General features: G+C 66.7%; 49 protein-coding genes and 4 pseudogenes (1 of these 53 running past the window's edge). 26 read left to right on the top strand and 27 right to left on the bottom strand.

The window, feature by feature from the left end:
- The first annotated feature begins 65 nt into the window (after positions 1-65).
- Positions 66-824: a ParA family protein gene (locus tag CBI38_RS25120; protein WP_109333157.1), complete on the top strand. Its 759-nt coding sequence runs from the start codon at positions 66-68 to the stop codon at positions 822-824.
- Positions 824-1,405: a hypothetical protein gene (locus CBI38_RS25115; protein ID WP_109333155.1), complete on the top strand. Its 582-nt coding sequence runs from the start codon at positions 824-826 to the stop codon at positions 1,403-1,405. The genes CBI38_RS25120 and CBI38_RS25115 overlap by 1 nt, the downstream gene beginning before the upstream one ends.
- 233 nt (positions 1,406-1,638) lie before the next feature.
- On the opposite strand, the gene CBI38_RS25110 is transcribed toward CBI38_RS25115, so the two are convergent.
- Both CBI38_RS25110 and CBI38_RS25105 read right to left on the bottom strand, forming a co-directional pair.
- Entirely contained in the window at positions 1,639-3,048 is a 1,410-nt protein-coding gene (locus tag CBI38_RS25110; RefSeq protein ID WP_109333153.1) for a hypothetical protein, read from the bottom strand.
- A 6-nt stretch (positions 3,049-3,054) separates the two neighbouring features.
- The gene (locus tag CBI38_RS25105; protein ID WP_109335341.1) at positions 3,055-3,453 is read right to left on the bottom strand and encodes a DUF7144 family membrane protein; all 399 of its coding nucleotides are present in this window, start codon (positions 3,451-3,453) and stop codon (positions 3,055-3,057) included.
- Positions 3,454-3,815: 362 nt separating this feature from the next.
- On the opposite strand from CBI38_RS25105, the gene CBI38_RS39325 reads away from it, so the two are divergent.
- From CBI38_RS39325 to CBI38_RS25085, 3 genes are all read left to right on the top strand, one after another.
- The gene (locus CBI38_RS39325) at positions 3,816-4,118 is read left to right on the top strand and encodes a hypothetical protein (RefSeq protein ID WP_418328286.1); all 303 of its coding nucleotides are present in this window, start codon (positions 3,816-3,818) and stop codon (positions 4,116-4,118) included.
- Between the two features lie 17 nt (positions 4,119-4,135).
- Positions 4,136-4,609 (top strand): DUF7144 family membrane protein, encoded by a 474-nt coding sequence (locus CBI38_RS25090; RefSeq protein ID WP_418328285.1) that lies wholly within the window; start codon positions 4,136-4,138, stop codon positions 4,607-4,609.
- A gap of 217 nt (positions 4,610-4,826) precedes the next feature.
- The gene (locus CBI38_RS25085) at positions 4,827-6,542 is read left to right on the top strand and encodes an alpha/beta hydrolase (RefSeq protein WP_109333149.1); all 1,716 of its coding nucleotides are present in this window, start codon (positions 4,827-4,829) and stop codon (positions 6,540-6,542) included.
- A gap of 33 nt (positions 6,543-6,575) precedes the next feature.
- Here CBI38_RS25085 and CBI38_RS40650 read toward each other — a convergent pair.
- Positions 6,576-6,676, bottom strand: a pseudogene (locus CBI38_RS40650) (AMP-binding enzyme); the annotation flags it as partial.
- A gap of 135 nt (positions 6,677-6,811) precedes the next feature.
- Here CBI38_RS40650 and CBI38_RS25080 point away from each other — a divergent pair.
- Complete coding sequence (locus CBI38_RS25080; protein WP_109333147.1) at positions 6,812-7,633, top strand: class II glutamine amidotransferase; 822 nt, start codon at positions 6,812-6,814, stop codon at positions 7,631-7,633.
- A gap of 56 nt (positions 7,634-7,689) precedes the next feature.
- Positions 7,690-8,052, top strand: a complete 363-nt coding sequence (locus CBI38_RS25075; RefSeq protein WP_109335339.1) for a PH domain-containing protein — start codon at positions 7,690-7,692, stop codon at positions 8,050-8,052.
- A gap of 56 nt (positions 8,053-8,108) precedes the next feature.
- On the opposite strand, the gene CBI38_RS25070 is transcribed toward CBI38_RS25075, so the two are convergent.
- Together CBI38_RS25070 and CBI38_RS25065 are read right to left on the bottom strand one after the other, a co-directional pair.
- Positions 8,109-8,477, bottom strand: a complete 369-nt coding sequence (locus tag CBI38_RS25070; RefSeq protein WP_230989954.1) for a hypothetical protein — start codon at positions 8,475-8,477, stop codon at positions 8,109-8,111.
- A gap of 174 nt (positions 8,478-8,651) precedes the next feature.
- Positions 8,652-9,026: a hypothetical protein gene (locus CBI38_RS25065; protein ID WP_109333145.1), complete on the bottom strand. Its 375-nt coding sequence runs from the start codon at positions 9,024-9,026 to the stop codon at positions 8,652-8,654.
- A 567-nt stretch (positions 9,027-9,593) separates the two neighbouring features.
- Between CBI38_RS25065 and CBI38_RS40645 the strand changes: the two are divergent.
- Positions 9,594-9,686: pseudogene (locus CBI38_RS40645) on the top strand (helix-turn-helix domain-containing protein); the annotation flags it as partial.
- Between the two features lie 229 nt (positions 9,687-9,915).
- Positions 9,916-10,008, top strand: a pseudogene (locus tag CBI38_RS40640) (PIN domain-containing protein); the annotation flags it as partial.
- 200 nt (positions 10,009-10,208) lie between these two features.
- On the opposite strand, the gene CBI38_RS25055 reads toward CBI38_RS40640, so the two are convergent.
- Entirely contained in the window at positions 10,209-10,799 is a 591-nt protein-coding gene (locus CBI38_RS25055) for a TetR/AcrR family transcriptional regulator (protein ID WP_109333143.1), read from the bottom strand.
- A gap of 98 nt (positions 10,800-10,897) precedes the next feature.
- On the opposite strand from CBI38_RS25055, the pseudogene CBI38_RS25050 reads away from it, so the two are divergent.
- A pseudogene (locus CBI38_RS25050) lies at positions 10,898-12,085 on the top strand (macrolide family glycosyltransferase); the annotation flags it as partial.
- A 190-nt stretch (positions 12,086-12,275) separates the two neighbouring features.
- Here CBI38_RS25050 and CBI38_RS25045 read toward each other — a convergent pair.
- The 3 genes from CBI38_RS25045 to CBI38_RS25035 form a co-directional block, all read right to left on the bottom strand.
- Positions 12,276-13,166 carry a dihydrodipicolinate synthase family protein gene (locus CBI38_RS25045; protein ID WP_109333141.1) on the bottom strand — a complete coding sequence of 297 codons (891 nt, stop codon included), beginning with the start codon at positions 13,164-13,166 and terminating at the stop codon, positions 12,276-12,278.
- Between the two features lie 167 nt (positions 13,167-13,333).
- The gene (locus tag CBI38_RS25040) at positions 13,334-14,107 is read right to left on the bottom strand and encodes an ABC transporter permease (protein WP_109333139.1); all 774 of its coding nucleotides are present in this window, start codon (positions 14,105-14,107) and stop codon (positions 13,334-13,336) included.
- A complete protein-coding gene (locus CBI38_RS25035; protein WP_109333137.1) occupies positions 14,104-15,108 on the bottom strand; it encodes an ATP-binding cassette domain-containing protein in 1,005 nt (334 codons plus the stop codon). Before CBI38_RS25035 ends, CBI38_RS25040 begins: the two co-directional genes overlap by 4 nt.
- A 58-nt stretch (positions 15,109-15,166) precedes the next feature.
- Here CBI38_RS25035 and CBI38_RS25030 point away from each other — a divergent pair, with 58 nt between their 5' ends.
- Entirely contained in the window at positions 15,167-15,940 is a 774-nt protein-coding gene (locus CBI38_RS25030) for a TetR/AcrR family transcriptional regulator (RefSeq protein ID WP_109333135.1), read from the top strand.
- A gap of 68 nt (positions 15,941-16,008) precedes the next feature.
- Here CBI38_RS25030 and CBI38_RS25025 read toward each other — a convergent pair whose 3' ends face one another.
- The 3 genes from CBI38_RS25025 to CBI38_RS25015 all read right to left on the bottom strand — a co-directional run bounded on the left by CBI38_RS25025 (position 16,009) and on the right by CBI38_RS25015 (position 18,504).
- Entirely contained in the window at positions 16,009-17,037 is a 1,029-nt protein-coding gene (locus tag CBI38_RS25025; protein ID WP_109333133.1) for a patatin-like phospholipase family protein, read from the bottom strand.
- Between the two features lie 433 nt (positions 17,038-17,470).
- A complete protein-coding gene (locus CBI38_RS25020) occupies positions 17,471-17,878 on the bottom strand; it encodes a hypothetical protein (RefSeq protein ID WP_109333131.1) in 408 nt (135 codons plus the stop codon).
- Positions 17,878-18,504 (bottom strand): nucleotidyltransferase domain-containing protein, encoded by a 627-nt coding sequence (locus CBI38_RS25015; RefSeq protein WP_109333129.1) that lies wholly within the window; start codon positions 18,502-18,504, stop codon positions 17,878-17,880. Before CBI38_RS25015 ends, CBI38_RS25020 begins: the two co-directional genes overlap by 1 nt.
- 397 nt (positions 18,505-18,901) lie before the next feature.
- Here CBI38_RS25015 and CBI38_RS25010 point away from each other — a divergent pair, with 397 nt between their 5' ends.
- A complete protein-coding gene (locus tag CBI38_RS25010) occupies positions 18,902-19,234 on the top strand; it encodes a hypothetical protein (protein WP_109333127.1) in 333 nt (110 codons plus the stop codon).
- Positions 19,235-19,810: 576 nt separating this feature from the next.
- Here CBI38_RS25010 and CBI38_RS25000 read toward each other — a convergent pair.
- The 8 genes from CBI38_RS25000 to CBI38_RS24965 form a co-directional block, all read right to left on the bottom strand.
- Complete coding sequence (locus CBI38_RS25000) at positions 19,811-20,638, bottom strand: sugar phosphate isomerase/epimerase family protein (RefSeq protein ID WP_109333123.1); 828 nt, start codon at positions 20,636-20,638, stop codon at positions 19,811-19,813.
- On the bottom strand, positions 20,635-22,359 hold the full coding sequence (locus CBI38_RS24995) for an FAD-dependent oxidoreductase (protein ID WP_109333121.1): 1,725 nt from the start codon (positions 22,357-22,359) through the stop codon (positions 20,635-20,637). The genes CBI38_RS25000 and CBI38_RS24995 overlap by 4 nt, the downstream gene beginning before the upstream one ends.
- Positions 22,356-23,453: a Gfo/Idh/MocA family protein gene (locus tag CBI38_RS24990; RefSeq protein WP_109333119.1), complete on the bottom strand. Its 1,098-nt coding sequence runs from the start codon at positions 23,451-23,453 to the stop codon at positions 22,356-22,358. The genes CBI38_RS24995 and CBI38_RS24990 overlap by 4 nt, the downstream gene beginning before the upstream one ends.
- The gene (locus CBI38_RS24985) at positions 23,453-24,250 is read right to left on the bottom strand and encodes an aldo/keto reductase (protein ID WP_109333117.1); all 798 of its coding nucleotides are present in this window, start codon (positions 24,248-24,250) and stop codon (positions 23,453-23,455) included. Before CBI38_RS24985 ends, CBI38_RS24990 begins: the two co-directional genes overlap by 1 nt.
- Positions 24,247-26,193 (bottom strand): oxidoreductase, encoded by a 1,947-nt coding sequence (locus CBI38_RS24980; RefSeq protein WP_109333115.1) that lies wholly within the window; start codon positions 26,191-26,193, stop codon positions 24,247-24,249. Before CBI38_RS24980 ends, CBI38_RS24985 begins: the two co-directional genes overlap by 4 nt.
- Complete coding sequence (locus tag CBI38_RS24975; protein WP_109333113.1) at positions 26,190-27,092, bottom strand: shikimate dehydrogenase; 903 nt, start codon at positions 27,090-27,092, stop codon at positions 26,190-26,192. Before CBI38_RS24975 ends, CBI38_RS24980 begins: the two co-directional genes overlap by 4 nt.
- Before the next feature lie 29 nt (positions 27,093-27,121).
- Positions 27,122-28,486 (bottom strand): MFS transporter, encoded by a 1,365-nt coding sequence (locus CBI38_RS24970; protein WP_109333111.1) that lies wholly within the window; start codon positions 28,484-28,486, stop codon positions 27,122-27,124.
- 152 nt (positions 28,487-28,638) lie between these two features.
- A complete protein-coding gene (locus CBI38_RS24965) occupies positions 28,639-29,532 on the bottom strand; it encodes a LysR family transcriptional regulator (RefSeq protein WP_109333109.1) in 894 nt (297 codons plus the stop codon).
- 134 nt (positions 29,533-29,666) lie between these two features.
- Between CBI38_RS24965 and CBI38_RS24960 the strand changes: the two genes are divergently transcribed.
- Positions 29,667-30,359: an SDR family NAD(P)-dependent oxidoreductase gene (locus CBI38_RS24960; RefSeq protein ID WP_109333107.1), complete on the top strand. Its 693-nt coding sequence runs from the start codon at positions 29,667-29,669 to the stop codon at positions 30,357-30,359.
- Positions 30,360-30,557: 198 nt separating this feature from the next.
- On the opposite strand, the gene CBI38_RS24950 is transcribed toward CBI38_RS24960, so the two are convergent.
- Together CBI38_RS24950 and CBI38_RS24945 are read right to left on the bottom strand one after the other, a co-directional pair.
- On the bottom strand, positions 30,558-31,934 hold the full coding sequence (locus CBI38_RS24950; protein ID WP_109333105.1) for an NAD(P)/FAD-dependent oxidoreductase: 1,377 nt from the start codon (positions 31,932-31,934) through the stop codon (positions 30,558-30,560).
- Positions 31,931-32,635 (bottom strand): transporter, encoded by a 705-nt coding sequence (locus CBI38_RS24945; RefSeq protein WP_109333103.1) that lies wholly within the window; start codon positions 32,633-32,635, stop codon positions 31,931-31,933. Before CBI38_RS24945 ends, CBI38_RS24950 begins: the two co-directional genes overlap by 4 nt.
- Before the next feature lie 272 nt (positions 32,636-32,907).
- Here CBI38_RS24945 and CBI38_RS24940 point away from each other — a divergent pair, with 272 nt between their 5' ends.
- The 10 genes from CBI38_RS24940 to CBI38_RS24895 all read left to right on the top strand — a co-directional run bounded on the left by CBI38_RS24940 (position 32,908) and on the right by CBI38_RS24895 (position 45,524).
- Positions 32,908-34,419, top strand: coding sequence for a flavin-containing monooxygenase (locus tag CBI38_RS24940; protein ID WP_109333101.1), 1,512 nt, complete (start codon positions 32,908-32,910; stop codon positions 34,417-34,419).
- Positions 34,412-35,035, top strand: a complete 624-nt coding sequence (locus CBI38_RS24935) for an alpha/beta fold hydrolase (protein ID WP_230989951.1) — start codon at positions 34,412-34,414, stop codon at positions 35,033-35,035. The genes CBI38_RS24940 and CBI38_RS24935 overlap by 8 nt, the downstream gene beginning before the upstream one ends.
- A 220-nt stretch (positions 35,036-35,255) precedes the next feature.
- Complete coding sequence (locus CBI38_RS24930; RefSeq protein WP_109333099.1) at positions 35,256-36,683, top strand: APC family permease; 1,428 nt, start codon at positions 35,256-35,258, stop codon at positions 36,681-36,683.
- A gap of 56 nt (positions 36,684-36,739) precedes the next feature.
- Complete coding sequence (locus tag CBI38_RS24925; RefSeq protein WP_109333097.1) at positions 36,740-37,399, top strand: hypothetical protein; 660 nt, start codon at positions 36,740-36,742, stop codon at positions 37,397-37,399.
- Positions 37,392-38,765, top strand: a complete 1,374-nt coding sequence (locus CBI38_RS24920) for a glutamine synthetase family protein (RefSeq protein ID WP_109333095.1) — start codon at positions 37,392-37,394, stop codon at positions 38,763-38,765. The genes CBI38_RS24925 and CBI38_RS24920 overlap by 8 nt, the downstream gene beginning before the upstream one ends.
- A complete protein-coding gene (locus CBI38_RS24915; protein ID WP_109333093.1) occupies positions 38,762-39,529 on the top strand; it encodes a gamma-glutamyl-gamma-aminobutyrate hydrolase family protein in 768 nt (255 codons plus the stop codon). The genes CBI38_RS24920 and CBI38_RS24915 overlap by 4 nt, the downstream gene beginning before the upstream one ends.
- On the top strand, positions 39,519-41,951 hold the full coding sequence (locus CBI38_RS24910) for an AMP-binding protein (RefSeq protein ID WP_230989950.1): 2,433 nt from the start codon (positions 39,519-39,521) through the stop codon (positions 41,949-41,951). Before CBI38_RS24915 ends, CBI38_RS24910 begins: the two co-directional genes overlap by 11 nt.
- On the top strand, positions 41,948-43,078 hold the full coding sequence (locus tag CBI38_RS24905) for a Zn-dependent alcohol dehydrogenase (RefSeq protein WP_109333089.1): 1,131 nt from the start codon (positions 41,948-41,950) through the stop codon (positions 43,076-43,078). The genes CBI38_RS24910 and CBI38_RS24905 overlap by 4 nt, the downstream gene beginning before the upstream one ends.
- Positions 43,075-44,544 carry an aldehyde dehydrogenase family protein gene (locus tag CBI38_RS24900; protein WP_109333087.1) on the top strand — a complete coding sequence of 490 codons (1,470 nt, stop codon included), beginning with the start codon at positions 43,075-43,077 and terminating at the stop codon, positions 44,542-44,544. The genes CBI38_RS24905 and CBI38_RS24900 overlap by 4 nt, the downstream gene beginning before the upstream one ends.
- A gap of 101 nt (positions 44,545-44,645) precedes the next feature.
- Positions 44,646-45,524: an NAD(P)-binding domain-containing protein gene (locus tag CBI38_RS24895; protein ID WP_109333086.1), complete on the top strand. Its 879-nt coding sequence runs from the start codon at positions 44,646-44,648 to the stop codon at positions 45,522-45,524.
- 65 nt (positions 45,525-45,589) lie between these two features.
- Here the strand turns inward: CBI38_RS24895 and CBI38_RS24890 are convergent, their stop codons facing one another.
- Together CBI38_RS24890 and CBI38_RS24885 are read right to left on the bottom strand one after the other, a co-directional pair.
- Entirely contained in the window at positions 45,590-46,831 is a 1,242-nt protein-coding gene (locus tag CBI38_RS24890; RefSeq protein WP_230989949.1) for a helix-turn-helix domain-containing protein, read from the bottom strand.
- Positions 46,832-46,964: 133 nt separating this feature from the next.
- Entirely contained in the window at positions 46,965-47,588 is a 624-nt protein-coding gene (locus CBI38_RS24885; RefSeq protein WP_109333082.1) for a TetR/AcrR family transcriptional regulator, read from the bottom strand.
- A 233-nt stretch (positions 47,589-47,821) separates the two neighbouring features.
- Between CBI38_RS24885 and CBI38_RS24880 the strand changes: the two genes are divergently transcribed.
- From CBI38_RS24880 to CBI38_RS24870, 3 genes are all read left to right on the top strand, one after another.
- Positions 47,822-49,648, top strand: a complete 1,827-nt coding sequence (locus CBI38_RS24880) for an acyl-CoA dehydrogenase (RefSeq protein ID WP_109333080.1) — start codon at positions 47,822-47,824, stop codon at positions 49,646-49,648.
- Between the two features lie 51 nt (positions 49,649-49,699).
- Positions 49,700-51,076 carry a flavin monoamine oxidase family protein gene (locus tag CBI38_RS24875; protein ID WP_257792458.1) on the top strand — a complete coding sequence of 459 codons (1,377 nt, stop codon included), beginning with the start codon at positions 49,700-49,702 and terminating at the stop codon, positions 51,074-51,076.
- 770 nt (positions 51,077-51,846) lie between these two features.
- Positions 51,847-52,263 (top strand): acyl-CoA thioesterase, encoded by a 417-nt coding sequence (locus CBI38_RS24870; RefSeq protein WP_109333078.1) that lies wholly within the window; start codon positions 51,847-51,849, stop codon positions 52,261-52,263.
- 226 nt (positions 52,264-52,489) lie between these two features.
- On the opposite strand, the gene CBI38_RS24865 is transcribed toward CBI38_RS24870, so the two are convergent.
- The 3 genes from CBI38_RS24865 to CBI38_RS24855 all read right to left on the bottom strand — a co-directional run.
- Positions 52,490-53,893, bottom strand: a complete 1,404-nt coding sequence (locus tag CBI38_RS24865; protein ID WP_109333076.1) for an MFS transporter — start codon at positions 53,891-53,893, stop codon at positions 52,490-52,492.
- Positions 53,894-54,456: 563 nt separating this feature from the next.
- Positions 54,457-55,755 carry a flavin monoamine oxidase family protein gene (locus CBI38_RS24860; RefSeq protein WP_230990269.1) on the bottom strand — a complete coding sequence of 433 codons (1,299 nt, stop codon included), beginning with the start codon at positions 55,753-55,755 and terminating at the stop codon, positions 54,457-54,459.
- Between the two features lie 250 nt (positions 55,756-56,005).
- On the bottom strand, positions 56,006-56,564 hold the 3' end of the coding sequence (locus CBI38_RS24855) for an AMP-binding protein (protein ID WP_109333072.1). The gene runs 938 nt beyond the window's last position; only the last 559 of its 1,497 coding nucleotides appear in the window; the start codon falls outside the window, past its right edge — the gene reads right to left on this strand; it ends in the stop codon at positions 56,006-56,008.

The raw sequence follows: 56,564 nt of genomic DNA, 5'->3' as shown, positions 1-56,564 counted from the left end.
CGACACGTACGCCGTCGCGGATGAGTACTTTTTACGTCACAATATTTTCACGAAGGGACAGGCCCATGACCCGCACCATCGCAGTGGTCAACCATAAAGGCGGCTCCACCAAGACCACGAGCACGGTCAACCTTGCCCAAGCCCTCGTCGAAGCCGGTTACACCGTCCGCGTCGTCGACCTCGACCCACAGTGCAACGCCACCACCTGGCTCGGCGCCACGCCCGAAGCCGTCGACAACGATGTCCTGTCGGTACTCATGCTGGTGTCGAGCATCGAAGACGCCACAACCATCACCGCGTCCGGGATCCACCTCATTCCTGCCACCAAGGAACTCGACTCCGTAGGGCCCTACTTCCTCAAGAAGCCGGGCGCCCACGGCATCCTGCGCAAAGCCCTTGCCGGCGCCCCCGACGTCGACTTCAACCTGATCGACTGCCCCGGAGACTTCGACCACCTGACTATCAGCGCACTCGTCGCCTGCACCGAAGTGCTCGCCGCTGTCATGACCGGAGCTATGGAACTCGAAGCGCTCATGCGGATCGAGAACTACATCACCCAGCAGGTCGAGCTGCTCAATCCCACTGCAAAGCTCAATCACATTCTGTGCGGCCGCGTCGAACTCGGACAGGTCATCGACCAGCAGGTCCTCGCCGCGCTCCGCGAGACCTATCCCGACCAGACGATGCGCACCATCATCCCGAAGTCCGTCCGTGTCAGCGAAAGTTACAGCGCCGAAGAACCCGTCGTCAGATGGGCACCGTCCTCGTCCGCAGCACGGGCCTACCGCGATGCCGCCCAAGAACTCGTCGAAAGGACCTCGTGATGAGCGCGACACGTAAGCCCGGACTCGCCAACAACCCCCTCGAACGCCGCCGCCAGCCCCCCGCAGGCGCTCACCCGGAGGGGACGTACTCGAGAACTCGTCGCGTGGACGTTCTGACGAGCGTCGCACGTAAGCCCGGACTCGCCAACAACCCCCTCGAACGCCGCAAACCACGACTGCCGAACCTCGTCGAGCAGGGAGTGGACGTCGCAGGACCGGCCAACAACCCCTTCGAACGCCGCAGGCGACGCCTGCCGAACCTCGTCGAACAGGGAGTGGGCGTCGCACAGGAAGCAGCCGCCACCGCCGAACCGGTGGCCCCTGGGGAGGAAAGGAAGACTCCCACACGGGTCTCCGCAGACAAGAAACAGGAATCCGTCTACATCAAGCGCGCCAAGGTCGAGGATGGCAAGAATGCCGTCGCAGCCATCGGCCACATCGCCGGCGCCCCCAACAGCTGGTCCAACCTCGTCGACGAAGCCCTTGCCCACTACCTCGCCGTTCTCGCACGCAAGTACAACAACGGCGAACCCTTCCCCCCGCGCAACGCAGAACTCGTCCGGGGACCACGCACCAACTAGCTCCACGGAGAGTCGCCCACACCATAACGCGGCAGCCGCTCCGAATGCCCGTTGACCTGGGGGAGCCAACTGCAACACGTTGCGCATGTCGGCGCAACGCTGGGACCTTCAGCGAGGTCAGTCAGCGAACTCAGCTCCGGCGCCCTCATCAACACGACGTCCGCAAGCTGCACCACAAACCTCGAAGACGCACTCGAACTACAAGTCCGGGCCGAGACGTCGGGCCTCCGCGATCAAGGCGATGCCGCTGACGTAGATTCGGTGTTCTGTGGAGTGGCTGTGCGGGCTGGCCGGATGACCAGTTCTAAAACCGCGAGCGCCAGCAGGGCGCCGAGCACAATCCACAACACGACGAGTCCGGTGGGGTAGCGCCAGAACATCAGCAGCAGGGCAGCGACACCGATAATCGCGCACCGCAGGGGAACTCGAAGCTGATGCGCCCATCGTTCGATCTCGTTCGGTGGCCCACTTTTGCCGGATCGGCGGGCGAAGTCGAGTGCCTGCCCATAGCCGCGCCGCACGGTGGCCGCGGACGACGAGCCTCCGATGAGGTAAGCGCCGAGGGCGATCACCAGGCCGAGGACTGCGACGGCGCGCAGACTCGTGCGCAGCGGTACCAGGACGGTGTCGATAACGGCTGTGGCCGCGTCGGGCGACAGAATGTCGGGTGGGACGCTGTCGAGGTAAATCGCGCGTCCGATGAGGATCGCGATTGCGAGGATGAGCATCCCCACTGCGATCGACAGCCCGACGAGGGCGAGGGCGCGGAGCCGGCGGCCGGTGGGGGCGACGGCGACCGCGGCGGCGGCACATGCGATTCCCAGCCACGGCAGGATTGCCGACACTTTGTCGAGGGCGGAGACGGCCCGTTGCGCCTTCACCAGCTCCGGTGACTGAAACAGTACGAACTGCTTGTCGACGGACGGGATCTTGTCCGCGAACGCAAAACCTCTCTCGTTCAGTGCCGCCTTCACCCTGTCGATGACGGTGCCGAGGGAGATGCTGACGGTGCCGGTTTGGTCGACTTCGACGGAGCTGAGGCCGTAATTCCCCGTCATCACCGCGACGAGCCTAACGTGGGCGGACCGGTTCGCCTGGATCCAGAGGTCTTCGAATTGCTGGGACTGCACGAGTGAGCTGACGGTGTCGTGGACGAAGTTCCTTGCTTGGCTGGTGAGCACGGGTGCGAGGCCGACGACGGCCTTGTCGAGGCGGGGGGCATTCGTGGCGAGAATCGAGACGTCGGTCAGTGCGGTCAGGGCGTCTTTGGTCAGTCCCTCGACGTCGACTCGGGTGAAAATTTCGTCGGTGACCTGATTGCTGATCTCGGCCTGGACAGCCGGATCGTCGCCCAGAGGTGCCACGGTGCTGACGTAGCGGTCGGTGTCGAGGATCTGGCTGCGAGTGAAACGTGCGGTGACCGACGCGATTGCGAGCACGGCCACCAACACGAGCAGGATGGCTACGGCCGTCCAGCGCAGCCCGTGCCGGGGTGGCCGCGGAACCGTTCGAGCGGGAATGTCGGTGGTGGTGCCGGTGGTGTGTCCGCGCAGCGCCGCGACTTCCTCGCGTAGGCGTAAGAGTTCGGCGCGTTCGTCGTTGTCGAGTGAGCTACTGGCGGGAGTACCGGTGCCATCGGTCATCGCCGTTCAGATCTTGGCGGGGTTCCAGGTTGCGACGGCCCAGATCACGACGGCGTTCAGGGCGATGATCGTGATTGCCCACAGTGGGTAGTAGGGCAGCCACAGGAAGTTCACGAAGATCGAGAGGGCACACAGGATCATGGCACCGACTCGCGCCCATGTCGCCCCGGTGAAGAGCGCCGCGCCGACGGCCGCGACGATCACGCCGAATACGAGGTGGAACCATCCCCAGGTGGTGACGTCGAACTGATAGGTGTATTCGATGCCGACGACGATGACATCGTCCTTGGCGACCGCGGAGATTCCCTGCAGGAACTCGAGCACCCCGACCGTGACCAGCAGGACTGCCCCGCCCATCGATGTTCCCTTAGCCACACCCTGCTTGACCAACGAGTCCTCGGACATCATCGTTCCCTTCCCGGGCGACGTGTGAAGTGGTCTTCGTGAATTTCAGTGTCCTCCGATCCCCAAGACGGTGGCTGCTTTTTCGCCGACCCACTCCGATCGGGCACGCGCGGTCCGAATCATCCGGCTCGAGACCGATTGCACCCGAAACGCTGACGTCGGGCCAGAATGCGCGAGATCATGAATGGAAAGGCACGCCATGGCCAGCGAGTAACTTTCCCCGATGCGGGACACGTCGTCGTCGATCAGCCGACGCGGGTGGATCGCCTCGAACATGGCGAAATGGTTCGGCGCCGAACTCCGTTCGGTGTGGTGGGCGACGACGAACCGCCCTCGCCTGCGCCGCGGAATACCGCGAGACCATGTCGTCCCAGGCTGAGCGCGGCGAACTGGAAGTCTGGTACTCCCATATCGACGTGGCCGCCCAGGTGCGCGAACTTCGCGACGTCCTGGATTTCTCGACTCACAAACGCGTCCGCAAGGCGATCGAGAAGTCCCGCGGCCGCGACAGCGCGCAGGCTGACGAGGTTGACGACCGTGGTGGAGGGGCGGCCGCGGATAGTGACCACACCGCCGCTGATTGCGGGGCTGGTCGGTGGGAATTGGCAATTTCGCCGCGAACGCACTACGCGGCGGCAGATAATTATGGTACCGGTACATCGTAGCTCGGGAAGGGTCAGCCATGTCCGATCGCACCGCCGGAAGTAATCCAGCGAGTTCTGAGTATGACTCCCGCAAACAGGCTTTCGCGGCCGGTACGTCGATGGCGGCCGCCGTCATCATGGTCACCGTCGGCATCATCCAGTTTTTCCAAGGCATCGCGGCGGTCGCCGAAGACGAAGTATTCGTCAGCGGCATAAATTACGTCTACAAATTCGACCTCACCACCTGGGGCTGGATTCATATCATTCTCGGCGTCCTCGTCGCGATCGTCGGTCTAGCCCTTTTCACAGGCGCTGGGTGGGCCCGAGTGTCGGCCATCGTCGTCGCGGCCATCTCGATAGTGGCGAACTTCCTGTGGTTGCCCTACTACCCGGTGTGGTCACTGCTGATCATCGCTCTCGACGTCGTCATCATCTGGGCAGTCTCGACGTGGAATCCCGAGAGAGAAGCAAGAGACGCGAACCTTCGCGGTACCGGCACTGCGACGCGGTGAAAGTCGTCTCGAAACAACGGCTCTGCCGGTCGCGAGGTCTACGGGCGTTCCTCGCTATTTCGGTTGGCTGCCGCATACCCGTGGTAGTAATTTTCGGGGCAGGCCCGTGATGGCGTGCATTCTCGGTGGATTCGATAGGTCCCGGTCCCTGCATGACGGAGAATGGTAAATAGCGGACGACGAGTGTCCGTCCGTCATGGAGAGGACGCGACGAGCCATGACGGACGATGTGATCGACAGCGCACCCGGACGCGACATCGGCGCCGCGCGGCCGCCTGGGCATCGACGCTGGCTTCCCGACAGGTACGCATTCGGCGGACTGGTAATCGCCGTACTGTTCGTGTGGCTGTCGTTGACGCCGACGCTTCTGCCTCGGGGGCCGTTCTTTCAGGGACTGGTCACCGGTGTGTCGGCTGCAATCGGCTACACCGTTGGGTTTCTCGGCTCGAAGTTCGTGCGCTACCTTGTGCAGCGCGAGGCGTCGGACCGTGTGAAGACCATGGTTCGCCGGACGGCGGCGGTCATCGGTCTCGTCGGAACCGCAGTGATGCTGGTGTGGTTCGGCAACTGGCAGGACCAGCTCCGGGAAATCATGAGCGCCGCGCCCTTCCCGTGGTGGGGTTACCTCGTCATGGGAATCGTGGCGTTGCTGGTGTACGTCGGGTTGGTTGCCACGGCCCGGGTGCTGCTACGGGCCGTGCGGTGGGTCGAACGCAAGATCAGCCGTGTGGTACCCCGGCGTATCTCGGCGACCGTGATCGGAGTAATAGTCGTAGCGCTGGTTTTCGCACTGGTCAACGGGGCTGCAGTTCGCGCGATCATGTCTGGCCTGAATACTTCATTCGCCGCCGTCAACCAGGAGACCAAGGCCGGTGACGAGCCACCCACATCACCGCTGCGTTCGGGCGGCCCGGAGTCGCTGGTGACGTGGGATTCACTGGGACGGCAGGGTCGCTCGTTCATTTCGCGTGGCCCGTCCGTCGAAGACTTGTCCGCGTTCAACGGCGGTCGAGCCGCGGTGGAGCCGATTCGAACCTACGCGGGGCTCGCTAGTGGGGGTGATTCGATCCGCGAGAACGCCCAGGTGGCGGCGGATGAGCTGGAACGCGCCGGCGGGTTCGATCGTGCCGTGGTTGGCGTGGCGACCACCACCGGCACCGGGTGGATCAACGAAAGTCTCGTCTCCTCGCTGGAGTACATGTACAACGGCGATACCGCGATGGTCGGGTTGCAGTACTCGTATCTGCCGAGTTGGCTGTCCTTCCTCGTCGACAAGGAGCGGGCTCACCAGGCCGGGGAGACGTTGTTCGACGCCGTTTACGATAAATGGAAGAAGTTGCCACCGGAGTCCCGTCCGAAGCTGGTAGTGATGGGTGAGAGCCTCGGCTCCTTCGGTGGTGAAAGCGCTTTCGGCAACGTCGACGACGTCGAAGCTCGCACCGACGGTGTGCTGTTCACCGGACCACCGAATGCGAACGAGATCTGGACCGATGTCACCACGAACCGCGATCCGGGCTCACCCGAATGGCTTCCGGTGTACGAGCAGGGCGAGACGGTGCGCTTCGGGGCTCGGGCGGCGGAGGATCTGCCGCGCCCCGATGCCCCGTGGGGGCGGCCGCGCATGGTCTATCTGCAGCACCCGTCGGATCCGATCGTCTGGTGGTCGCCGGAGTTGCTACTGCGCGAGCCGGACTGGCTGAAGGAGGAGCGTGGCTACGACGTTCTCGACAGCACGCAGTGGTTCCCGTTCGTGACGTTCTTCCAGGTCGCGGCGGACATGGCGGTGTCCACAGGTGTGCCGGACGGACACGGACATTCCTACGTCGTCGACATTGCCGATGCGTGGAGTGCGATCCTGCCGCCCGACGGCTGGACTTCGGCGGACAACGAGCGGCTGCGGACCGAGCTCGCCGAGATGGGTGCCGACGGTTGACAGTCTGTCGGCGCTTTCTGTGTCAACTTCCGGCTCCTCGCCGTGGCTGTCGTCGGGAACGCCGACGACGGCAGCGGGGAGACGGCGTCGTGGTCGAGGAGGATCTCCTCGACCTCGCGCGGATACACGTTGAATCAGCGAAGGGGCGTCCGTTGACGGTGGCGAGGTCGAGGCGGGCCCCACACGGACGAACCAGCTGTCGATGAGGATTTCCCAGTTCCGGCCCCGCTGCTCGTGGCGAGTGCTTGGATCGAGGTATGTGCCGGTGGATGGCCTACTCGGGTGAACCGATCCTCGCGGAGGACCTGTTGTTCCGCCCTAAACACTCGCTGATCGATCAGAGTCAGCACTCACGTCTCGGGGCGACGACCACCAATGGTGACGGATTCGGTGTCGGCTGGTACGGCGAAGGCAGTGAGCCGGCGGTGTACAAGAGCATCGAACCGGCGTGGAATGACAGCAACCTGCGGGAGATCGCCGGCCAGGTGCGAACGGGAATGATGCTTGCTCACGTGCGGGCTTCGACGGGGACTCCGGTGCAGCGCAGCAATTGTCACCCCTTCCGGCACGGCCGGTGGCTGTGGGTGCACAACGGCGCCTTGCGGGGTTTCCACGAGATCAGACGCGACCTCGTGATGGCCGTCGACCCGGCCCTGTTCCTCGACATCGAGGGTTCGACGGACTCCGAAACGTTGTTTTTCCTCGCCCTGACCTTCGGCCTCGCCGACGATCCTTTCGGTGCGGTTGCCCGCGCGGTCGGCTTCGTCGAAGACGTCGGCCGTGCACACGGTGTCGACCATCCGGTGCAGATGACCGTCGCCACCACCGAGGGTGAATCGCTGTGGGCCTTCCGGTATTCGAGTGAACGGCAGTCGAGGTCGCTGTTCTTCTCCACCGAGATCGCGAAACTGCGCGCACTTCATCCCGAAGTCGAGGTCCTGCACGAACTGGGTGGGGAGACTCGTTTAGTGGTCTCCGAACCCCTCCGCGACCTCGAAGGTGCGTGGAACGAAGTGCCCGAGTCCTCCGCCGGGGTCGTTCGACCCGGGCAGGATGAGATCCGCCCATTCGAGCCGATCTCACCCGGCTGAGTGCAGGGCCTCTTTCTGCGAGAATGGACTGCCGCACCGACATCGAAGGAGTCGCCATGACTGAACCGATCTTCGACAAGTCGGAGCAGCTGAAGCAGGTCGAACAGGGAATCCTTCCCGGTGAGCAAATTATCGCCGTCTACGACTGCATCGGCGCGGGTACCGGTTTCCTCGGGATGACGAACCTGCGCGTCGTTATCCAGGACAAGAGCTTCGTCGGCAAGCGCACCGCGATCACGTCCATCCCCTACAAGCACATCCGGTCGATCTCATTCCTCAGCAACAAGTCGTGGGCCGGCCAATTCTTCTCCTCCAGCAGCATCGCCCTCGCCGTCGCTGGGACAACATACGAAGCCGACTTCCGCGGCGTCGACAAGGCCCACCACGTACACACCGTGATCCTCGGACGCATCACGTGATGTCGCGGAAACTGTAAGTTCTTCGAACTCGTAAGGTGACGTGCCTGGCGGCGGGATCACTGCACCCGGAGCACGTCGCGCAGGGCTTGCGCTACGGCTGGGTTGGCGACGTCGCCGTGGTCGGTGATCGTCGCGTCGGCCTGGAGATTGAAAACCTTGCTGTGTGTGAAGGTGTGCTGGTGCGGAGGGGTCACCTTCCGTAGGAGTTGTTCGGTTCTGTCGAGTTCGGGGGTGTGTTTTGCGCCGTTGCGTCCGATCCCGCCGTAGGGGTCGTTCTGGTCGCCGAGTGCGGCGGCATTGTCGCGGGCGATGCGTAAGGCCAGCGGGTAGGCGACGCCCACGGCCAGGTCATTCTTGGTGTGGGTGATGACGATCGACCCGTTGACACGGCGCTCGCCCGAGGACGGTACGGAAAGCGCCGTCATGCTGTCCGTCGAATCGTTGTGCCAGGCCGTTGTGGGAGGGAAGGATAGGCGGCTGCAGCTTGGCAAGCAGGGCGGTGTCGGGGCCGCCTCTGACGGCGGCGGCAACTCTCGGTGTCGCGTCACCGTTGTGCTCCGGCGGCGAGGGGGGAACTCGGCGCCGGAGCCCGGCGGTGGTCAGATCCAGGGCATGTCGGGGTCGAGGGAATGGGAGATCACGCCGTCGTCGGGTTCGAGAGGGTAGTTCGCGGCGTGGTACGTGGCGCTGGAGTTGCCGAAGAGGTCGACGCCTCCCGGCTGGGTGAGTGAGGTGCCCGGCTCATAGAGTTCGACCTGCTCGGGGACGTCCTCGTCGGGGGCATCGCAGGCGACCATGGGCCACGCGTTGGCGCATCCGATGCGGTCGCGCACCTGGAAGGTGTGCGGGAACTTCGGTCCGGCGGCATCGGTGGGTACTGCTGCGGCGGTGGCACTCTGGGCCAGCACGGCACCGAAGGCGAGGGCGACGCCGGCTGCGGCTGCGGCTGCGGTGCGTGTTGTGGTCGAGGACATTCTGTGGCTCCTGAAGTTCGGGGTTTTGGTGTTCTCGGACGACTACTAGTTTTCGCCGGAAGCCGGCGTTCGATAACTCCCCGGAAGGGGGTGGTCGGTGACTCGGAGGGGGAAAGAAAGTACCCCTGGGAGGGGTTCCGCGGAGATCGCACAATGTCCGTTTCGGCTCGGCAGGCGGAGTGGCCGCTCGGGCCGTCGAGCGCGGTGATCACTGGTAGGGGTGCGGGCACGGTAACGGGGACTTCGCTGACTTCGAGGCGTTGGTAGAGGTCAGCGCTTCCGTCTGCGCTGCCGTACGCCTGGAAGCGCAAGTGCGTGTCCACTCCACGTTGGATCAGCACACGTACCTGCCGCAGGCGGCAGAGGGCGCTGGGTTGGGCAGAGGTGGTGGGGTTCCTCGATGCGCATGAGCGGCGACGCGGCGACCGGGTGGAGCTGCGGTATCTGTTGGTCGGTGCAGGTGAGCATGATCAGGTGGAGTTGCCGGCGGAGGTGCATTCGGCGCTCGAGCAGGTTGTGGCCGCATTGCAGGCCGGGCGTGCGGTGACGGTGGCGCCGCGGGCGACGATGTTGACGACGCAGCAGGCCGCGGATCTGCTGGGGGTGAGCCGGCCGACGGTGCGCCGGCTGATCGATGTGGTGGAGTTGCCGGCGGAGAAGGTCGGCACTCGGCATCGGCTGTTGTTGCGCGATGTGCTCGAGTATCAGCAGCAGCGCCGGGCCCGCCAGTACGAGGCGCTCGCCCAGACCGCTGTCGAGATCGATGACGAGGACGATCCGGCGATGGTGGCTGAGCAGTTGAAGATCGCGCGAAGGGCGGTCGCGGAGCGTCGGCGCACCCGCAGTGGGGGCGGGTCAACTGCGATGGGTGGTCGACAGGGCTGCCGGGGTGTTCGCAGCAGTTCTCGATACCTGTGTTCTCTGGCCGAGCCTGCAGCGGGACTTTCTGCTGTCGATGGCCGTTGAGGGCTTGTGCCGGCCGCCGTCGTCGGCGGACCCGGGGTGATCGTCACGCTGAATCGGAGAGACTTTCCACCAGCCCGAATTCCGGGACACATCCGGGTGGTCTCACCGGCGGAGTTGGCGGCCGACACTGTGTCGGTGTTACCGACTGCGGCGGCGCGGGCGGTGAAATTCTCAGTGTTTCATCGATGGCCTTGCCTCTGTTGGATTGCTTTTTCGTCAGGGTGCGAGGGCGCGCATTGCCAGGTCGACGACGGCGTCCGCGTGGTCGTGGGTGAGGGGATGCGCTCCGCTCTGCCAGCGGTAGAACATCGGCGCCATGAACAACTCGAACGCGAGGACGAGGTCGACGTCGGGCCGCATCTGTCCGGCGTCCTGCGCGGAACGAAACCGCGCCGCGACGAACTCGAACTGCGGCCGGTAGATCCGCTCGACGATCTGCTTCTGCAGCGCGGGATCCTGCAGCGATTCGATGGAAAGCGCCCGGAACAGTGGTTCGAATTCCGGTGAGGTGAACTCGTCGACCGTGGCCTGTAGGACCAGGCGCATGTCGGCGGCGAGGTCGCCGGTGTCCGGTAGGGCAAGCGTCTCCTGAGCGCGGGCCGCGTTCTGTTCGTGCAGGGCGTCCACGACCAGCGCGCCCTTGGATCGCCACCACCGGTAGATGGTCTGTTTCCCGACCTTCGCGCGCGCGGCGATGCCTTCGATGCTGATCTTCGCGTAAGGCTGTTCGCGTATCTGTGCCTGCGTGGCCTGCAGGATCGCGGCGCGGGACCGTTCCGAACGGCGGGGATTGTCGGCGGACGGCATGAACTGATCATAGACCAGACGAGACGTATCGTCTTGACTCGGCGCGCAGCACGTGCCACCTTGAACGAGACGGACCGTTCCGTATCTGAAGGAGGAAGATGACTCGCTCACACATCGCCATGGTCGGCATTCCGGCGCCCGGGCACGTCAACCCGAGCCTGGAGATTCTCCACGAACTCGTCGCACGCGGTCACCGAGTGACGTACGCCAACGACGCCGCCGTGAAGGATGCCGTCGAGAGCACGGGAGCGGAATTCAAGGAGTACACCTCGACGCTGCCACGCGTGAACACCGCGGCTGCGACGGAAGGGTCGGAGAAGTCCTGGGAGGGAGACACAATCGATCAACTCACCCTGTTCCAGGCCGAGTACGAGTCGATGCTGCCGCAACTACGGTCGCTGTACGAGGACGACCGCCCCGACCTGTTCCTCTACGACATCGCGGGAGGTCCTGCCCGGGTTCTCGCCGAAGAATGGGGTGTGCCGATCGTGCAGCTGTCGCCGACGTACGTCGCGTGGGAGGGCTACGACGACGACATGAGATCGTTCGTGGACACGATGCGGGCAGACCCACGCGGGGCGGCCCTGTACGAACGGCAGCGGAAACTCCTGGTGGACAACGGTGTCGAGACCGACCCGGACGAGTTCTACGGGCGCCCCACCCGAGCGGTGGTGCTGATCGCGAAATCGATGCAGCCCAACGCCGACCGAGTGAACGAGGACGTTTACACGTTCGTCGGACCGGCGCTGCCCACCCGACGGCCCACCGATGGCCGGTGGCAGCGTCCGGCAGGCGCGGCCAAGGTGCTGCTCATCTCGCTCGGCACGGCGTTCACCGATCACGCCGAATTCTACCGGCGCTGCATCGAGGCGTTCGGCGACCTCGACGGCTGGCATGTCGTTCTGCAGATCGGGCGGCACGTCGACGTCGCCGAACTCGGAACCGTGCCCGGCAACCTCGAGGTCCACCGGTGGGTACCCCAATTCGACATCCTCGGGCAGGCCGACGCGTTCCTCACCCATGCCGGCATGGGCGGGTCCAGCGAGGGAATGTTCACGGGAACCCCGATGATCGCCGCACCGCAGGCCACCGACCAGTTCGAGAACGCCGACGCCCTCGTGGCCGCCGGAGTGGCGGTTCGAGTAGATAGTTCGGAGGTGTCGGTCGCCGGATTGCGGGACGCGCTCGCGCACATCGACACCGAGCCGGTCCGGCGCCGCAGCGCGGAGCTCGCCGCCGAGCTGCGTTCTGCGGGTGGGGTGGACGCTGCCGTCCAGGTGATCGAGGAATTCCTCGAGGAAAGGTACTCACCGATGGTGCGCAATGATGCGGGGCCATGGGTAGCTCGACGAACCGACGGATCGGCAATCACGCGTTAAGAAGGGCTGCGAATCGCACCTGCCGCTGCCGCGGGCACGTTCGACAACCAAAGGCGGGCCTCGCTAACAGCACGGACGGCTGTTGTCTCCCTGAAGATCACAGCAGATCAACTTGCTGAAGTGCGTCGGCGACCCGTGAACGCGCGGCCTCAGCGAGACCCCGCAGCGGCTGCGGGAGATTGGGTGATTCGACAAGGCTGAGGTATTCGGCGATGGCGGATACGACGCGCAGGCTTCCATGGGTACGGAACAACTCCCAGATGGGTTCGAGTCGATTGGACAGCGCGGTAGCGGTTTTCCGGTCATCGTTCTGAGATGCGCGGGTCAGGGCCAGGCATGGCTTGGGAAGCACGCCGGCGAGCACGCTGTACCACACGTCGCAGCCGGCGTTGAGGCCGATCGCGGCGGAGGCGTCTCCGCTGACGCCGATGGTGACCGTCGACGGGATCTGGGATCGGAGGGAGTTCACTCGACCGGCTGCCTCGGCGGGGTCGAGGGGGACACCGGGGATCTTGATCGATCCGATCTTGGGAAGTTCGGTGATGCGGCTGTGCAGTTCATCGGTGAAAGTGAAGTGGGTGGTACCGGGATTGTCGTAGATGCACAGCGGTACGGACAGTTCACGTGTCACCGTTTCGTAAAGGCCGAACACCTCGTCTGCAGTCAGCTGTTGGTAGGACATCGGTGCCAGCAGGACCGCGGCGGCGCCGGCATTTTGTGCATCCTCGGCGAGGGCGCGGACGTGTGCGGTGCGCAACGAACCGATACCGATCATGACCGGTGTGGTGCCCGCTGCGGCCACGGCGAGCTGCGCGACGCGCTTGCGCTCTTCTCTGGTCAGGTAGGCGTAGCTCCCGGTGGACCCGAGCGCGCCGATGGAATCGACCCCCGCGTCAGCCAAGCGCGAGACCATTCGGGAGAATGCGGACTCGTCGATTTCTGTCTCGTTCATGGGGGTGAGGGGGAATGCGGACAGTCCGGTGAACATCGGTCGAACCTCACTTCGCTCGGGTATGGGACAAAGTACGCGAGGCGTTGGCAGGAATTCAGATCACCCCGAGGCGACAGAATGTCAGCGCCCGAGGCATTCGGTCCCTCGTCCGGATTCCGCAGCTCGGTCCCGTTGACGCTGACGTTCTTGCCGGGGCGGTCGGATCAGTGTGCTGTTCTGCGTGCGAATGCTGTGATCGCCAATAGGTAGCCGCCGAGTGTGATTCCGGCACACCACAACACTGCGAGCCAGGCAGTGTCGGCGACCGGTCCGCCGGTGAGCAGACCCCGAACGGTTTCGATCACCGGGGTGACCGGCTGGTTCTCGGCGAACGAGTGCAACCAGGCCGGCATGGTGTCGGTTGGGACGAACGCACTGCTCACGTAGGGGAGGAACAAGAGGAAGAAGGTGAATCCCCCGGCCGCTTCCTCACTGCCGGCGAGTAGTCCCAGTGCGGCGGCGAGCCAGGAGATGGCGAGGATGAACAACGCAATGATCCCGAACGCGGCCAGCCACTCCAGGGGCCCGGCGGACGGTCGGAAACCCATCACCAGCGCGACGGCGATAACGACCCATGACGTCACGAGGTTACGTGCGACGCTGGAGAGGACGTGACCGAACAGGAACGCGGATCGGGTGATCGGCATCGACCGGAACCTGTCGACGATGCCGTGCACCATGTCGCTCGCCACGCCGACCGCCGTCTGCGAGGAGCCGAATCCCGCGCACAGCAGGATGATCCCCGGAACGACGTAGTTCAGGTAGCCGGTGCCGGTGTCCATCGCCCCGCCGAAAACGTAGACGAAAAGCAGCAGAAGCAGTACCGGAAGGGCGACGCCCATGATCACGGTCTCGGGGCTGCGCAGGATGCGCGTCGTGGTGCGGGCGGTCATCGCGGCGACATCGGCGACGGGGTGGGGGCGGGTGTCGGCGGTCATCGGGCTGTTGCCTCGTTTCGGATCGGTGCGGCGGGTGTCTTGTCGGTGAGCGCGAAGAACACGTCGTCGAGGCTGGCGGAGTGGAGCGACAGGGTCCCGACAGTCACGCTCTGGTCGTCGACCCGGTCGAGGAGGGCTTTGATCTGACCGATGCTCCCGTCCGTCGGGATCGCAATCGTGCAGCGGTCCGCGTCGACCACGACCTCGTCGAAGGAGGCGGCGACTGTCTCGAGTTGGGACCGCTGGGTGAGCATCAGTTCGAGGTGGCCCCCGGGGACGAGCCGTTTCAGTTCGTCGGGATTACCTTCCGCAACGATCCTGCCCTCGTCGAGCACGGCGACGCGGTCGGCGAGTTGGTCTGCCTCTTCGAGGTATTGGGTAGTGAGAAAGATCGTCACACCGTCGTCGGCGAGGCACCGGACGACATCCCACATCGTCTGCCGGCTCCGTGGGTCGAGTCCGGTGGTGGGTTCGTCGAGAAAAATCACCTCCGGCCGGGCAACCAAGCTCATCGCGAGGTCGAGGCGGCGTGCCATGCCACCCGAGTACGTGCCTGCGCGCCGCCTGCCCGCGTCGACCAGGTCGAACTGTTCGAGCAGCTCGCGTGCCCGCTGTCTGCCCTCGGCTCGACCGAGATGACCGAGGCGGGCCATCAGCCGCAAGTTCTCCTCGGCGGTGAGCAGGTCGTCGACGGCCGCGTACTGGCCGGTGAGACTGATCGAGCGTCGGATGCCCTGGGCGTCGTCGTGCAGGTCTCGTCCGGCGATGGTCACGGTGCCCGCATCGGCTGGTGTGAGGGTCGACAGGATGCGGACCATCGTGGTCTTGCCTGCGCCGTTGACCCCGAGAAGTGCGAACACGCTGCCGCGTGGAACGAGGAGGTCGACGCCGTCGAGGACGGCGACGTCCCGGAACGATTTTCGCAATCCGGTGACGGTGATCGCGGGATCGCAGTGGCGGTCAGCGACCGCCGACCCAAACTGTGTACGACGTATATTCATGGTGTGCAGCGTACGCAGTTTTAAGATGAGCGCAAGACCCCGACGAAGTGGAATACCGATGACACAGCCCCTCGAAGGCCCGACAAGCCGCACGCCCGCCGACCTGCCCAAGGCAATGAGGCTGGCATGGGGATTGGAGGAGGCCGGGTCGCGCGGTCCCCGCAAGGGGCTCACGCTCGACCGGGTGCTCGACGCCGCGATCGAGGTGGCCGACGTCGAAGGTCTCGCGGGGCTGTCGATGAGCCGCGTTGCCAAGCAACTGGGGTTCACCACCATGTCGCTCTACCGGTATGTCGACAGCAAGGATGACCTGATCGAGCTGATGGCGGACCGCGCGATCGGCGCCCCGCCCGCCGACCTGCCGGTGTCCGGTCGGTGTCGGGACCGGCTCGAGGCCTGGGCCCGGGCCGAGTACCGGAGCGCACGCGTCCATGCTTGGTGGGCTGAACTGTCCATTTCGGCGCCGCCGACCGGGCCGAACAACCTGTCGTGGCTCGAGGCGGGACTGCGCACCCTCGCGGACACAACGTTGCCCGAGGACACGAAGGTGCAAGTGGTGCTCAATGTTTCACTGTTCGTGATCGGGCGCGCCCGGTTCGTCAACGACCTGGAGCGGTCGGCGGCGTCCACCACACCGGTCGACTATTCGCAGATGCTCCCACTCCTGCTCGACCGGGAGCGATTTCCCGCGCTGCTGTCCGCGATCGCCGCCGGAGCATTCGATCCGGACGGGAGCGACGACGCCGATTGGCTCGAGGACGACTTCCGCTTCGGCCTCGACCGCATGCTCGACGGCATAGACCGGTTGGTGGAGAAAACCGACGCCGGATGACGCCGCCGCGGAATTCGCTGCGGACCGTGACCGGGGCTGGTTCCCGGGCGGAGCGCAGTTTACGGGAGCTACCCGGGCGGCATCTGCCGGAACCTCTGAACGTAGGAATTCCAATTCCAGGTAGATAGGAATGCTTGTGCCGCTTCGTATCCGTTCCGGTAAAGAGCCTCGACGTCTTCCTGGTGAATGTCGAAGTCGAGGGCCCCGACATCGGTGGAGTTCACCCGAATTGCCCGGACACTCACCCACGGCTGGTTCAGGTACGCCTGATCGCGACCCACGAGCATGGTACTGAGAACGCTCTCGAGCAGGTGCGGTGGCCCGAGAAGGCGCAGGAGTCTGAGATGGGGGATGACGTCATCGTTCCCGGCCGGCAGATTGGGCAGAACGGTGACCCCGAAGGTGGGCCATCGGGGCAACTGTCCATCGGTCCGATCCAGTGAATCGATCGGGAAGTTCGAGAGCACTCCGCCGTCCACCAGCGTCGAGGTCATTCCGGCGGCACTGGTCAACGAGACAGGACGGAAGAAAAACGGAATCGCCATGGACGCCCGTACCGCGTCGGCGACGGATTGAGCGTTGGGGTCGAGGCCGTAGACCCGTTCAAAGTCCCAGGGCAGGCGGACCAGTTGCCCCGTCGTCACGTCCGTGACGGTGACCACCAGCCTGTACCGCTGTTTCATTGGCAGGGTGCCGTCAATCTCGAGGTCGTGAAAGGTGGAGACTCCGAGCCTCTCGAGCGTGTCCTTGATCCACTGGTGGACACGATCGCCCCGGTAGAGTCCGGTGCCCCGCAGCAGCGCCCACGATTGCCCGAGAATCGGGATGTTCTCGAGGAGACCGGGATCGAGAAACTCTCGATAGTTGAGATGGGTGAGTCTCTTCAACTGCTCGCCGGTCACAGGTTCCCCGCTGGCGGTGACGGCCGCAAGGATGGCACCCACGACCGCGCCCGCCGACGTACCGGACACGCGATGAATCGTGTATCCGGCATCGATGAGCGCAGACGCGGCGCCGACCAACCCGATTCCTTTGACGCCGCCACCTGCGAGGACGAGGTCGGCTTCTTTGCTCTCCCGTGACGCAGTCACATCCATCTACCCCCTGGCCGCTTGTACATCCGCCCCGGTCGCACCTGACGCGGACCCTGGTGCCAGCGCTGGTGCGGCCGGAGTGTCAAAATTGAGCTCTGCGCCCATCGTCCTCGCTCCGTCGCCTGGGAAGGGCGAATTCGAGAGGTTCCGTACATTGCGCCCCGATTTTCTGGTCCACCAGTAGAATCGGGCCGGCCCACACTCACATCGTCCGGTGTCTGGCACGTCTGCACGCGGACTCGCACAGTCGCATCATCGTGGATCTCACCAAGACCGCAGATTCGTCCGTCTCACTTCCTGTAATTGCCTGCCGCTGAGAGCGTCCGGCCGAGCTGGTCGAGAGTCCAGTGCGCTTCGCACTGTTGTGCAACATCGACGTACTCATCCAGTGCCCCGGACCCGTACCCCACCAGGCGCTCAATCGCGAGTCTTCTGTTCAGTTTCCGGCCTGAGCGTGCGCTCGACGGGCCGCCTCGATCAGCGCTTCTGCGGCCCGTTCGGCGCGCTTCGATTCGGTACGGCTGGTCGGCGTATCGGTGTAACCGGACCGTGTCTTCAGGCCAAGTAGCACGCTGAGGTGTTTCGCCGTGGCCGGGTCGACGGACCCGAGCAGCGTGACGGCATCCTTGTGGTCCTCGCCCTGCGCATGCTCACCCAGTCGCGCGCAGCAGATGACGTCCGAGGCTGCGATACCCGCGTGCACCCACAGCGTCACGACCGCATCATCGACACCCTCCGGCTCGTCGGCAAAGTCGCGACCGATCTCGGCCAGGTGAAAGAACTGTTCGGCTTTTCTCAGCCGCCCGCGGCGGACTGCCTGGTCGCACGGCCGCGTCCGCCCCACTACCGATTACCTTGACGCAGCAACCGGGTGAAACCAGCCCGCGAACCGGCCACCGTCAGCCCCTCTTTCGCCACCTCTCGCAGGACTGGTGCGTCCGTGCCGCGGCCGGCGATCTCACTCTGCATGAACTGCAAATCTCGCGCATCGTTGCCGGTCCATCTGGTCACCTCGGCCATCAGCTCAGCCACCTGTTCATCCCACTCCTCGTCTGCGACGGCATCCGGCCGGACAAGGAAGATGTCGATGTCGCTGTCGATCGACATCGTTCCGCGTGCAGCGGAGCCGAACACGGCGGCATACACCGGGGGAATCTTCCAGCTGGCGAACCGCGCCTCCAACCTGCGCAGGAATTCCCCTGACAAACCGGCGAGACCGATGATATGAGGGAAGGCCAAGTGCTCACGATTGAGCTGATACACGAATGCGTTACCCACCCTGGAAGACAACACGGTGCCCTGCTTGCTCAATCGTTGCAACACCTTTCGTATCCCCTCTTCCGAATGGCGCGGCAGCACCCGGTGCAGCTGGCCGGTCGTGAAAGTCGCCTCGGACGCGGCAGCCAGCGCAGCGAGCACATCACCGTCGAGCGTGGGCGTCACTGTCTGTAGCGGGCGGCTCAGATCCATAGTTCCGTTTCCCTAGCGACTCGCGTGCACGTACTATTGTACGTCTACCCGTACTATAGTAAGGGATCTGTCACCGGGGTTGCGGAAAATGGTGTCACTGGTCGAACTGCGCACTCCGCGGAGCGAGATCGATCGCGGTCGCTCCAGAGATTGGACGGGCGAACCTATTCGACTCTATCCGCCACTCACGAGCGGTACACGTTCTGCCGCTTTGCGTCGTAAGTCGGCCGCCGACGACGTTTGCGGGGCCTGGGGCGTGTCTGGTTAGCGTCAAAAACGTTGTGTACGAGTTCGGGTGCCTCGATTTCAGGTGTTGGCGGATGAGCGATGAGACGTGATCGGGGAGTCATGGCCGCGTCATCCGACGATGGCGGCCTGGCCGATTTAGGCTCGGACGATGGTACGCGCAACCGACTTCATCAATCAGGTGGTCTCCTCGACGCTCTACCGACCGGACGGGACAGTGGAAACGACCCGAGATCCGGCGGTGTGGACCCTGGCTCACCGCGGATACAGCGGGTCCGGTCGCCTCGACGTGTGGGCCTACCGAACACAGGCTGCCGCACTTCGAGCGGGTGCCGTCCTGGCGATGGAAGCCGGCATGGACGAAGACCTCAATGTGCAGAACTGTTTGCGGCAGGCCGCTGGTCGGGAAGTGATGGAGCGGTATGAAGAGCTGAGCCCGGAAGGTCATCTGTTGCGAGTTCAGGCCGCGTTCCTGCAAGCGTAGGCGCCGAACAGGCCACGGCGATGGGGCTCGACTGCGAGGATGGTGCGTGGGTCGGGACCCCCACTACCGGAGGATTCCATGTCTCGGCTTCTGCGCCTGACCCTCATCGCGGCCACGGTGGCCGCCGCCTTGTCCCTGACCGCGGCGCCCGCAAATGCAGCACCACCACCTGTTCCGAGTGGATGCGCACTGCACTACTTCGTGATCGGTGCCGTGTCTACGTGTGATCCCGGGACTGTGAACGCTCATCAGGTGGAGCTACATTGCCAGCTACTCGGTGCGTTCCCCTATATGCACTTCCCTGTGTGGGGACCGGAGGCGCCCACTTTTCTGCCCTCCATCGCGCTGTGCCCGCCCCTCCACTTCGGGCTAGGCCCTACGGTGCACGCCCGTTAGGTGCAGGTGCGATTGACCTGAGGTAATGACATGCCCGAGGGCACGGTCGCACCGTAAAGTTCCCTCCGGCCGATGAGATCCACCTGATCCTCGGCCTGGCCCCACGCAATCCCACAGCACGTCGTCGACGACCCCCAGCTCGCGAGATGCAGGGCCGCCGTCGTGTCGCAGCGATCGTGGTCAGTGGGCTGAAGTGGTGCGATTCGTGTCGAGAACTCTTCGTGTCTGGGTGACGAGTCGGTCGAGCCACGCGTCGGTGCCGACCGCACGGCGGAGGGGTTCGTTGGGCAGTTCGACGCTCACCGGAAGGTCGGTGGGCAGTGTCGACCAGATGCCGGTGAGGTCAATGCCCCCGGTGCCGGGCACGAGCCGTTCCTCCCGTGCGTGGCGGACGAGTTCGGCGTCGTTGGTGGGTGCAGGCACCGAACCGTCGCACATCTGCGCGTAATGCAGCCACTCGCGTGGGATCGCCGCCAGGTCGTCGAGGGTCGTCGTCGAACGGGCGGTATGCAGAGCGTCGATCAGTACGCTACGCGCCGGCCCGTCGGCCTGCGTCACGATCTCGACCGCGGTGGTCGCGTCGGGCACAGCCGTCCACGGCATGAACTCGAGGCTCGCGACGATGCCGTACTGCGCACACAGTTCCGCCAGCCGGGCGTAGGAGTCGGTGAGCCGGGCGCGGTCGCGGTCGTCGCCGCCGACGAGCACGGCCTTCGCGCCGAGGCGTGCGCCCGCCTCGAGCAGCGGAACGTACGACTTTGGGTCGAAATCTGCTTGCAGCCGGATGATTTCGAGGTCGAACACCTCGATCGGCGAATCGTCGAGGCGACGGATCAGGGCATCGAGGGCGGCGTCGTCCTCGTGCAGCGGGTAGGCGGTGGTGCCGGGCGCTGCGGGCAGCAGTCGGATACCGATGGTGTCGAAGCCGTGCTTCTCGGCGAGGTCCACCTGCTGCAGCGGCGCGGTGTCGAGCACGGTGAGTGCGGCAAGGCCGAGTGGGGCGGTCATCGCAGAGCTCCTGTCGTCGAGGCGAGGCGGCGGCCGGTGAGGTAGCCGAAGGTCATGGCTGGGCCGAGGTTGATACCGCCGGACGGGTAGTGGCCTCCCATGACGCTGGACTGGTCGACCCCGACCGCGAACAGCCCGTCGATCGGCTGGTCGTCGTCGTTCAGAACCCGGGACATGCTGTCGGTGACCAGACCGGCGAACGTACCGAAGCTGCCGGGCACCACCTTGACCGCGTAGAACGGGCCTTCTTCGAGCGGTGCGAGGGAGGGGTTGGGCCATGGGTTGTCGGGGTCGCCGGAGCCGACGGTGAAGGGTGTGGTGCCGCGACCGAACTCGGGGTCGACGCCGTCGCGGGCGCCCTCGTTGAACGCTGCGACCGTCTTCTCCAGGCCGTCGGGGTCGACACCGATCTTCTCGGCCAGCTCGCGCACCATGCGGCCGCGGGTGAGATACCCCGACTTCAGGTACGGCCACGTGGGGATTGGCAGCGGCTTGGCCATGCCCAGCGGGAAGTACCGCAGGTACCGCTGGTCGGCGATCAACCAGGAGCAGACCTCGTCGCCGTCGGGGACCTGTTCGACCATTGCGAGGGTGTAGTCATGGTAGCCGAGGGCCTCGTTGACGAAGCGGCGGCCGTCGGCGAGAACGCCTATGACACCGGGCTTTCCGCGGTCGAGGATGTGCGGGAACACACCCTCCTTGCCGTTGCGGTACCGGACGATCGACACCGGGCAGTACGCCACCGGGGACGCGACCGAGCGGTCGAGTCGGCCGCCGACCGATTCGCCGAGGGTGATGCCGTCGCCGGTGGTCGTGGACGGGGTGAGGGTCCAGTGTTCACGGCCCGTGGGTGTGCGGGGAAAAAGTTGACGGCGCCGGTCGACGTCGCGACTGAAGCCGCCCGTCGCGAGGACGACTCCGCGGCGGGCGGACACGGAGTAGACCCCGTCCGGGCCCTCCAGCCGGACGCCGGTGACGGTGCCCGCGGAGTCGGTGGTCAGCGCGGTGGCCGCCGTGCTCACGCGGATCTCGACGCCGGCGTCGAGCGCTGACCGCAGCAGCCGGCCGACGAGCGCGGTGCCGTTGACGAGTTGCTGGCCGCGGCGTGTGGTGGCGAGGTCGAGCAGGTGCGTGGACACCCTTCGGGCGCAGTGCGCAAACGCCTTCGCCGAACGGGTCGAGTGCAGGAAGGCCTGGAGGTCCGGGCCGGCCATGATGCCCATGCCGAGGAACGACGTCTCGTAGAGCTGGCGACGCAGGAGCGCCGCGACGTCGAGGCCGAGCTTCCGGAGGTTCACCGGCTTCGGTCCGACCGAGCGGTGCCCTGTGCCCGCACCCGGTGTGTCGCCGTGGATGTCGGCGATCTTCGCGCCCGGAACGAATTGGAGCGCCGTCTTCGTCTCGAAGAATTCCACCATCTCGGGTGCTCCGTCGAGCAGGGCATCGACCTTGGCGGCGTCGAAGTTCTCGCCGAGTCGGTGCTCGAGATAGGTGCGCGGCAGCGAGCGGTCCTCGTTCACGCCGTCCGCCTGCGCGAACAGGTTCCGCGGCGCCCACATCCAGCCGCCGGACCATGCCGTCGCGCCGCCGCACGTGTCCGCCTTCTCGACGACGAGGACGGAGGCGCCCCCGTCGGCTGCGGCGACGGCGGCGGACAGACCGCCCGCTCCGGAGCCGATGACGACGACGTCATAGGTGGAGGTGGTGTGATCGGGGGTCATAGCGTCTCCTGAGCGGATGTTGTTGCGAAAGTCGGTGCGGGCGTGAGGTCGACCACCCGGCCGGTGCGCGAGGACTCGTAGATCGCCGCGATGATCGCCAGCGAGGCGCGCGCGTCGCGTCCGGTGACGGCGGGGTCGCGACCGGTCAGGACGGCGTCCGCGAAGTCCTGCACCTGGAGTGTGTGGAAGTCGGCGAGTCGGGCGTTGACTTCCGTGACGTCGAGATTGGCACGGACGCCGGGTGTGAACGGGGTACGGAACTCCACTTCGCCGGGGATCGTCCAGAGCTCGTTGACGCCCTCCCTGCCCTCCGGGAACTCGAGGACGCTCGCAATCGCACCGGTCTGCCCGATCACGGTGACCCGGTTGCCGAGGTTGTGGTTGACGCCGGTGGTCGCGGTGACGGTCGCCGTGCCGCCCGACGCGAACGAGACGACGGCGGACGCACTGTCCTCGGTCTCGATGTGGCCGCCGTGTGTGTGGGTGCGGATGAAGCCGCTCACCGACACGGCCTCACCCATGAACCATTGGAGCATGTCGATCTGGTGGACGGCCTGCGTCATCAGGACTCCGCCGCCGTCGGTGTCCCACCGTCCGCGCCACTCGTCGGCGGAGTAGTAGGACGACGGGCGGTGCAGGAGCACCGACGCCTCGCCGAGCACCGGAATGCCGATCCGGCCGTCGTCGATGGCCGTCCTGATGCGCTGCGCGGCCGGCCAGAACCGGCGCTGGAACAGCACACCGAACGTGATGCCGGCGCGGTCGGCGGCCGCGATCATGCGGTCTGCCGCGGCGACGTCGACCGCGATCGGCTTCTCGCACAGCACGTGGATCCCGGCCTCAGCCGCCGCGACGACCACCTGCTCGTGCACCGGGTGCGGTGTGCAGACGGTGCACGCATCGAGGCCGAGGTCGATCAACTCCTCCACCGAACCGACGACCCGCGCGATACGGTGCGAGTCCGCGAACTCGCGGGCGCGGTCGACGTTGGGGTCGCAGCAGCCGACCACCTCGACGCCGGGCACCTGCTGCAGGGCCCGGGCGTGGTTGCCGGCGATCTTGCCGCAGCCGACGATGCCGATACGTAGGGCCATCAGTAGTGCTCCTCGGTTTCGACGTCCCGGGCCGCGGATTCGCCGCGGTCGAGTCGATTCAGGGCGGCCACGTCGTCGGCGGTGAGCCGCACGCCGAGGGCGGCCAGGTTCTCGTCCTGGCGGGCGGGATTCGCGGATCTCACGACCGGCACGACACCCTGCGCGAAGTGCCAGGCCAGGACCACCTGTGCGGGGGCGCGGTCGAGGCGCCGGGCGATGTCGGTGACCACGGGTGAGTCGAGCACCTCGCCGCGGCCCAGCGGGCTCCACGACTGCGTGGACACGCCGAGTTCGTCGTTCGCGCGCCGGACGGGTAGCCGGGCGAGCGACGGGTCCATCTGGATCTGGTTGACTGCCGGCGCTTCTCCGGTTTCGGTGACGACGCGACGCAGGTGCGTCTCCAGGAAATTGGAGACACCGACGTGGCGGACGAGGCCGGCGTCACGGCAGGCGAGCATCGCCTCGAACGCCGCCACGTACCTGTCGTGGCGTGGCAGCGGCCAGTGGATGAGGAACAGGTCGAGCCGATCGAGTCCCAGATTCTTCAGGCTCCGCTCGACCGCGCCGCGGATGTCGCCCGACATGTGATCGCTCCCACGCAGTTTCGTGGTGACGAACAGCTCCTCGCGTGGCAGTCCGCACTCCGCGAGCGCCACACCCACTGCCTCTTCGTTGTCGTAGATCGTTGCGGTATCGACGAGCCGGTAGCCGGCCTCGATGCCGGACAGCACGGCCCGTGTGGCGTCCGGTCCGGTCAGCGGCCAGGTCCCGAGACCGAGGGGTGGCATGTCGATCATGCGCTGACCTCGCGAGCATCGGCGGCCGCGGTGATCTTCGCGGCGACGTCGGCTGCGGTGACGAGAGCGGCGTGGATGGAGCCGCCGTCGCCACTCGCGTCACCGACCGTGTGGACGCCGAGTCGCGGTGCCAGCGACCGCACTGCGGCGAGCAGGTCGGTGCGCGGCTCGACGCCGTGCGAGATCAGCAGTTCGCCGGGAGCGTCCACCACCCGCTCGTCCCCGGCGGTCGAGATCACCATCCAGTCTTCCTCGATCCGCGTCACGATCGACGACAGGTGGGTGGTGAGGTTCGCACTCTTCGCGAGCCGCGGCAGCAGCACGATCTTTCCGCGCCGGCCGACGTCGTGGGCGATCGTCTCCTGCGGGCCGATCATGACCACCTCGGTGCCGTGCTGGAGCAGGTCGTCGGCGACCGCGGCTGCTTCCCGGTCGGCGCCGAAGATCGTGATCGCCGCGGGTGCGGGGTCTCCGGATTCCAGGAACTCCCGGACGTCGCGGACCCTCCGGGTGTCGGCCCCGGGGAGGTCGACCTCGGGTCCGCGGCCGCCGGTCGCGAGCACGACGGCGTCGAAGTCCAGGCCGGCCAGTGCGGCGGCGTCGACCCGGGTGCCGAGGTGGCAGGTGATGTCGAGGTCGGAGATCTCGGCGAGGTACCAGTCGACGATCCGTAAGTACTCGGGGTACTCGTGCAGCCGGGAGGCCAGCGCGAAATCTCCACCGAGACTCCCGCGTTCGTCGTACAGGTCGACACGGTGCCCGGCGAGCGCGAGGTCGCGGGCGGCCGCCATCCCCGACGGCCCGCCGCCGACGACAGCGACACGCACCGCCGCGGCCGCCGGCTTCGACGGCTGCTCGAGTTCGCGGCCCACCCACGGATTGACCGAGCACGGAACGGGTCCGGCGGCGAGGCTGTCGATGCAGTAGTTGCAAGCGATGCAGGGCCGGTACCGGCCGCCGTCCAGCGCGCGGTTCGGGAAGTCCGGGTCGGCGTGCAGGGTGCGGGCCATGCTGACGAAGTCGGCCTGCCCGGATTCGATGATCTGCGCCGCGACCTCGGGTGAGCTGATCCGGCCTGCGACCCCGACGGGGAGGTCGAAGTCCCGCGTGTACTGCTCGGAGAACGGGGCGAGGAGTCCGCGCGGCCACTCGCCGGGTTGGATGATCCACTGCCCGGATTCGTAGTTGCCGGCGGAGACGTCGAGGAAGTCGAGCCGGTCGGTGTCGATCGCGTCGATCCGGGCGCGGGTCGTCTCCGCGTCGAGACCGCCGTCGACGGCCTCGAACGCCGAGAACCGCAGTCCGAGAGCGATATCCGGTGCCATCGTGCGCACGGCGTCGATCACCTTGTTGACGAACAGCGCCGGATCGGCCCACTTGTCGTCGCGGTGGTTGTACGCCGGCGAGAGAAACTGGTGGATGAGGTAGCCGTGACCGCCGTGCAGCGAAATCACATCGACCCCGGCCTGTTGACAGCGCGCGGCGGCCTCGCCGAAGCATTCGATGATGTGCTCGATGTCGTCGCCGTCGAGTTGCTCGGGCATTTCGCCGCCGACCACCGCGCACGGGATCGGTGACGGTGCGACGGGGACGAATCCGCTGACGGAACCCTGCGCGGTGCGGCCGCCGTGATTGAGTTCGACGCCGACGAGCGCACCCTGCGCATGGATCGCCTCGGCCATCTTCGCGATGCCCGGGATGCGTTCGTCGACGTCCACACCCATCTGCCGGATACGCCCCTTGCCGTCGGCCCGCACGTAGCTGGCCTCGGTGAAGACGAGAGCTGCGCCGCCCGCCGCACGGCGCTCGAGGTACGCGATGTACTCGTCGGTCATCGTGCCGTCGACCTCGCAGTAGTTGCGCTCCATCGGCGCCGACACGAAGCGGTTGCGCAGTCGCACGTTGCCCAGGTCGAGTGGTGCGGCGAAGAGACGCGCGGTCATCGGGACTCCTCGAGAACGGTCGGGGCGCACTGATCGGCGAGCAGTTCGCCGAGGTGACGTCGCATGCGGTCGGGGTCGGGCGTGATGCCGGTGAGGAGGGCGAACGTGTCGGCCGCCTGAGCGACGAGCATCTGACCGCCGTCGAGCACATCACAGCCGAGAGCGGTTGCTGCCGCGACGAGTTCGGTCTGCAGCGGGCGGTAGACGATGTCGGCGACCCACAGTCCGGGATGGAGCGCGTCGGTGTCGAACGGCGTTCCCGGATGTCCGACCATGCCGATCGGGGAGGCGTTGACGACGCCGTCGCAGTGCTCCAGGTTCGCTTCGATCGCCTCGAGGGGGATGGCCGTGACCCGCGTCTGCGGGAAGGCCGCCGCGAGGCGCGCGCAGACGTCCGCGGCACGGGCCGGGTCGAGGTCGGCGACGCGCAGGTCCGTCACCCCGGCGGCGGCGAGCGCGTAGGCGACGGCCGAACCGGCACCGCCCGCACCGGCGAGGACGACACGGCCGAGCGTGGCATCGGGCAGTCCCCGGCGCAGCGCCGCGAGGAATCCGCTGTGGTCGGTGTTGTGACCGATCAGCCGCCCGTCACGGACGACGACGGTATTGACGGCGCCGAGAAGTCGCGCGTTGCCAGACATTTCGTCGAGGGAGTCGACGACCACCTGCTTGCACGGATGGGTGACGTTGAGTCCGGTGCAACCCGCTGCAACTGCCTGCCGCAGCGCGTCGCCGGAACGGTCGACGGGAATGCCTTCCGCCGCGACGTCGATCAGGTCGTAGCGGTAGTCGGTCAGGCCGAGGGCGGCGGCCTCGTGTTCGTGCAGCGCCGGCGACAGGGACGTGGCGATCCCTGCCCCGACGAGGCGGATCCGGTGCCGGGTGGAAAAGGGGTGCATGAAAATCTCCTGCAGTGGTGAAGGTCCGATCAGGCGTCGGTGCGGGCGAGCGCCTGGTGCCGCGTGCCGGCCGTCGTCGTGCCGGGTTCGCCGAGCTGCTCGGTGGGTGTGCGGTACGTCTCGGGACCGGTGAGCGCGGCGACCGACGACAGCAGCGCGAAGCCCAGGCACATCCAGGCAACCGGGGCCCAGTTCGCGGTGTCACCCGCCGACAGCCACTGCGCGATGGCCGGGGTGAAGCCGGCGACCAACAGCCCGAGCATGAGACTTACGGCCATTCCGGTGTACCGGACCTTAGCGGGGAACTGCTCGGGGAAGTACGCCGGGTACACGCCGTTGGGCATCGCGTAGAACAGGCCGATCAGAACGATGCCGGCCGCGAAGACCATTGGCACGCTGCCCGTTCCGATCGCGTGGAAGAACACGAACACCATGCCCGCGGCACCGACGGCGCCCGTCACGAACACCGGTTTACGGCCGATCCGGTCGGCGAGTATTCCGAACAGCGGCTGGGTGAGGACCGCGACGAAGTTGGCGACGGCGATGGCCCACAGCATCGTGGAGCGTTCGAGCCCGGCGACCTGCACCGCGTACGCCAACGCGAAGACGTTGACGATGGTGTTGATCATCGCGAACGTCGCGCTGAGGCTGATGCGGATCACGGTGCGCCAGTGCGAGCGGAACATCTCGACCACCGGAATGCCCGCGGTGTCGTCGTGTTCCTTCAACTCTTCGAAGACCTCCGGCTCGTCGAGCTTGCGACGCAGCCAAACCGCTACACCCGTCACGACGATGCTGAGCAGGAAGGGCACACGCCAGCCCCACGAGTAGAGCGCGTCATCCGGCAGCGCGGCCACGGGGATGAACACCAGGCTCGAGAGCACGATGCCGAACATGATGCCGCTCATGGTGAACGACGTGTAAAACGAGCGACGGTTGTCCGGTGCGTGTTCCAGCGTCAACGCGGAGGATCCCGGCGATTCGCCGCCTGCCGACAGGCCCTGCAGCAATCGCAGGAACACCAGGATGACGGGTGCGGCGATGCCGATCTGGTCGTATGTGGGCAGGCACCCGACGACCACGGTCGCGATACCCATGAGCAGGAGGCACGCCAGCAGCGAATTCTTGCGCCCGTATCGATCCCCGAGATGTCCCCACAGCACTGCGCCGAGCGGACGCGCGATATACGCGACACCGAGCGTGCCGATCGACAGCAGGGTCGCCGTGGCGCCTCCGCCCGGGAAGAAGATCCGCGGGAAGACCAGCGCTGCCGCGGATCCGTAGATGAAGAAGTCGTAGTACTCCAGCGTGCTGCCTAGGAATCCCGAGACGGCGGCCCGGCGGGCGTTCTCGTTCGGTTGTCCCCCGGTGTCACGAGTAGACGTGCTTGCCATGGTGTTCCTTTCGTCCCAGGATCCGGTGCGCCGCGAAGCGCTTGTTCGGAGGTGATCCACCTCACACGAAGTTCCGGACCGTGACGAGCGTGTCATGGCAGACTATGCGCAGTCCAGCGCAAAAAAAGTCTTAGATATAGATCGAAAATGTCCTAATCGGGGGTGGGGAGAATATCCTCCGATACCGCGAGGGCCACCCGGAGCGCGTCGGATACCCGACGCGGCGACCACGCGAGTCCGTGATTCATGTAGATCGGCTCGCCGGTGAGCGGCACGAACACCGTGCCCGGGGGCGTGAGCGCTGCAATGCCCGACGTCATGAGCGCCACGCCGACACCCGTCGCCACCAGCATCAGGATCATGTACGGGTCGGTGATCTCTTGCACTACGCGGGGACGGAACCCTGCATCAACGCAGGCCCGCATCGCGACCTCCTGCAATGCCGAGCCGGCCGACAGCGGTGTCGTGACGAACCCGTCGTCGGCCAGGTCGCATAGGTCGATCTCCGGCTCGGACGCGAGCGGGTGGTCCGCCGGAAGCACCGCCCCGAATGGCTCGCGGCGGATCAATCGGGTGGACACCGAAGCCGTCTCGACGGGAAGTCCGACGAACGCGAGATCGAGTGCGCCGCTATCTAATTGAGAGAGAGCTTCACGAGTCATGATGCGCCCGACGAGGGTGAGTTCGATGTCGGGATAGCGCTGCCTGAGCGCGCGGGTGAGCGGGGGCAGGGACAGGTGATTGAGCACGCCCGTGAAGCCGATCTTGATCCGGCCGTACACGCCCCCGGCGGACGCGCGGCTAGCTTGCCGCGCGATGTCGACACTCTCGAGAATGCGGTAGGCGTGCGGCAGAAACGTATGGCCGGCCGACGTCAGGGCGACACTGCGGGTGCTCCGCTCGAACAGCGGCACGCCGATGTCCTTCTCGAGTTTGCGCACCGTCTGACTCAGCGGCGACTGGGCCATCTGGAGGCGCGCGGCAGCCCTGCCGAAATGCAGTTCTTCGGCGACGGCGACGAACGCTTGCAGCCAGCGAATCTCCATCGGATTCCCTTCGGCGAGTCTGACGAGTGTTGCTCAGCCCATATATTCCAATTCATACACAGTGCGACACGGATCAAACCGATTTCGCACATAGAACAAGACTAATGCGCACACAGTCGCGAGGAGAAACCACCATGTCCACGTATCCCGAGGGCGCCACCGCGCTCGTCACCGGCGGCGCGAGCGGAATCGGCGCGGCGTGCGCGAAACGCCTCACCGACGCTGGGGTCCGCGTCGTCACCGCCGACGTCGCCACGGGGGCCGACGAACACCTCGACGTCACCGATGCCGACGCCGTCGAGAAGCTCGCCGCCCGGCTCGGCCGTGTCGACATCCTCGTCAACAGCGCCGGCGTCGTGGGACCGTCCGCTCCTCTGGTGGACGTCGACCTCGGGGACTGGCGCCGAACGTTCCGCATCAACGTCGACGGGACATTCCTCCTCTGCCGCGCATTCGTGCCGGCCATGACCGACGCCGGCTGGGGGCGGGTCGTGAATCTGGCGAGCATCGCCGCGAAGGATGGTAATCCCAACCAGAGCGCCTACTCGGCGTCGAAGGCGGCCGTGATCGCGCTGACGAAATCACTCGGGAAGGAGGTCGCCAAGACCGGTGTCCTGGCCAACGTGGTGGCACCCGCCGCGGTGCAGAGCCCGATGAATGCCGGCACCGACCCGGCGATTCTCGCGCGGTCGCAGAGCCTGACCCCCATGGCCCGGATGGGACGGCCCGAGGAGATCGCGGAACTCGTCGCATGGTTGTGCTCGCAGGCGCTCAGCTTCTCGACCGGCGCCGTCTACGACGCCAGCGGTGGCCGGGCGTCGTACTGAGGGGATGCTTGCTTGTTCGGGACTTGCCTGGGCACTTGTGAATGCATGTGGACCGTCACGCGTTATTTGCCGCAGGTAACGACCTCCTCTGCACAGCCAACTTCCCGGCTCGCCTTTGGAAGCGGCGACTTCCGTCGCGACACCGGCGCCGCCGACCTCGCACCCGTCGTTCCGGCATCAGGAACGCAGCACAATGCGCTACGCGGGGGCGGTGAAGCCACCCGCGGCAGTGGCGAATCCCTCGCGCGCGTGGCGCTTGCTGCCGTTGATCATGTCGTTGAACCTGTCTGCGGTCCATGCCGCGCGCAGCCCGAGCCTCCCCATGATCATCGGCACCGCGTGGCCGAATTTCGGTTCGTCGACCCAGATGGTGCGCAGATCGTCCGGGGTGATGCCGGTGGCGATCCGATCGGCGATGAGGGTCCCGACGTAGGTGGCCTGGGCGAGTCCGTGGCCGTTGCAGGCCAGGGAGTAGTAGACGTCGTCGCCGACCGTGCCGGCCACCGGTAGCCAGGTCGAGGTGATCCCGATCCACCCGCCCCAGGTGCGGTCGATCGCGACGTCCGCCAGCGGCGGGAAGCGTCGTGCGAATGCCTTCGCGAGGTCGGCGACCACCGCCGGGTCGGGATGGCGTTCGGGCAGCGGATAGCTTGCGGCACGCTCGATCTGGCGGACGCCGAACACGATGGTGTTGCGTGCGGTGAGTCGGTAGTTCTCCATGATGTTGTGCTGTGTGATGAGTCCGGATCGGCTGGTCCAACCGAGCGCGGCGAGACGTTGCGGGGAGATCGGCTCGGTTTCGACCTCGGTCACCCACATCGGTGACGATAGGCGTTTCGGCGTGATGTCCCACTCGCCCGCATAGGCGTTCGTGGCCAGCACCACCTTCTGCGCCAGGATCACGCCGCCGGGTGTCTCGACAGTGACGCCGCCATTGCCGCGAACGATGTCGACGACCTTTGATTGCTCGAAGACCCGCACGGTCGAGGCGAGCACCGCGCTGCGAAGGCCACGTAGGAGCTTGCCGGGGTTCATGATTCCGCCCTTGATTTCGCGCATGCCGCCGAGGAAGCCGTGCGGGATGCCCAGTTCGCGTGCCGTGCCCTCCTCGACGTGGGCACCGGCACGGCGGAGGATCTTCGCGATGCGGCGCGTGCGTCCCAGCTGTCCGCGCGAGACGGCCGCGAAGACGTTGCCGACGGCTTCGTAGTCGCAGTCGATGCCGAGCTTCTCGATCATGCTCTCGACGTGGCCGGCGGCGTTCTCGGTGAGGCGGATGATCGCTGGCATGCCCTTGCGGTAGAGCAGATTCAGCAGCTGGATGTCGCCGCCGGGCGCGCTCGCCAGTTGGCCGGCATTGCGCGAGCCCGCACCGTGCCCGCAGAAGTCCGACTCCAGCAGCACGGTGTCGACGCCACGCTCCGCGAGTCGCAGCGCCGTCGCCATGCCCGCGAGCCCGCCGCCGATGACCGCGACGGAGCAGGTGAAGTTCTCCGTCAGCGGTGGTCGGATGTCGGTGGGCGGATCGACCCACCCGGTGAAGGTGGTGTAGGTCGTGTTCGCGGTAGAGCTCATGCGATTTCAGCTCCTCGGACGGGGGAGGCGGCGGTCGGATCGAGGTGTGCGTCGTCCCGCTTGTTGTGGGCAGCGAAGGCCGTATACGCCCGGTAGATGACGAGCATCGCCAGGCCCCAGGTGAACAGCGCGAGGGTGTAGAAGAGGGTGTGGTTGGCGTCGTCGCCCGGAATTCGCCAGAAGTCGTAGATCGAGGCGACGACCACGTTCAGCGCGGTGGCGCACGCCGCCCACGCGGCGTGGGCGCGTTCGCCGAGCTCCCAGAGGCGCCACGCGAAGTAGCACAGGAAGCCGGAGGTCGCGAGCGCGGTGATCAAGAAGAACACCTTGCCCGGCGTGCCGATCTCCTCGGCGTACTCGGACAGGAAGAACCCGAGGATCGCGGCCAGGGCGAACGCGCCCACCTCGACGCCGAGCGTGGGCTTGTACCTGTGCGTGACGACCAGCAACCCGAGGACCAGGATCAGCGTGAACCCGATCGAGCGCGAGAACGCGTCCAAGAAGAAGGCGATGTGGTACATCGGGGAATCGGTGCCGGACTTGGTCACCCCGTAGAGCAGGAAATTGGTCCCCGAGACGGCCATGATGATCCATTCGAGACCAATCAAATAGTTGTGATGGCGCCGAATGAACTTCACGCCGCAGATGAATCCGACGACGATCATCCAGATGTCCGCCGCGGCGAAAAGAATGTCGCGCATGGCAGCGCCTCCTTGGGAGTGTCCGTGATCTCGTGTGGCCTCCACAGTGGCGTGCCCATGAGGACGCCCGCTACGCCGACGTGCAACCACGTGTCGCGCCAGCCGCGACACACTGCACCACGAGGCCGTGTGATCGGCATCTCAAAGGCGCGCGCAGTGCACTGTGCACCACCGCGTCGCGAAGGACGGGGCACGGCGGCGTAGAGCGCGGGCCGCCGCGGCGGTCACCGTGGAATCACACACCGACGTGACCACCACCGAAAGGCCCCACGATGAACGCATCGAAGCAACGAACCGAGGAGTTCGACATCGTCATCATCGGTGCCGGCATCTCCGGCATCGGCGCCGCGCGCTACATCGTCGAGGCGTTTCCCGGCAAACGCGTCGTCGTGCTCGAAGGGCGCGACAATATCGGCGGCACCTGGGATCTGTTCAAGTACCCCGGCATCCGATCCGATTCCGACCTGCACACCTTCGGCTACGAGTTCAAGCCGTGGAAGGACCGCGCCGCCATTGCGGAAGCCCCCAAGATCCGGAACTACCTGCAGGAGACGGTCGAAGAGAACAACCTGGGCGGGCTCATCCGGCTCGGGCACGGCGTGCAGCGCGCGGAGTGGTCGAGCGCCGACGCGCGCTGGACGATCGACGTGCACACCGCCGACGGCGACAAGACCATCACCGCCAACTGGATCTTCGCGGGCACCGGGTACTACCGCTACGACGAGGGCTACACCCCGCATTTCGAGGGTCGCGAGGACTTCGGCGGCGACATCATCCACCCGCAGCACTGGCCCGAGGGATATGACTACTCGGGCAAGAAGGTCGTCGTGATCGGCAGCGGCGCGACCGCGGTGACGCTGATCCCGTCGATGCTCACCGGTGAGGGCGCCGCCGCTCATGTGACCATGCTCCAGCGCACCCCCACGTACGTGATGCCGTGGCCGAAGGTCGATTCCCTCGCGCTCCTGTTCACCCGGCTCTTCGGCGAACGACGCGGCTACGCGATCACCCGGTTCAACAACATCTGGATCGATCGGGGCGTGGTCAAGTCGCTACGCACGTTCCCCCGTCTGGGTCGCGCGCTGATCCGGCGCATCAACAAGAAGTTGCTGCCCGAGGGCTATGACGTGGACACCCACTTCAACCCGCCCTACGACCCGTGGGATCAGCGCCTGTGTCTGTCGCCCGACGGCGACTTCTTCGCCGCACTACGTGCCGGCGGCGCCTCGATCGTCACCGACCGGATCTCGCGTTTCACCGAGTCGGGGATCCAGCTCGAATCGGGCGAGCACCTCGACGCCGACGTGATCATCACCGCGACCGGCCTCAACGTGCGCCTGCTCGGCGGCATCGACCTGGCGGTCGACGGCGTGCCGGTGAACCTCGCCGACTCTGTCGTCTACCGCGGCACCCTGCTCTCGGGGATCCCCAACCTGGCGATCGCCATCGGCTACACGACCTCGTCGTGGACGCTGAAGGTCGGCATCCTGTGCCGCTACTTCTGCAACCTGGTGAAGCACATGGACGCCTTCGGCTACGACCGAGTCGTCGTCGAGGCCGATCCCGGCATGGAGACGCGCCCGGTCATGGACCTCAGCGCGGGCTACGCGCAACGGGCCCGCGAGAGCACCCCGAAGCAGGGCACCGGCCTGTGGCAGATGTCGATGTCGTACCCGCAGGACGCCAAGCTGCTCCGTGGCCCCCTGCTCGACGACGCGCTGCGGTTCAGCTCCACCACCGACGACAGTGCACGCTCGACCGCAGGGGAGGCGATCCGTGCGTGACGACGCCCAGGACCGCTTCGTCACCCTCCCGGGCGGCACGCGTGTCTGCTACCGAATCGACGGCGATCCCGGCGACCCGCCGGCCCTGCTCCTCGCCGGCCTCGGCGAGGACTTGACGATGTGGTCCGAGCGGTTCGTCTCCGCGCTCGTCGCGACCGGCTTTCAGGTGATCCGGATGGACAACCGGGACTGCGGCCGCTCGACCTACGCGATCACCCCGCCACCAAGCACGCTACGGCAACTGCTCGCCCGGCCCCGTCCGGACGCGTACACGCTGGCCGACATGGCGGCCGATGCCGCGCAGCTCATCGAGCACCTCGGTCGGGGACCGGCGCACCTCATCGGGCGCTCGATGGGCGGGATGATCGCGCAGACCGTCGCGGCGCGCTACCCCCATCGTCGCGCCGTCCGGAGGCACCGCCACCGCTGCCGCGATTCCGCATGCACGGCACGTGGTGATTCCCGGAATGGGGCACCACCTGCCCGACGCGCTCGCGCTCCTCGTCGCCGACCACGTCGTGGGACACCTCGAAAGGGCATCAGTGTGTCCGAGCTGAGCACCACGGACCACGTTGTCATCGGCACCGGGAGGCCCGGGGAGATCGACGCGCTGTAGCGCAGGCCGACGATCTCGGGTGTAACCGAGCCTCCCCGGCGCGGCGGCGCGGACCTGGTGCGGGCGTCGGCGTCCGAAACCGTCCACCTTCCTGATCGTTCGTTTCCGTTTCACAGAATTCGCAGGTGGCTGTCTTTCGTTCCCTGAAATGCATACCGGTCGGTCGTAGATGTCGGGTGATTCAGGTCGCGGAGAGGCGCCACAGAATGGAGTGGTTGGCATGAGTCAGCAGAGCGAAGACCGGGCGCAGGAGGTCCCGGTCGGCCTGGACCGGACACTCGGCGTCCCGCAGATCGTCTTCATGGTGGTGGCGATGGCCGCGCCCCTGACGGTGTTCGCCGGACTCATCCCGTTGATGCTCGGCTCGGGGAACGGCATCGGGACACCGGTCGACTTCGTGCTCGTCGGAATCGTGCTCGTGCTGTTCACCGTCGGGTACTCGGCGATGACTCCTGAAGTACGCAACGCGGGCGCTTTCTACTCCTACGTCCAGCGCGGCCTCGGCACCGGTGCCGGGCTGGGCGCCGCAGCGCTCGCCCTGGTGACCTACGCGCTGCTCATCGTCGCCGTCTCGGCCTACCTCGGGGCTGCCGCGCGCAATGTGCTCGTGACCTTCTCCGGTGTGTCGGTGCCGTGGTGGTGCCTCGCGGCCGCCGGGCTCGCGGCCATCGGGTACCTGGGCTACCGCAACGTCGAGGTCAGCGCGCGGGTGCTCGGCGCGTTGCTCATCGCGGAGGTCGCGATCGTCGCCCTCGTCGACCTCGCCGTCGTGCTGCGCGGCGGCGACAACGGCCTCTCGGCGCAGCCGCTGACCTGGGACGCGTTCACCACCGGTGCCACAGGCACCGGGATCATGTTTGCCGTCTTCGGCTTCGTCGGGTTCGAGACCACCGCCGTTTTCCGGTCCGAGGCCCAGGACCCCGACCGGACGATCCCGAAGGCCACCTACATCGCGGTCGTCCTGATCGCGCTGATCTATGCCTTCTCGTCCTGGGCCATGATCAACGGTCTCGGCGTCGCGCGTGCCGTCGACCTCGCTGCCGACGACCCCGAAGGACTCGCACCCGGGCTCGCCACCCGCTACCTGTCGCAGGCCGCCCACGATGTCATGCAGGTTCTGCTCGTCACCAGCTTCTTCGCATGCGTTCTCACCGCCCACAACGTGGTGGCCCGCTACCTGTTCGCCCTCGGCCGCCAGGGCGCTCTGCCGGTCTCGCTCGGATCGGCGCACCCCACGCACCGGTCGCCGCACGTGGCCTCGCTGCTGACCTCCGGGGTGATCGGCACGCTGCTCGCGGCCACGGCGATCGCCGGGCTCGACCCCGTCGTCGAGATCTACGCCTGGTTCGGCGGCGCCGGAACCCTCGGGCTGATCGTGCTGCTGGCCCTGACCTCCGCGGCGATCGTCGTCCACTTCCGCAAGGTCGGCACGGCTACGGCGTGGACGGGCACCGTCGCCCCCGTCCTGTCGCTCGCCGCGCTCGGGGCGATCCTCGTGCTCGTCATCGGCAACTTCGAGCTCCTGATCGGGTCGCGCACCGGGGCTTACGTCTTCCTCGCGGTCATCGCCGGGGCGTTCGCCTGCGGCCTCGCATGGTCGCCGCTCCTGCGCCGGCGTCGGCCGCAGACCTACGCCGCCCTCGAATGACGGCCGCACCCGCAGCCCCGAGAGCACCGCACCCGCCACCGAAGAAAGGTATGACAATGACCGAAACCCCGACGATCGCGCCTGGCCCGGCGGCGCAGCGCGCGCCGGCCCCGATCGAGATCGACGACGACGCCACTCCCATCGTCCGGCTGCTCGGCCGGACCCTGCGCGACGCGGTCCGGCTCGGCCATCTGCCCGAGGTGTTCGATCGCGGCATCGGGACGGTCGCCGTCCGCTCGCACAACACCCCGCAGGCCGCCACCGTCACGCTGTGCGACGGCGCCGTCACCGTGACCGGCGGCGTCTTCGCGCCGGCCGACGCGACGCTGGTCGTCGACCTCGAAGCCCGTTTCGCGCTCACCCAGGACCCCGACGGTGACGCGGACCTGGCTGACGGTGTACTGCGCGCTCTACAGCACCCACTGCCCTCGTGGCAGGCGGCCGCCGAGCGCTTCTGGGAGGTGACCCGCGGCATCCGCGGCATCCCCGACGTCCTCATCGCGGTCGCGCAGGGGCCGGACGGCCCCCAGGAGGCCCGGTTCGGCTCGGGCCCGACGACCTACCGCATGGTCGGCACGCCCGACGCGCTCGCCGGGGTGTTCACGGGCGCCGACTATCTCCTCACCTCCCTGGACTCCGGGCTGCGGGTCCAAGGGACGCTCTCGCAGGTGTCGGTCATGACGGCCGCCTCGTGGAAGGTTCGTTTCGATGTCTGAGCTCACCCCGTCGGAATCCATCAGCTCCGCGTGGAAAGTACCGACAAAGGCGATCCGCCTGGAGGCCACCGGTCACGACGGGAGCTTCCTGGGAAAGACCATCACGCCGGCGAAGTTCGCGTCCGGCAAGGAGTCGGGCTTCGCCTTCGCCGACATCCTGTTCGCGATCGACCTGGGCGACGAGTTCGTGTTCGGTGACGCCTTTCCGGACTGGCGCGGCAACCTCTACGACATCTCGATGATTCCCGACATGGACACGCTGGTGGAGTGGAAGCCCGGCCTCGGCGCCGTCATCGGTGACTACTGGCTCCGGGACGGGCGGCCGGTACCGATCTGTCCGCGGAATATGGTGCGCAGGCTGGTCGAGCGACTGCGGGCGCTCGGCTACACCGCCACGGTCGCGGTGGAAATCGAAACGACACTGTTCGAGGAGTCCGTCCAGCAGGCGCGGGCCCGCGGTTACCGCGATCTCACCCCGCTCGGTGGGGATACCGGTGCCACGTATCACCTGGCGAGGTCGAAGGACTGGGTCGACTACATGGAGGCCGTCACCGACCGGCTCGACGAGCTCGGCATCACCTGGGAAGCGTGGACCGACGAGGCGGCCGCAGGCCAGACCGAGCTGAATCTCGCACCCACCGATCCGGTGGCGCTCGGCGACTTCTGGGTGCGCACCAAGCAAGTGATGCGGGAAGTCGCGTTCGAGCAGGACCGGACGGTGACGTTCATGGCCAAGCCGACCGCAGGCTTCGGGCAGGGCGCGCATATCAACCTCTCGCTGCACCGGGACGGTGAGAACCAGTTCTTCGCACCCGACGGACCGTCCGAGGTGATGCTGCAGGCCGTCGGTGGGCTGCTGACGACGATGGCGGGAAACACCCTGCTGTCGCTGCCACAGATCACCTCGTACCGGCGCCTCGTCGACATCAGCGGCCCACCGACGACCATCTCCTGGGGCGTCAACAACAAGACCGCGGCGGTGCGGGCCATCGTCGGGCACCCCAAGTACTCGCGGCTCGAGTACCGGCTGCCGGGCTCGGACGTCAACCCGTACTACGCCCTGGCCGGTGTGCTGGCCGGGGTTGTGGCAGGCATCGAACGGAGGATGCAGGCCCCGCCGCAGGTCGACGACATGGCGTGGTGCCTGCCCGACGACACCGGGGTCGAGCGGGTCCCGGACTCGATCACCAAGGCCATCGCGGCGCTGGACGGCGACGAGGTGCTCCGTGAGTACCTGGGTGACGAGTTCGTCGACTTCTGGGTGGCCTCGCGCCGGTGGGAATGGATGGAATTCCACACCAAGGGCGGCGACCCGTACGCCGAACTCTCCGCGTGGGAGTCCCGTCGCTACTTCGAGTTCCCATGACGGGCAAGCCATTGGTCGGGATCACCGGCCGCCGCGTCCAGCTGAGTCTGATCGCCGGAACGGACGACCGCTACGCCACGGCGTGCGTCGACGCGTTCGTGGCCGCCTTCGCCACCCGCGTCGCGACAGCGGGCGGCGTGCCCGTGCACCTGCCCTACGACGCCGATCCGCTCGATGCCTGTGAGTGGTTGTCCGGCGTGGTGATCACCGGCGGGCAGGACGTGCACCCGGCCCGGTGGGGCGGCGACACCTCCGTTGTCCGCGACGTCGACCCACGGCTCGATCCCCACGCGCACGACCCCGAACGCGACCAATACGAGTTCACCCTGGCCCGCGCCGCCATCGACCGCGGCTTGCCCGTGCTCGGGGTGTGCCGGGGAATGCAGCTGCTCAACGTCGCACTGGGCGGAACGCTCATCGCGGACCTGCCGCCCGGCCCGGTGCCGCACTTGTCGCCGCTGGCCGCGCCCACCGACGGCGACGCCGAGCACCGCGTGAGCTTCGAACCCGGCTCCACGGCCGCGCGGATCTTCGGCGCCAGCGTCGTCACCAACTCGTGGCACCACCAGGCCGTCGACCGGTGCGGCACGGGCCTTGTCGTCACGGGCCGCACGCCCGACGGGGTCGCGGAGGCCGTGGAGGTGCCCGGCGCGCCGATCCTCGGTGTGCAGTGGCACCCCGAGTGGATGGAACGCGACGACCCGGCTATGGCCTGGATCGTCGATGAATCGAGAAAACGGCAGGAGATCGAGTATGTCCACTGACACGACAACCGCGACAACAACCAGGGACGAAACACCGCGGCACCCCGCCGTCACCCACGACCAGATGGGGGCGACGCCCAGGGTGCGCACGGTCACCGGCCTGCTGTCAGACGGCGCCGCTCGCACCCCCGGCGCCGAGCTGCTGCGCTTCGGCGACGCTTCGTGGACCTACGCGCAGGCCGACGTATCGTCGTCGCGGCTGGCACACCGCCTGATCGAGGCCGACGGCGTGGCCCCGGGCGACCGCGTCGCGATCATGCTGCCCAACGTCGCGCAGTGGCCGCTCACCTGGTTCGCGGTCCTCAAGGCCGGCGCTGTCGTCGTGCCCGTCAACTCGGCCTACCGCGCGGCCGATCTCGAGTTCGTGCTTCGCGACTCCGGCGCGCGGGTCATCGTCACCGACGCCGAGCACCTCCCGCTGGTACGTGACGTGGTCTCCCGAGACGCCGCGCTCGCGGGCATCCGCATCCTCGACGTGGCCGACGCGGCCGAGGCGAGTTTCCCGGCCACCGCCCCCGATGTCGCGATCACCCCGGACACGCTGGCCAACCTGCAATACACCTCGGGCACCACCGGATTCCCGAAGGCGTGCATGCTGACCCACGACTACTGGACCCGCATCGCGTGGGGCTGCGCCGGGGCGGCCGGCCTCGGCGGCGACGACGTGCTGCTCACGGCGCAGCCCTTCTCGTACATGGATCCGCAGTGGAACACGGTGCTCGCCCTGACCGCGGGCGCGCCGCTGGTGGTGCTGCCGCGGTTCTCCGCGTCGGGGTTCATGGCCGACGTGCGGCGCCACCGGGTGACCTTCTGCTATGTCCTCGGATCGATGCCCACGCTGCTGTTCAAGCAGCCGCCCGCCGCCGACGATCGGGACAACCATCTGCGCGCGGTGTTCTGCTCCGCGATCCCCGCGGCGCTGCACGCCCAGCTCGAGGACCGCTGGGGTGCGCCTTGGCGAGAGCTCTTCGGCATGACCGAGAGCGGGATCGACCTGATCAGCCCGCTCGACGATGCCGGGGCCGTCGGCAGCGGCAGCATCGGACGGCCCATGCCGACCAAGCGCGTCAGGCTAGTGGACACCGACGGCGCCGAGGTCCCCGCGGGTACCCCGGGCGAGCTGACCGTGTCCGGCGCGCCGATGATGCTCGGCTACTGGAACCGGCCCGAGGAGACCGCGCGGACACTGCGGAACGGATGGTTGCACACCGGCGACCTCGCCGTCGCCGACGAGCGGGGCGAGATCCGCCTGGTCGGCCGCATCAAGGACATGGTGCGGCGCGGCGGCGAGAACGTGGCAAGCGCCGAGGTGGAGGCAGCGCTCGAAACCGATGACCGCGTCGTCGCGGCCGCGGTCGTGGCCGAGCCCGACGAGGTGCTCGGCGAGGAGGTCAAGGCATTCGTCCAGCTCGTGGCGGGCGGCACCTGGGACCGGGCGACGGCCGAAGCGATCATCGGCCGGGTCGCGGAGCGGCTCGCGCGGTTCAAAGTGCCGCGTTATGTCGAATTCGTCGCAGCCTTCCCCCGAACTCCGTCGGAGCGGGTGTCGAAGCCCGCGCTCAAAGCCAGGGCGGCCGAAGCCCCCGGCACCACCTTCGACCTCCGCGACCGGCCCCCGGCAGGCTCCGCTGCGGCGCCGTCGGACCTGGCGGCCGAACACGTGCTCGTCGAGGTGATCCGCGATACCGCCGTGATCACGCTGCGGCGCCCGGCGAAGCTCAACGCTCTGACCGTCGAGATGCGCCTGCGCCTCGCCGCGCTCATCCGCGAATACGGCACCGGCGAGCGCGCACGGGGAATCGTGATCACGGGCACGGGCCGCGCGTTCAGCGCGGGCGAGGACCTCGGCGCGCCGCCGACCACGTTCGCCGAGATGCGCGAGACCTTCGAGACCTTCCACGACGTCACCCGCGCGGTGATCGAGACCAAGGTGCCCGTGGTCGCGGCGATCAACGGGATCGCGGTGGGCGGCGCCTCGGAGATCACGCTGTGCTGCGACGCGCGCCTCGGCACCCCGCGGACCGAGTACTTCCAGCCGGAGAACGCCCGCGGCCTCACGATCTCCAACGCGTCGAGCGTGCTCCTCACCCGGATCGTGCGCAATCACGCGATGCGGATGGTACTGGGCTCCGAGCGCATCGGCGCAGAGGAAGCGCTGCGGATAGGTCTGCTCGATCAGATCGTCGAGCCGGGCGACCTGCTGGACCGCGCGATCGACCTCGTCCACGCCTGGACGCCGGAGGGCGGCAACACCGCCCTGCACCTGGCGCTGCTGCGGCCCTCGTCCGAGGAGATCGAACGCGCCTTCGTCCTGGAGGACGCCGCGGCCGACGTGTCGTGGAACAGCGGCGCGTTCACCGCGGGTATCGAGGGTTTCTGGAGCGCCAAGAAGCCCGCCACCTCGACCGGAGAGAACCGATGATCACCACCCGCGCGGCTGTGCTCACGAAGGTGGGCGGACCCCTGCACCTGACCGACATCCACGTCGACGATCCCGAGCCGCACGAGGTGCGGATCGCCGTCACCCACGTCGGGCTGTGCCACAGCGACCTGCACTACATCACCGGCACCGTCGCGACCGAGCTGCCGGTGGTAGTCGGGCACGAGGTGGCGGGCATCGTCGAATCCGTCGGCTCGGCCGTCACGGACCTACGTCCGGGCGATCACGTCACCGGCGCGCTGACCCCGGCGTGCGGCGAGTGCGCGAACTGCAACGCGGCCCGTTCGACCCAGTGCCAGCGGCTCGACGAGATCCGGCGCCGCCCGCGGCCGGCGTACTCCCTGCCCGACGGGACACCGGTCGCCCGGCTCGGTGACCTGGGCGCGTTCTCCGAGCACATGCTGCTGCGCGCGAACGCGGCCGTGAAGCTGCCCGACGGCGTGTCCACCCGGGTCGGCTGCCTGCTGTCGTGCTGCGTCGTCACCGGTGTCGGCGCGGTGTTCCGCGGGGCGCGGGTGCGGCCGGGCTCCACGGTGGCCGTGATCGGTTGCGGTGGCGTCGGCTCGGCCATCATCCAGGGGGCGCGGCTCGCGGGCGCGTCCGCGATCGTCGCGATCGACCTCGACGAGCAGCGGCTTCGTGCCGCCCGCGGCTACGGCGCGACCCACACCCTGAACGGTGCCACCGACGACCTCGCCGCCGCGGTGGTCGCCCTGCTGGGCGACGGCGTCGACTACTCCTTCGAGGCCGTCGGATCCGCCCGCACCGCGGCAGCGGCCCTCGACGTGGTGCGTCCCACCGGCACGGCCTGCCTCGTCGGCATCGCTGCCGCGGGCACTGAGCTGACCCTGCCCGCGTCCGACTTCTTCTTCAGCGAGAAGCGCCTGATCGGCTCGTACATGGGCTCGGGGCAAGCGCGCGAGGACATCGCCCAGTTCGCCCGGCTGTACCAGCACGGCCGGTTGCTGCTCGACGAAATGGTCACCGAGGTCATCGACTTCGGCCGGATCAACGAGGGCTTCGAGGCGATGAAGTCCGGCGAGGTGACCCGCATCGTCGTCGCCATGCCGATCCGTTCCGACAACCCCACCGCGGAGGAGGCCCGATGAACACCACGACGCCGACAACGTCACTCGCGCAGCCGGTGAGCTACATCGCCGGTGAGTGGGTGTCCTGCCAGACGCTCGACGGATGGAACGTCGACCCGAACACGGGCGAGCCGGTCCACCGCATGGTGACCACATCGCCCGCCGACCTGGAGCGCGCGCTGCAGCACGCCCAGCGCGCCTACGAAGCGCTCAACTGGGCCGATGACGAGTTCCGGCTCGAGCGGGCCGAGGTGCTCGAACGGGCCGCGGCCAACGTCGAGGAGCGGCTGGAGGAAATCGCCCGCACCGACGCGATCACCAGCGGCACGACGATCACCGCCACCCGCAAACTCGCCACGTTCCTCCCGGCCCGAATCCGCGGGGCCGCCGCCGAGGCGCGCGGGATCGCTCGTGTCACCGCGCTCGCCGCGGGCGGGCGAGACGTCCGGCTGTACCGGGTGCCCTGGGGGCCCGCGGCGATCCTGACGCCGTGGAACGGCCCGAGCTTCATCCCGGCGGCGAAGATTGCCAGCGCGGTGGCGTCGGGGTGCCCGGTGCTGCTCAAGCCGTCCGAGCACGCTCCCGCCAGCGCGCAGGTGATCGTCGAGTGCTTCGTCGACGCCGGACTGCCCGAGGGCGCGTTGCAGCTCGTCCACGGCACGGGCGGCATCGGCGCCGCGCTCACGGGTGACCGCCGAGTCAAGGTAGTGTCCTTCACCGGCGGCCCGGGCGCCGGTCGGGCCATCGCTCGCGCCGCGGCCGAGGACTTCAAGGTTCTGCAGCTCGAACTCGGCGGCAACAACCCCGTGCTCGTGCTCGATGACGCCGACCTCGACGTGACCGCCGACGGGATCCTCGCAGGCCTGACGACCCTCAACGGCCAGTGGTGCGAGGGGCCGGGCAAGGTCCTGGCACCGCACCGGCTGGTGCGACCGCTGCGCGAGGCTCTCGGTGAGCGCATCGCGCGGCTACGGATCGGGCACTCGCTCGACGTGGAATCCGACATCGGCCCGATCTCCAACGAGCCGCACTTCCGGAACCTGATCGAGCGGATCGAGGGCTTGCGCGGGCTCGGCGCCGAGATCGATCAGCCCGGGGAGCTGCCGGGCCTGGCGGGCTTCTTCCTGTCACCGACGGTAGCCACCGGGTCCGACCCGGACCGTACGACGGCCGAGCTGTTCGGGCCGGTCGTCTCCGTGCACGGCGTGGATTCCGACGAGGACGCGCTGCGCGCCGCCAACGCGCACCCATCGGGCCTGGACGCCTATGTGTTCGGCGTTGACACCGACCGCGCGATAACGATCGGTGCTCGGGTCACGTCCGGCGAGGTGCGGGTCAACGGCGCGAAGCTCGCCGATCTCGGCGACGACTCCGCCCAGAGTTTCTGGGGCCCGTCCGGCATCGGCGGGCACGGTCCGGCGGAATCGGTGCGGGTGTTCTGCGGAGATCGGGTCGTCGGAGTCGACTCGCCTGATCTGCCGATGTAGTCGGGGGAACGGGGGATGCGTCCGGCGGACAACGTGCTGTCGAGGCATCCCCCATCGAAGAGGGGGAGAAGAGCATCCGCCATCGAAGAGACGGAGAAGAGATGGACAAGACCACCTCGCATGACGTCACAGTGCTCGGCTGTGGCCTGATGGGGTCGGCGCTCGCACGGGCACTCGCCGGCGGTGGCAAGACCGTCGCCGTCTGGAACCGCACGCACCACCGGGCAGCCGCACTGACCGACAACGCGATTGCGCCCATGCGGGAAATTGGCGACGCCATCGCTGCCGCGCCGCTTGTCCTGGCGTGCTTCGCCACCTACGACGCCGCCCTCGCGGCCCTCGAGCCCGTGCCGGATTTGACCGGCACCACGCTCGTCAATGTGGGCACCGGCGCTCCCTCGGAAGTCGAATCCTTCGGGCTCTGGGCCGGCGAACGCGGTGCCGAGTACTTGGACGGGTCGATCCTCGGGTATCCCGCAGAGATCGGCACCGAGGGGGCGGCGATCCTCTATTCCGGATCCGAAACTGCCTGGGCCGAGCACGGCGAGAGCCTGACCTTGCTGACCCCGGTGTCCGTCTGGGTGTCCCGAGACGTCAAGATCGCAAGCGTTCTGAACGTAGGACTTGTCGGTATGTTCCTGGTCCCGGCGGTCAGCGCCTATGTGGAGGCATCGACCTACATGCTCGGGCAGGGAGTTGATCAGCCCCTCCTCGACGCCTTGACGCCTGCCGCCTTCGCGTCCGTCCAGAGTGAGACGGCGAGGGTCGTAACTGCCATTGCCAGCGGCGATTTCACCACAGATCAAGCAACCATCGCCACCTACGCCCAGGGCCTGGACGGGGCCATCGACGTCATGAAGGAAACCGGGCTGAACCCCCGGGTGTTCGCCGCCACGATCGAGAATCTGACCGCGGCTGTCGATGCCGGACTAGGTGACCTCGGCTTCGCAGCCCAGACGAGAATCATCGCCACCGGGTGAGCGGTCTCGCCCGATCGAGCGAACTCGGGCAGCGGCGCTCACAAAGCCGCAGCGGGCACCGCCCGTCAGTCGCGCAACTGCACGAGCATGAGCGCGGCGACCACGCTGGCGGCGTTGTCGGCGAGCGGCACGGGCAGCAGCTGGTCGGCGCGGGCAAGCCGTCGCTCGATCGTGTTGCGGTGGGTGAACATTCGCTCCGCGGCGGCGGAGCCGTTGAACCGTTCCCGGACGTAGGTCAGCACCGTCTGCCGCAGCACTGGGTCGGCGGTCGCGAGGTCTCCCAGGGTGTCGGTGACGAACTGATCGGCTTGCGCCATGTCGGCCGTGAGCACCGACACCAACGCCACGTCCTCGTACCGGACGACGGGGCGCGCCGAGCCTATCCGCGTCAGTAATCGCTGAGCGGCGGCGGCGTCCAGGTGGCTACGGCGAAATCCGTCGAGATCCCGGCCGCAACGTCCGAACGCGACATGGATCCCCGGGTAGGCCGCCAGGGTGTCCTCCGCCGTCTCGGCAGGCGGGACCGTGTCCGCCGGCACCCACACCCACAGCGCGGTCGCGCTCGCGTTCAGGGTGAACCGGCGCGGGGCCGCGCATATCCTCATCACGGCCTCGGCGACCGCGTCGAGACCCGCGGCCTCGTCGGTGGAGCCGCTCCAGATGATCGCGGCCACGTGGCTGCCCGTCAGCGCATACCCGAGACGCGATTCGGCCAGCGCCCGGCCGATCGGGGCACCTTCGAGCAAGAGCTGGACGGTGGAGTGCCGCTCGGCGTTGGCGCCCCGCGCGAGGTCCGCGCGTTCCTGTTCGACGTACTCGTCGAGCGCCGCGATCGAATCGTCGATGAAGGTCACCATCGACCGCTCGGACACCTTCACCAGGTCGCGGAGCTCCTCGACATCGGCGGTCGCCGCGAAGCAGGCGTCGACCCACAGGTCCCACACAACGTGCTGGGCACCCCGCCACGAACCGAGGTCGTGCATGTCCAGGCCGCGTCGCACCAGGTCGCGCGCGAACTGCAGGACCTCCGGGTCGACGCACGGCGCGACTCGCGCCCCGGGATTCTGCAGGGTGGCCGACAGCCAGTGCCTGAAGTGAGCCTTGCTCATATGACGGTCGGCCGCCGCGAGCTGCGGGTCCTCCACCAGCGCGCGGTACTCGGCGCCCTCGTGGGCAGCGGCCAGCACCGCGTCGACTGCGGCGCTCGTCGAGGCCAGCAGGCGCTCGGCGATGTCGCGCATCAGCTCGGCGACGCGTCGGCTCGGTCGCGGCCATAGTGAGTCCACTGTCGCACTGTAGCGCCACATGACGCACCACTTATCCAGCTCGGTCAGGACGGTCGAGAAGGCAAGCGTCAGGCTGCATACATTTCTCCATCGACATCAGCGATACCGAACCCCGCTGTCACAGCGAGGATTCCGGTGCGTTCGTGACTTCTGATCACCGCTGAGGGTCGGAATCGGATCCGCCGCGCACCTCGAGACTGCCGAGGATGATTTCGGCCGCGCGTTCGATGTGCTGCTGTCTGTGCTCGTCGACGACACCCTGGATGTCCAGCGCCCAGTGCGCTTCGAACAGGCACGCCAGCGCGTAGGCCGTGGCCGAGACATCGTCGGCGGACGCGGCGGGATGGCGGTCGGCTAGGACAGCCTCCAGATCGGGCAGCCATCGCCCGGTCCACAGCTTGTGCAGCCGCTCGCGCACCGCCTGGTCACGAGCGCTCAGCGCCACCAGCTCGGCCCATACCACCATGTCGTCGCGGGTGCGGTACGCGCCGGGAGCGTAGGCCGCCGCCACGCGCTGCGGCAGCGGCAGATCGTCATTGCGATGCACGATCGCGGTGCCCATCGCACCGACGACGTGGTCGATGAATGCGCCGATCAACTCGTCGCGAGACCCGAAGTAGTGCAGGACCAACGTGCGCTGCAGCCCTGCCGCTTCGGCGACCTTCGAAAAGGTGACACCGGCCAGGCCCTCGCGCACGACGACAGCGAACGTGGCTTCGAGTATTTCGGGAATCCGCTCTTTGGCCTTGCTGGGACGCCCAACTTGATTTACTGTCATGATAGTTAATTTATCACGCACAACTTTTCGCGTGCAGGTTTTCCACAAGGCGTCACCCAGGAGCCGTCGGGCTCCCGGTGCCGACGGCCGTCCGATACGTCACCGATGACTGCGTGGCACAAAGCAAACCCCTGCGGCCCATGCCGCTCGGCGATATCGCCGGGCACGGGACTACATCGGAACCATTTCCGCCCGCCCGACCGCGGCGGGCCCGATCGAGAGGTGAGGGTCTGATGGGCCATTACAAGAGCAACGTCCGCGATCTCGAGTTCAACCTGTTCGAGGTCTACGGCCTGGACGCCGTGCTCGATTCCGGGGCGTTCGGCGACCTGGACGGCGACACCGTGCGGATGATGCTGGCCGAGGCCGCGCGGCTCGCCGAGGGTCCGGTAGCGGAGCCGTATGCCGACACCGATCGCAACCCGCCGATCTTCGACACGGAATCGCACTCGGTACGAATCCCGGAGTCTTTCAAGCGAGCGGTGCGGGCGTGGCAGGACGCGCAGTGGTGGCGGATCGCCAAGAGCGAGGTGGTCGGCGGGGTGCCCGCACCGTCGATGCTGAACTGGGCGATCAGCGAACAGGTTCTCGGTGCGCAACCGGCCGCCTACATGTATCTGAGCGGCTCGTTGATGGCGAATGTCCTCGTCGACATCGGCACCGAACAGCAGCGACGATGGGCTGCGCAGGCGGTCGAGCGCAACTGGGGCGCGACCATGGTCCTGACCGAGCCGGACGCCGGTTCCGACGTCGGGGCCGGCCGCACCACGGCGATCGAACAGGCCGACGGCTCCTGGCATCTCGAAGGCGTCAAGCGCTTCATCACCTCCGCCGACTCCGACGACCTTTTCGAGAACATCATGCATCTGGTGCTGGCCCGCCCTCGCGGTGCCGTCTCCGGCACCAAGGGGCTGAGCCTGTTCATCGTCCCCAAATTCCACTTCGACCACGACACCTGTGAACCCGGCGAACGCAACGGCGTCTTCGTCACCAACGTCGAGCACAAAATGGGGCTGAAGGCCTCGGCCACCTGCGAACTGACCTTCGGCGGGCACGGCATCCCCGCCGTCGGGTACCTGGTCGGTGACGTCCACAGCGGCATCGCCCAGATGTTCAAGATCATCGAAGAGGCCCGGATGATGGTCGGCACCAAGGCCATCGCGACACTGTCCACCGGCTATCTCAACGCACTCGACTACGCGAAGACCAGAGTCCAGGGCAGCGATGCGGCCCGAGCCTCGGACAAGACGGCACAGAAGGTGAGCATCATCCACCACGCCGATGTGCGCCGTTCGCTGATGATGCAAAAGGCATACGCCGAAGGGCTGCGATCGATCTATCTTTACACCGCCGGTCACCAGGATCCCGTCGTCGCCCGGCACATCTCCGGCGCCGACGCCGATGTCGCCGCCCGCGTCAACGACCTGCTGTTGCCCATCGTCAAAGGCGTCGGCTCCGAACGCGCCTACCAGTACCTCACCGAATCCCTGCAAACCTTCGGTGGTTCCGGCTTCCTGCAGGACTATCCCGTCGAGCAGTACATCCGTGACGCCAAGATCGACTCACTCTACGAGGGCACCACCGCGATCCAGGCGCAGGACTTCTTCTTCCGCAAGATCGCCCGCGACAACGGCGTGGCCCTGACGCACCTGCTCGGGCAAGTCCGCGTCACCGCCCAGTCCGATGCCGACGGGGGGCGGCTGAAGAACGAGAAGATATTGCTCTCCCAGGCACTCGAGGATGTGCAGGAGACTATCGGCAGGCTCACCACCCATCTTCTGAACGCTGTGAAAGAGCCGCGGGAGCTGTACTACATCGGCCTGAACGCCGTTCGGTTCCTGCTCCTCATGGGCGACCTGCTGGTGGCATGGCGCCTCATCGTCGCCGCCGAAACTGCGCTCACCGCAATTGATGCCGGAAGCGAGACAGCGTTTTACACCGGCAAGCTCGCAGTGGCCTCGTTCTTCGCCAACTCCGTGCTGCCTCATGTCACCGCCGAACTGGCAGTGGTCTCCGCCACGGATCTGACCGTCATGACCCTCGACGAGGCCGGATTCTGACGCAGCGATTCGCCCGTTTCCATGATTCCTGAAAGAAAGTGAGGAACAGCAGTGACAAAACCGGAGGCACAGGAAACCTACGTACCAGGTGAGGAGACCACCGAGGTGGTCGTCATCGGCGCCGGAATGTCGGGGTTGATGGCAGCGACAACGCTGCTACCCGACGCCGACGTTGTGGTGCTCGAGTCCACCGATCGCACAGGTGGACGCGTCGACAGTGTTCGCCAGGGCGACTACTGGATCAACGTCGGCACGCAATTCACCGAGGGCACCGGCCCGCTCTTCGATGCACTCCAGCGGCACAACATCGAGATGGGTTCGCTCGCGGGCAAGGGTGTCGGGCTGTATCTGAACGGCGGATTGGTCGACACCTCCAACCCCGTGGAGCTGATGTTCGGTTCGCGGATGACAATCATGGACCGGATCGGCATGGCCATCGTCGGTGCACGCATCCTCGCTGTCACCCCGTTCCTGCAGTCGCAGAGCCGGACCGCGCGACGGGTTCGCGCCAAGCTCGACACCAAGCTCGCGTCCTACCTGCTCGAGGGAGTGCGATCGGAACTGGCCACCGCGATCGTGCGCGCGTGGTCGGCCCAGTGGATGGGATGCGAGGTCGAGGAAACCGCCGCCACCCAATTCGTCACCTCGGTGGGCCTGGCACTGTCCGACCCGGCCAAGGTCCCGAACTTCTCCCTGCCGGTGGGAGGCAATCAAACCTTGACCGACGTGTTGGCCGAGGATCTCGGTAGCCGGGTTCGGCTGAACTCGCCAGTGCAATCGGTGCGGCGCGACGGTGACGGCGTGGTCGTCGACTACCTCGACGGTGACCGTCCGGCACGCCTGCGCGCCAAGCGCGCGGTCGTGACCGCCCCCGCCGACATCGCCAAGAGGATCCTCCCGGATCTGCCTCAGCAGCACTGGAACGCGCTGAACGACATAACCTACGGCCGGTACGTGATCGTCGGATTCTTCACCGAAGAAACCGGAGAGCAGCGCTGGGACGACTTCATCGCAGTGTCGACCCCGCAGCTGTCGTTCCAGGCGATGTTCAACCATGCCGCGGCACAGCGTCGCGGTGATGACCGCAAACCAGGCGGCGCCGTAGCCTGCTTCGCCGGCGGCGCACAGGCCGACCAACTGTTCGACCTGTCCGACGAAGAGATCGTCGCGCGCTTTTCCGAGGACTTGCTCACGGTGTTCCCTGAGCTCGCAGGAAAATTGGGCACCAGCATCATCCGCCGCCACCGCCGTGTCGTGCCCTTCTGGGCACCCGGGCGCCGGAACTCGCTTCCAACGCTGCATAATCCGCTCGACACGGTCTATTTCGCCGGTGACTACCAAGGCGATTTGCCGACGCTTGCCGACGCCGCCACCTCAGGCCAGCACGCGGCCAAGGCAGTCCTGGCAAGCCTTGGCCGACAGTGGTGAACAAATCTCCCAAGGAGGAGGTAGCTGTGACAAGAACTTCCTGAGGTCGATGTGTCATTGTCGGTGACCGGTGGCATCTCGTATCTGCTGCCTCAGGCAGTCGGCGCGGCGAAGGCCAAAGAACGCATCCTGCTGGGCAGTCGCTTCTCGGCGGACGGAAGCGCAGCGCTCGAACCTGATCGACATCGTCGTGAGCGCCGAACGAGATCTCCGACGTGCTCGCCTATTCCGAGGCAGCGCCGCTCGTCACCGAGGCCGAGTTCGCCTCCTCGGCGAGGACCAGCGCGAGTTCCTCACCCGCACCCTGGACCCGACTCGATCGACCCACGCCCACCTGCGGTCTTCCAGACTGCAGGTGGGCGTGGAGGAATTGCCTAGGGTCTTTCCGCTACTGAAAAGACCGGCAACAGATCGGGCCAATCGAGGCGCAGTCGCAGAAATCTGCCGACCAGATTGGCGCTCTCGGCGACCTGCGTGGCGTGGCGCGATGCTAACCACTGGAAATCGTCAGACCGGGCCGTGAACCGATTCTCTGTCAACCGCCCGCCACCAATTTGCATCACAAATGTTGTGTTAAATCCCGGCTTGTGTTTACAGTGATCCTCGTCTGCGAGTTCGGCGAGAACGACAAAAGATTCACCTCGAGCGAACAGGCGAGCGCGTAGTAATCAAACTCTGGAGGAGTTGTCGATGCCTGCGGCGGTCATCGCGGCCGTCACGGTTCGCCGATCGACCCAGGTGGGCCACGGTTCATACGAGGAGAACAACAAATGAGATACAAGCCGGAAGGTGCGGTGGAGGTCGAGCTTCGGTGGACGGACATCGACGCGTATCGACATGTCTCGCACATGGCGCTCGTCACGATCGTCGACCAGGGCCGTGGTCGCTGGCTCGACAGCTTGGGGGAATTGCCGGATGACTGGTCCTACGTCGTCGCCCGCCTGGAGTTGGATTTCCGCTCGCCTGCCGTCCTCGATGACCGAAAGTTGCTCTGCTCGTTCGCGGTCGACCACGTCGGAACGTCCAGCATTCGGCTTCATGAACAGGTCACCACTCCCACCGGAACCGTGGTGCTGGAGGCGGTGAGCGTGATCGTCGCGTGGAACACGGATCTCTCTCGGAGCCGGGCGCTGACCGAGGAGGAGAAATCGCTCCTCAGCTCAACCCCCGATCACTGGCGCGGATGAAGGGTCGTGGCAGAAGATCCGGCGCATTGATCTCGGTAACGACGTGGCGAAACCGAACATAAACGGCCAGGTGCACCGTAGGGCACCCGCTCGGGATGACCAGCTCCCGGACCGCCAGTACCGGAGCGTTTGGACTCCCGGCGGTGGCATGAACAGGATGTTGCGGCGATGTCGGAACGCCATCGCGGCGGAGCCACTGGCTGTGCTCCGCCGCGGTCCTGCGGCGCTACGTGTTCGTGCTGAGCTCCTCCGCTGCAACACCTTCGAGTGAACGGTTGGTGGTCCGAGGTCCGAACATGACGACGATGAGGGAGAATGCGATGTAGCAGGCCGCGGCGGTGATCATCACACCGCCGAGGCCCCACCCGCCGTAGAGTGCTGCACCCAGAACGCCCGAGACGGCGCCACCGAACCGTCCGACGCCGATGATGATCCCGCTGCCCAGGCCGCGGGCCCCGGTGGGGATCGCTTCCGGGATGTAGGCGTAGAACACGGTGAGCACGAGCCCAGTCGTGATGGCGACGGCGCCGCCCGCCGACATCACGACCGGGCTGCTGGTCGAGACGCCCAGCAACACGAACGGAAGCGCACTGACGAGGGACGTGATGAGGATGAGGGTCTTGCGTTCCACTTTGTCCATGACCACTAGGGCAATGAGGGGGGTGACGCAGTAGACGACGTTCCAGATCAGCTGGACCTTGTATGCGTGGGTTTCGGAGTAGCCGAGGCCGTTGACGATTGCGTACAGAGCCCAGTTGCCGAACAGGTAGTAGCCCAGGGTGGCACCGAAATAGCCCAGGGATACGACGGTGATGACGCGCAGCACCCTCCGGTTCCCGAGGACCTGGCGGAGCGACTGCTGCTCGGTGTCGGTGCCGGTGACCACCGGCAGGTCGCTGAGGGGTCCGCGGCGCAGCGCACGGGCCTCGAGCCTTTCGACGATCTGTTCAGCTTTGTCGAACTGGCCGCGGGAGATGTGCCAGCGGACCGATTCCGGCAGGACCAGTCGGACCAGGGGTGCGATCAGCAATCCGACACTGCCGATGATGAACAGGTGCCGCCACGTGTCGGGCCCGCCGCCCGGGATCGTGACCAGGGCGAGCAGCGCGACGAGCGGGGCGACGACCACGAATCCCATGGTGAGAATCGATACGAACCGGCCGCGGGTCTTGCTCGGGAACATTTCGGCGACGTACACCAGCAGGACCGATGTCGCTGCCTGCACGCCGACGCCGGTGACGAAGCGGGCGAGAATCATTGCCTCGAAGTTCGGTGCGAATGCGGTGGCGAGCGCCCCCAGTGAGTAGAGGAGCGTCGACCACACGAGGACCTGCCGCCGACCGAACCGATCGGACAGCCACCCGCCGGCGAATGCGCCCGCAACCATCCCGACGAAGAAGGCGCTGCTGACCGTTCCGAGCTGTCCCAGGCTCAGGCCGGTGCTGTCCGCGATTGCCGGCATCGTGTAGGCGAACAGTGCGTTGTCGTAGTACTCCAGCGCCAGATTGAGGGCCAGGATCGAAATCCAGACGATGTGCGGCGCCATGACCGGGAGGCGGTCGAGCCGGGCAGGGATGTCCGCCGACTTCCTCTTTCGGACAGTGGTGTCCGCGGTATCCAACAGATCCATTGTTCTGCCTTTCATGCGACAGCATTTCGTCCTTGCGGGCGAGGAGGAGGGGGAGTAGCGCATGTGCGCCTCGAAGCTGGGAATGCGTCGTACCGATCGACTCCATCGAAGCACCCAGGTCGAGGTGACGTGGATCACTGTAACCGCGAACCAGTCTTTGCACAACACTTGTTGTGTCAATGTTTGGGTTCCCTCGGGGAGGATTGAGCAATGGCAAAACCAGGGGTTGAGGGAAGCGGGAAACGTTGGCAGACAACCGATGAGTGAAGCGGGATGGAACAATTCGCAGTCGCGGGTCGCCGATGGACGGGCGTCACGGATAGCGTTGACGATGCAGCGGGGACCCTCCGGGGCGACGTTCCCGCAGATCTGCTCGCCGGCAAATTTAATTCGGGTGACGGGTGTGCCGCTGTTATTCCTCCATCAACCCGGAAGTTTCACCCCAAGCCGGGTCAAGGCACTCGTCGACTCCGCCGATGATGCCTGGGTGTTGCGGTGATCGGTCGACACCGCCGGCTGGAACGCCGGGCCCCGATCCCGGTGTCGACAGGGATGGGTCCTGATCAGCGGCGTGCGTCGGCCAGCGCTCGGGCGATTTCGCGAGCCGCCCTGGTGCCGGTCTCGATGGCACCGTCGATACCACCGATACCGATCTCGGCGATGTCACCGCCGGCGAAGTGGATGCGGCCGTGGGGTTCCCGCATCCGCGGCACCGACTGCGTGAGGTTGCCCGGCCGGTGATGAACCCACGCGCCCTGCGAGAACTCGTCGGTCACCCAGTCGTGGCAGGCGGTATCGACCACCTCGATGTCGGGAACGAACAGCCGGAGCGCGCGTTGCACTGCCTCGCGATTCTCGCTGTCGATCGCCGAGGCGTCGGAGCAGAAGCACACAACCAGCGTGTCACCGTCGTGGCGGTATTCCACCCTGGCCGTGTTGATCGGATGCCTTCCGGCGGGGGCCATCGCGGCGAAGGCTTCGATCTCACCCCGGACCCGAGCCCAGATCTTCACGGTCTTCATCGGGTGTTTCTCTTCGACCATCGTGCGGACCGGCTCGGCGAGTGCGGGGGTGATGATCACATCGCCGAGTGTGTTGAGCGGAACCGCGGCGACGACGTACCGGGCGCGAAGGGTCTCGCCCCCACGGGTGGTCAGCACGGTCCCGCGCCCGTCGTCTTCGATCGCCGTCACCGGAGTGGACATGCGCAGCTCGGCCGTCGACTCACCGTTGATCGCGTCGAGCAGCCGCTTGGTCCCGCCGACGATCGGCCAGTGGCCGGCCCCTTCCTTGAAGGCGTCCCAGTGGCCGCAATTGATCGAGGCCCACAACAGGAACTGCGCAATGCCCTGCTCGCTCTCGGAGTGGACCAGTGACGCCATTGCGCCGCAGAGCACGTCTCGGTCGTGGGTGGGCAGGTTCAACGAGTCGATCCGGTCCGCCAGCGTCTGCTTCTCGATCACGCTGGTATCAGCGGCGGCGATGTCACTCGGCTGCGGAAACCACTCCCGCGAATCGGCCAGGCACCGGGCAGTCAGCGGACCGGCGATGGCGGTGTATTCGGCTGGGGTTCCCGAGTGCACAACTCCGCCGGCGAGCCAGTAGATCTTCTCGAGCTCCAAGGGTGTGGCCAGGCCGAGGCCGTAGCGCTCGAGCTCGTGCCAGACATGCGCCTGAGTCCAGTGCACATACGTGCCACCGAACTCCACCGACCGGCCGAATGCGTCACCGAGGAAGGTTCGGCCACCGATCCTGTCGCGCGCCTCGAGTAGTACCACCGAGTGGCCCGCGAGGCTGAGATCGCGGGCCGCGGTCACACCGGCAAAACCGGCACCGATTACTGCAACGTCGAACGTTTCCATCACGAGAAGCCCCTCACGGGTGTCAGTTGTATGAATGAAGGGACTGTGGTGGCACACTCCACCACTTGCATCACAAGTGTGCAAAAGGAAGAGAACGGAATAATCTGCATGGCAAGGCGTTTCGTGAGTCAGGCCATGAACATGGCTGGTCCTGTCGCCTCAACCCGGCCGGAGTGTCTGCTCTTTCCACGTGCCAGGTAGGCGCCACCGTTCATCCCATGGGCGGGTCGGCCCGGGCCAAGCGCCGGGGCTAGGTGGACGTCTTCTGCAGGCCGGTGCAGTCGATGTCGCGCTTGAGGATCTTTCCGGTCGAACCTTTCGGAAGCTGGTCCACGAAACGGACGATTCGAGGAATCTTGTACGCGGACAGACTGTTCCGGCACCAGGAGGTGACCTGTTCTTCGGTGAGGTCCGAGTCGGGCTGACGGACGACCACTGCGGCGACCTCCTCGCCGTAGTGGTCGTCGGGCACTCCGATGACCGCGGCCTCGACGATGTCGGGGTGCTGGTAGAGGACCTCCTCGACCTCACCGGGGTAGACGTTGTAACCGCCCCGGATGATCAGGTCCTTGAGCCGGTCCACGATGCGCAGGTCGTGGTCGGCGTCGAACTCACCGAGGTCGCCGGTGCGGAACCAGCCACCAGGGTCGAGGACCGCGGCGGTGGCGTCAGGACGGTTCCAGTATCCCTTCATCACCGTGTCGCCCCTGATGAACACTTCGCCCACCACCCCGTCCGGGCAGGGATGTCCGATTGAATCGCGGACCCCGACTTCAAGGCGTGGCACCGCGGCGCCAACGGAACCAATC

It is taken from the genome of Rhodococcus oxybenzonivorans, from assembly GCF_003130705.1.
Taxonomy (GTDB): Bacteria; Actinomycetota; Actinomycetes; order Mycobacteriales; family Mycobacteriaceae; genus Rhodococcus_F; species Rhodococcus_F oxybenzonivorans.
The sequence above is the reverse complement of the archived record's forward strand: the minus strand, read 5'-3'. Positions and strand labels throughout refer to the sequence as shown.

Bases quoted from the DNA above. Each gene is read 5' to 3' on its own strand.
- CBI38_RS24960 (WP_109333107.1), top strand. From the start codon at position 29,667: ATGTCCACGTATCCCGAGGGCGCCACCGCGCTCGTCACCGGCGGCGCG.
- CBI38_RS24965 (WP_109333109.1), bottom strand. From the start codon at position 29,532: ATGGAGATTCGCTGGCTGCAAGCGTTCGTCGCCGTCGCCGAAGAACTG.
- CBI38_RS24900 (WP_109333087.1), top strand. From the start codon at position 43,075: ATGAACACCACGACGCCGACAACGTCACTCGCGCAGCCGGTGAGCTAC.
- CBI38_RS24970 (WP_109333111.1), bottom strand. From the start codon at position 28,486: ATGGCAAGCACGTCTACTCGTGACACCGGGGGACAACCGAACGAGAAC.
- CBI38_RS25090 (WP_418328285.1), top strand. From the start codon at position 4,136: ATGTCCGATCGCACCGCCGGAAGTAATCCAGCGAGTTCTGAGTATGAC.
- CBI38_RS25105 (WP_109335341.1), bottom strand. From the start codon at position 3,453: ATGTCCGAGGACTCGTTGGTCAAGCAGGGTGTGGCTAAGGGAACATCG.
- CBI38_RS24930 (WP_109333099.1), top strand. From the start codon at position 35,256: ATGAGTCAGCAGAGCGAAGACCGGGCGCAGGAGGTCCCGGTCGGCCTG.
- CBI38_RS25085 (WP_109333149.1), top strand. From the start codon at position 4,827: ATGACGGACGATGTGATCGACAGCGCACCCGGACGCGACATCGGCGCC.
- CBI38_RS24885 (WP_109333082.1), bottom strand. From the start codon at position 47,588: ATGACAGTAAATCAAGTTGGGCGTCCCAGCAAGGCCAAAGAGCGGATT.
- CBI38_RS24870 (WP_109333078.1), top strand. From the start codon at position 51,847: ATGAGATACAAGCCGGAAGGTGCGGTGGAGGTCGAGCTTCGGTGGACG.
- CBI38_RS24915 (WP_109333093.1), top strand. From the start codon at position 38,762: ATGACGGGCAAGCCATTGGTCGGGATCACCGGCCGCCGCGTCCAGCTG.
- CBI38_RS24890 (WP_230989949.1), bottom strand. From the start codon at position 46,831: ATGTGGCGCTACAGTGCGACAGTGGACTCACTATGGCCGCGACCGAGC.
- CBI38_RS25000 (WP_109333123.1), bottom strand. From the start codon at position 20,638: ATGACCGCCCCACTCGGCCTTGCCGCACTCACCGTGCTCGACACCGCG.
- CBI38_RS24940 (WP_109333101.1), top strand. From the start codon at position 32,908: ATGAACGCATCGAAGCAACGAACCGAGGAGTTCGACATCGTCATCATC.
- CBI38_RS24925 (WP_109333097.1), top strand. From the start codon at position 36,740: ATGACCGAAACCCCGACGATCGCGCCTGGCCCGGCGGCGCAGCGCGCG.
- CBI38_RS24990 (WP_109333119.1), bottom strand. From the start codon at position 23,453: ATGGCCCTACGTATCGGCATCGTCGGCTGCGGCAAGATCGCCGGCAAC.
- CBI38_RS25065 (WP_109333145.1), bottom strand. From the start codon at position 9,026: ATGTCCTCGACCACAACACGCACCGCAGCCGCAGCCGCAGCCGGCGTC.
- CBI38_RS24995 (WP_109333121.1), bottom strand. From the start codon at position 22,359: ATGACCCCCGATCACACCACCTCCACCTATGACGTCGTCGTCATCGGC.
- CBI38_RS24985 (WP_109333117.1), bottom strand. From the start codon at position 24,250: ATGATCGACATGCCACCCCTCGGTCTCGGGACCTGGCCGCTGACCGGA.
- CBI38_RS24895 (WP_109333086.1), top strand. From the start codon at position 44,646: ATGGACAAGACCACCTCGCATGACGTCACAGTGCTCGGCTGTGGCCTG.
- CBI38_RS25075 (WP_109335339.1), top strand. From the start codon at position 7,690: ATGACTGAACCGATCTTCGACAAGTCGGAGCAGCTGAAGCAGGTCGAA.
- CBI38_RS25070 (WP_230989954.1), bottom strand. From the start codon at position 8,477: ATGACGGCGCTTTCCGTACCGTCCTCGGGCGAGCGCCGTGTCAACGGG.
- CBI38_RS25080 (WP_109333147.1), top strand. From the start codon at position 6,812: ATGGCCTACTCGGGTGAACCGATCCTCGCGGAGGACCTGTTGTTCCGC.
- CBI38_RS24920 (WP_109333095.1), top strand. From the start codon at position 37,392: ATGTCTGAGCTCACCCCGTCGGAATCCATCAGCTCCGCGTGGAAAGTA.
- CBI38_RS39325 (WP_418328286.1), top strand. From the start codon at position 3,816: ATGTCGTCCCAGGCTGAGCGCGGCGAACTGGAAGTCTGGTACTCCCAT.
- CBI38_RS24860 (WP_230990269.1), bottom strand. From the start codon at position 55,755: ATGGAAACGTTCGACGTTGCAGTAATCGGTGCCGGTTTTGCCGGTGTG.
- CBI38_RS25110 (WP_109333153.1), bottom strand. From the start codon at position 3,048: ATGACCGATGGCACCGGTACTCCCGCCAGTAGCTCACTCGACAACGAC.
- CBI38_RS25025 (WP_109333133.1), bottom strand. From the start codon at position 17,037: ATGGATGTGACTGCGTCACGGGAGAGCAAAGAAGCCGACCTCGTCCTC.
- CBI38_RS25010 (WP_109333127.1), top strand. From the start codon at position 18,902: ATGGTACGCGCAACCGACTTCATCAATCAGGTGGTCTCCTCGACGCTC.
- CBI38_RS25040 (WP_109333139.1), bottom strand. From the start codon at position 14,107: ATGACCGCCGACACCCGCCCCCACCCCGTCGCCGATGTCGCCGCGATG.
- CBI38_RS25030 (WP_109333135.1), top strand. From the start codon at position 15,167: ATGACACAGCCCCTCGAAGGCCCGACAAGCCGCACGCCCGCCGACCTG.
- CBI38_RS24865 (WP_109333076.1), bottom strand. From the start codon at position 53,893: ATGGATCTGTTGGATACCGCGGACACCACTGTCCGAAAGAGGAAGTCG.
- CBI38_RS24945 (WP_109333103.1), bottom strand. From the start codon at position 32,635: ATGCGCGACATTCTTTTCGCCGCGGCGGACATCTGGATGATCGTCGTC.
- CBI38_RS25055 (WP_109333143.1), bottom strand. From the start codon at position 10,799: ATGCCGTCCGCCGACAATCCCCGCCGTTCGGAACGGTCCCGCGCCGCG.
- CBI38_RS24980 (WP_109333115.1), bottom strand. From the start codon at position 26,193: ATGACCGCGCGTCTCTTCGCCGCACCACTCGACCTGGGCAACGTGCGA.
- CBI38_RS25115 (WP_109333155.1), top strand. From the start codon at position 824: ATGAGCGCGACACGTAAGCCCGGACTCGCCAACAACCCCCTCGAACGC.
- CBI38_RS25120 (WP_109333157.1), top strand. From the start codon at position 66: ATGACCCGCACCATCGCAGTGGTCAACCATAAAGGCGGCTCCACCAAG.
- CBI38_RS25035 (WP_109333137.1), bottom strand. From the start codon at position 15,108: ATGAATATACGTCGTACACAGTTTGGGTCGGCGGTCGCTGACCGCCAC.
- CBI38_RS24905 (WP_109333089.1), top strand. From the start codon at position 41,948: ATGATCACCACCCGCGCGGCTGTGCTCACGAAGGTGGGCGGACCCCTG.
- CBI38_RS25015 (WP_109333129.1), bottom strand. From the start codon at position 18,504: ATGGATCTGAGCCGCCCGCTACAGACAGTGACGCCCACGCTCGACGGT.
- CBI38_RS24950 (WP_109333105.1), bottom strand. From the start codon at position 31,934: ATGAGCTCTACCGCGAACACGACCTACACCACCTTCACCGGGTGGGTC.
- CBI38_RS25045 (WP_109333141.1), bottom strand. From the start codon at position 13,166: ATGTTCACCGGACTGTCCGCATTCCCCCTCACCCCCATGAACGAGACA.
- CBI38_RS24975 (WP_109333113.1), bottom strand. From the start codon at position 27,092: ATGCACCCCTTTTCCACCCGGCACCGGATCCGCCTCGTCGGGGCAGGG.
- CBI38_RS24880 (WP_109333080.1), top strand. From the start codon at position 47,822: ATGGGCCATTACAAGAGCAACGTCCGCGATCTCGAGTTCAACCTGTTC.
- CBI38_RS24910 (WP_230989950.1), top strand. From the start codon at position 39,519: ATGTCCACTGACACGACAACCGCGACAACAACCAGGGACGAAACACCG.